Source organism: Limnohabitans sp. G3-2, assembly GCF_002778275.1.
Classification (GTDB): Bacteria; Pseudomonadota; Gammaproteobacteria; order Burkholderiales; family Burkholderiaceae_C; genus Limnohabitans_A.
Genome location: NZ_NESG01000002.1, coordinates 395,494 through 451,604, shown reverse-complemented (window position 1 = coordinate 451,604; position 56,111 = coordinate 395,494). Strand labels below are relative to the sequence as shown.

Genomic DNA, 56,111 nt, shown 5'->3' with positions numbered 1-56,111 from the left:
TGGACGCCATCTCTCACGCCGCCCACCATGGCGTGCAAGCCTTGGCCATCCAGCATGTACAGCACGCCCAACGCCTGGTCTTTGGGCTCGTACAGGCTGCCTGCCCAAAATCGGCCTTGCGCGTCACACTTGCCGTCGTTGAAGCGTTGCTTGCTCGTGTCATACGGCGCGGCCGCCAGCAACTGCAAGAGGCCACCCCATTCGCTTGCCAGATAAATGCCATCGCGCAGGGCCACGACCAAGCCGCCCCCCTGCACAGGTGCGATGCAGCCGGGCTCTTGCGTCAAAGGCCAGTACTCAACCGGGCCAAGGGCCTGCAAGCCGTCCAGCTGAACGCGGGCAATGCGCTTGCCGGGAATGTCCACCCAGCACAGGCGCTGCTCTTGCGCTTGCCAAAAGGGCGACTCGCCCAAGGCGTCGGGTTCGGAGGTGATGCGGGTCCAAGGGTTCATGCGGGGCATTGTGCCTTCACCGGCCGCCTGCGCTGGAATTCAAGAAGCCGGGTCCCCCGATCCATCCACTTGACCGACGTTTTGCAACGCCGGCGTGGTGCGGCGCAGGGTGGGCAGGCCCACGCCCGAGGCGTCAAAGCCGCCATCGACCGCGATGGACTGCCCGTTGATGTAGCTGGCCTGGGGGCTGCACAGAAAACCGACGGTGTTGGCCATCTCTTCGGTGCTGCCGTAGCGGCCCAGCGGGATGGTGTCGTAGTAGTCGGCGCGGATGGCCGCGCTGTGCACCAGCTTGGCCATGTCGGTCTCGACCGGGCCAGGGCAGATCGCGTTGACGCGCACACCGTAGTTGCCCCATTCGGCGGCGTACTGCTTGGTCAGGTGGATCAGCGCGGCCTTGCTGGTGCCGTAGGCCAAGCGCAAGGTGCTGGCGCGCAGGCCGGAGATGGACGCGATGTTGACCACGGCGCCACTGCGCTGGCGCACCATGATGGCCCCAAACGCTTGCGTGCACAAAAACGCGCCGTCGAGGTTGGTCGAGAGCACATGGCGCCATTCTTCCAAGGTGGTTTCCAGCGCGGGCTTGAACACCGCCACACCCGCGTTGTTGACCAAGGCATCCACACGGCCAAAGCGCGCCATCACTTGGTCGGCAGCGGCTTGCACCTGCTCGGGGTTGGACACATCGGTGTGCAGGCACAGCACGTCGTCAGGCCTGTTCAGCTGCTTTTGCGTGGCGTCCAGCGTGCTGGTGTCCACGTCGAGCAACACGACCTGGTGGCCATTGGCCAAAAACCACTGGCCAATGGCCAGACCGATACCACGGGCGCCGCCCGTCACGACTGCCACTTTCCGATCTGCCTTTGCCATGTGTCTGCCCCTTTGCACCAAAGCCGCCACCATAGCAAAAAAGCCCGTGCACAGGGTGCAACGGGCTTGGAAAAAAGGGTGGTGGCAAACCACCCTTGCAATGAAACTTGCCAGGTCAGCCGTGGTAGGCCGACTCACCGTGTGAAGAGATGTCCAGACCTTCGCGTTCTTCTTCTTCGGTGACACGCAGACCGATGGTCAGGTCAACGATCTTGAAGGCGACGACAGAGACCACACCCGACCACACGATGGTCAGCAGCACCGCCTTGGCCTGGATCCACACCTGTGAAGCGATGGAGTAAGCGTCGGGTGTGACCATGGTCAATGTGACCCAGTCACCCATGGCACTGGGGCCACCCAAGGAAGGCGAGTTGAACACACCGGTCAACAAGGCACCGACGATACCGCCGACACCGTGCACACCGAACACGTCCAAGGAGTCGTCTGCACCCAGCATCTTCTTCAGGCCGTTCACACCCCACAGGCAAGCGAAGCCGCCAATCAAGCCGATGATCAAAGCACCGCCCAAGCCCACGTTGCCCGCTGCTGGCGTGATGGCCACCAAACCGGCCACAGCACCCGAAGCAGCACCCAACATGGAGGCTTTGCCGCGCATCAGCGCTTCACCCACACACCAGGCCAGCACAGCACCGGCTGTGGCGATCAAGGTGTTGATGAAGGCCAAAGCTGCGAAGCCGTTGGCTTCCAGAGCAGAACCGGCGTTGAAACCGAACCAACCCACCCACAGCAAGGAGGCACCGACCATGGTCAATGTCAGGCTGTGAGGCGCCATCGATTCACGGCCATAACCCACGCGCTTGCCCACCATGAAGGCACCGACCAAGCCTGCGACAGCGGCGTTGATGTGCACCACCGTACCGCCAGCGAAGTCCAGAGCGCCCCACTGCCACAGCAGACCGGCTTTGCTGGTCATCTCATCGGCCACTTCTTTGGCGGTGTACGCGTCAGGACCCATCCAGAACCAGACCATGTGCGCCACAGGCAGGTAGCTGAAGGTGAACCACAGCACCATGAAGGCGAGCACGGCAGAGAACTTGATGCGCTCAGCGAAGGCGCCGACGATCAGTGCGCAGGTGATGCCTGCAAACGTGGCCTGGAAGGCGGCGAACGAGATCTCAGGAATCACGACGCCTTTGCTGAACGTGGCGGCGTTGGCAAATGTGCCCGCGACGTTGTCCCAGATGCCCTTCATGAACAGGCGGTCAAAACCACCAATGAAGGCATTGCCCTCCGTGAACGCCAAGCTGTAGCCGTAAACGAACCACAGCACCGTGATCATGGAGAAGGTGACCACGACCTGCATCAGCACGGACAGCATGTTTTTGCTGCGCACCAAACCACCGTAGAACAGCGCCAGGCCAGGAATGACCATCAAGATCACCAGAATAGTGGACAGCATCATCCAGCCCGTGTCGGCTTTGTTGGGCACGAGCACAGGCGCGGCTTCGGCTGCAGCAGGTGCTGCGGCCGCTGGCGCGGCAGGTGCGGCAGGTGCGGGTGCTGCATCGGCCTTGGCCTCAGCAGCCGGTGCGGTCACGGCGGCGGGTGCGGTTTGCGCGGTAGCGACCGAGGCCGTACCGAACACACCCAGACCCAAACTCAGGCCCAAGGCCAGGGTAGCGAGTAGCTTTTTCATTTTCGACTCTCTTTCTTTGGGGATCAGAGCGCTTCGCCGCCGGTTTCACCGGTGCGGATGCGAACCACTTGCTCGAGGTCGTACACAAAGATCTTGCCGTCGCCAATCTTGCCGGTGCGGGCACCGGCTTCGATGGCTTCGATCACGCGCTCGACGAGCTCGTCCGAGACAGCCGCTTCGATCTTCACTTTGGGCAAAAAGTCGACCACATATTCCGCGCCACGGTACAGCTCGGTGTGGCCCTTTTGACGACCAAAGCCTTTGACTTCGGTCACGGTGATGCCCTGCACGCCGATGCCCGAAAGTGCTTCACGCACTTCGTCCAGCTTGAAGGGTTTGATGATGGCGGTCACCAGTTTCATAAGGGCTCCTTGTTGGATTTGAAGGCGATCAGAAGGCGTATTTCAGGCCGACTGTCACACCGGACTTGCCGTTGAATTTTTCTTTCAACGTGTAGAAGCCTTTGTCGGCATCGGTACCCACTAAGGCTGCGCTGGCGCTCAAACCGTTGCCCAAATCTTTGGAAAGTGTCAGTGCGTAATCGGTGTAACTGCCATTCACACTTGCTGCGCCTTTGATTTTTTGATAGCCAACGTGAGGCGTCAAGGCAAAGCCATTGCCCATGTCAAATGCTGCACTCAGGTCCAAGTAGTAGCTGTTTTTGCTATCAACGTTGCCAAACAAGTTTGAAATTGCATGGGAGTATTTAGCCGTAACCAAACCAAACGTCGCAGCACCATAAATTTCATTGGTATTGGTGTTGGCACCATAGTTGACATAGTTGTTGCCTGCGTACTGGTAACGCAAAAAGCCCACGTCATAAGCCACAGCGCCCACGGCACCTTTGTAACCGGCGTACAGGTCCAACTCAGTGGCACCTTTGGTCACACCAGGGGTGTCTTTGATCCACTTGATGGTCGAACCCCAAGCGCCGACATAGAAACCGCTCTTGTCTGCGTAATCCACACCGCCTTGCAGGGCTGGCTGCAGGCGAGACTGGGAAATGCCGCGGTAACGGTAATCGGTCGTCACACCCACGTTGTAGGAGAGTGTGCTTTCAGGTGCTGCAGCGGCTTGCGCATGAGCCAAACCGCTCACGGAACCCAAAGCCAGGGCGATCAAGGAAGGAACGAGGATTTTTTTCATGAGGGACTCCAGTAAAAATAAACGAGGACCTCCACTTCAAGCAGGGAGCGTGCCAACCTGGTGCAATCCCTACACAGGGGAATTAAGCATTACTTTGGTAATCATTTTGTGCTTGAATCATTGGGCAAGATGCCCTGCGCGCCCCTGACGGGCGCCAAAACCCACACCATGCACCAGCATGGGGCATGGAGGAAAAATGAGTCTCAGTTTGGTGCATAGCCGTGCATTGATTGGTCTGCAAGCGCCCGCGGTCACTGTGGAGGTGCATTTGGCCAATGGCTTGCCCAGCTTCACCTTGGTGGGCTTGGCGGATGTCGAAGTCAAAGAAGCACGCGAACGGGTGCGCTCAGCGCTCCAAAACAGTGGGCTGGAGTTTCCGCACAACAAGCGCATCACCGTCAACCTGGCCCCCGCAGACCTGCCCAAAGACTCTGGCCGGCTGGATTTGCCGATTGCTTTGGGCATTTTGGCGGCCAGCGGACAAATCGATGCCAGCAAGCTGGCAGGCCACGAATTTGCGGGTGAATTGTCACTCTCGGGCGAGTTGCGCCCCGTGCGCGGCGCATTGGCCATGAGTTTGGTGCTGCGCCAACAGCACGTGCGCACTCGGCTGGTGCTGCCGCCGGGCAGTGCCGAAGAGGCCGCGCTGGTGCCTGATGCGGAGGTCTTCCGGGCCCAACACCTGCTCGACGTGGTGCAACAGTTTTTACCGCCTTCCAGTGAGCCGCCGCCCGAGCCCAGCGCGGGTTGGGCGCGCATCACCCCCACCACCCCCAGTGCCCCGCCGCCTTACGCGGACTTGGCCGATGTGAAAGGCCAAGCGGGTGTGAAGCGGGTGCTGGAAATCGCCGCCGCAGGAGGCCACTCGCTGCTCATGGTCGGACCGCCGGGCTCGGGCAAGTCCATGTTGGCGCAACGCTTTGCGGGTCTGCTGCCGCCCATGGACATTGAGGCAGCGCTCGAGTCGGCGGCCATTGCCAGCCTGGCCGGGCGCTTTGAGCTGGCGCGCTGGGCGCAGCGGCCCACGGGCCAGCCGCACCATTCGGCCAGTGCGGTGGCGCTGGTGGGCGGTGGCTCACCGCCCAGGCCCGGCGAAATCTCTCTCGCGCACCACGGGGTTCTTTTTTTGGACGAGTTGCCCGAATTCCCACGCGCCGCGCTGGAGGCCCTGCGTGAACCTCTGGAAACAGGCAGCATCACCATCGCCCGCGCAGCGCGTCGGGCCGAGTTTCCCGCGCGCTTTCAATTGATTGCCGCCATGAACCCCTGCCCATGCGGTTATTTGGGCAGCAGCACCCGGGCCTGCCGTTGTACGCCCGACCAGGTCAGCCGCTACCAAGGCAAACTCAGCGGGCCTTTGCTGGACCGGATCGATTTGCACATGGAAGTGCCCAGCCTCGGTGCGCAAGAGCTGCTGAACGCCCCGGCAGGCGAAAGCACCGCGCAAATTGCCGCCCGCAGCCTGACCGCCCGCGAACGCGCGATCCATCGCCAAGGTTGTGCCAACGCCGAACTGCAAGGCCAGGCCATCGATGCACAGGCCCTTCTCGAAGACAAGGCCACCGCCTTGTTGCAAAAGGCCGCGGCCAAACTGGGCTGGAGCGGGCGCAGCGTGCACCGCAGCCTCAAAGTCGCCCGCACCATCGCGGACCTCGCAGGCAGCGCCACCATCGAGGTGGCGCATGTGGCCGAAGCCATACAGTACCGGCGAGTGCTCAAGGAAACTTGAAGCACCAACGCCAAGCGCCATCACAAAGCGCTGCGCAACCAGCGACCTGGTTCGTGCGCCTTTTCAAAGTCGGTACGTTCGCCGCGCGTTCTCGCCCAACACAGCGTTTTTTTCTTGTGCCGACAGATTGGACAGCACCTCCAAGGTCAATTTTCGCCAAGAACTGTAAGTGCCGGAGAGCTCCAGGACTGGCCAATCGCTGCCCCACAGCAGGCGCTGCGGTCCCCAAATGGCCAGCAGCGCTTCACACCACGGCCGCACAACGTCAACGGGCTGGCCCGCCGGGGCCTCGGTCCACAAACCCGACATTTTGCAAACCACCCGCGCCGGATGGGTTTCACGGGCCAGTTCCGTCATGGCCTGCGCCCAGGCGTCCATGGCCCATGCACCGATCACAGGCTTGGCCCCGTGGTCCACCACCACCGTCAGATCCGGATGAATTTGGGTGAGCTTCAAAATGCGTGGGATGTGAACCGTTTTGATCAGGGCGTCCAGCACCAAGCCACTTTGCGCCATGGCCGCCAGCACAGGCTGGATGGCGGGCTGCAAGATCCAGTCGGGGTCACTCAGGTCTTGCAGCATGGGGCGAAGACCTTTGAGCAGGGGTTGCGCGGCGCATTGCGCCACCTGTTCCACCGCGTCCGGCGCCAGCATGTCCATCCAGCCCACCACCCCCAGCACGCAAGGGTGCTCGTGCGCTTGCTGCAGCAAAAAAGCCGTTTCTTGCGCCGTGGGTGCAGCCTGCACCAGCACGCCGCCAGTCACCCCCCAAGCCAGGGCTTGTTGTTGCCAGTCGGCGACGGCCACATCGCGGTAAATGGGGGCCAGCTCGGGCGTGAGCCAGCCGTAGTCGGCTCGCGCCAGTTGCCAGCAGTGAAAGTGTGCATCGATCATGACCGCTCTCCTGAGCATGGCGTTTTGACGGGTATCGGCGCCTCGGCAGGAATCAGGCCTTCATGGCGCAGTTGCTGCCAAAAATCGGCGGGCACCACTTCGCGCTCGGCTAGCCGAGCCGCTTGCCATTGGTCGGCACTGCGCACCCCCAGCATGACCATTTGCGTGGCCGGGTGGGCCAAAGCGAACTGCACCGCAGCCGCTGGCAAACTGACGCCATGCTGGTCGCACACCCTTTGCATGCCCAGGGCTTTGTCCACCCAAACTTGAGCTGCCGGTGCGTAGTTGAAGGTCATCGGCCGATCCGCTGCCACGCGCGTGGCCAAGATCCCTGAGTTGAACACCCCACCGAGCGCCAATGCCACCTGCCGCCGCACCAATTGCGGCATGAGCGTGGGCAGAGCCGCTTGGTCAAGCAAGGTGTAGCGCCCCGCCAACATGAGCACATCCAAATCGGCATGGCGCAGCACCTGCTCGACGATGTCATGGTCATTCACGCCCAGGCCGATGTGGCTGATCAGGCCGCTTTGTTTGAGCTTGACCAACTCGGGCAGCGCCTCTTCCAAGACCTGACGCAACACGGCTGCGGCCTTGGGGCCATGCATGCCAGCGTCGATGTCATGGATGTAGACGGCGTCGAGCTGGGCCAGGCCCAGGCGCTGCAGGCTGTCTTCCACACTGCGGCGCACGCCACTGGCCGACAGATCCCAATGCTGCACAAAGGGCAGTGTGTTCACATAGCTGTGCTGTTCATGGGGCACTTGGGCCTGGGGGGTGAGCAAGCGGCCCACTTTGCTGGACAGCCTCAAGTTGCTGCGCGGGTGAGACCGCAAGGCATCGCCCAGACGCCGCTCAGACAGGCCATGGCCGTAATGGGGGGCGGTGTCAAAACTGCGGCAGCCGTCTGCCCAAGCGGCATCGACCACGGCGCGCGCCTGCCCGTCGCTCATGGCTTCAAAAAGATTGCCCAGCGGTGCACCGCCCAAGCCCAGACGAGCGCCGTCGGTACAAGGCAAAAAAGCAGGCGTTTTCATAGACAGATGTGAGTAGACATGGCGGCCATCGTAGAGGGCAAAACAGCTGCTGACCAGTGCTGTGGGCAAAACACCCAAACACGGGTATTCACTGAGAGATCGGCGCCCCATCATCGCTAACATGTTAGTCAGTCATGCTTAAAAACATCTCCCCCCTGTTAACACCCGAACTGTTGTTTGGTTTGGCCAAGCTCGGTCATGGGGACGATGTGGCGCTGGTGGATGCCAACTTCCCTGCCGACCGGATTGCCGAGCAAGCCCACGCCCGTCTGGTGCAGCTGCCCGGTTTGACCACCACACAGGTGCTTCAGGCCGTGCTCACCGTGTTGCCACTCGACACCTTTGACAGCCCCTGCGCCTGGACCATGCAAGTGGTCGGTGATGCCCAAGCGGTGCCCGCTGCGGTGGCTGAATTCCAGCAAGCCCTGCAAGGCACCGGCGAGGCGCTTCCCGGCAGCCTGGAGCGCTTCTCTTTTTACGAACAAGCCCGCTCGGCCAGGCTGGTGGTTCAAACGGGTGACCTGCGCAAATACGCCAACATTTTGCTGCGCAAGGGTGTCATCTCGACCGATTGACGCCATGGCCACCACGTCCAATCCCCAAACCTTGCGCGCCCGCGCTTACGAGAATTTTCGCCAGCAGATCCTGCAGGCCCAAGTGCAGCCCGGCCAGTTTGTTTCTCAACGAGAGCTGATGCAGTTGCTCGACATGCCGCTGGGCGCCGTGCGCGAGTTGATCCCACGCCTGGAAGCCGAGGGCCTGCTGCGCACCGTGCCACAACGGGGTCTGCAAATTGCGCATGTGGACCTCAAGCTGATCCACAACGCATTCCAGTTGCGCAGCATGCTGGAGCGGGAAGCCGCTCTGCATTTTGTGCAGACCGTCGGTGATGAGGAGCTGGCCCATATTGAGCAAGCGCACCTGAACATCGTGCAGCGCGCTGGGCAAGGCCCCATCACCGATGAACTGCTGACCGAAGCCACCTCGGTGGATTGGGGTCTGCACGACCTCATGATCGATACGCTGGGCAATGAGCTGATTTCGCAAACCTACCGCATCAACAGTCTGCGTGTGCGCTTGATCCATCTGGAGCGCTCGACCTTGTCGGCTGAAGTACTGCTGCCTGCGATGCAGGAACACCTGAACCTGATTGCAGCCCTCAAATTGCGGGACCCCATGGCGGTGGCCGAGCACGTGGCCTTTCACATCCACAGTGCCCACCAACGGGTGTTGGGACAGGACCGCCGCGTGCTCTCAACACCGGTGCGGCTTGACAAGTTGGCCCCTTCATCCGTCGACACTTCCACCCCCATCCTCTCGGAGTTCTCTTGACACCCTCACTCACCAACAGCCGCAACGGCTTTCAGGGCATCTGGCCCGCCATGCTCACGCCGCTCGATGCGCAACTGAACATCGACCACCCCAAATTGGCCGCACACGCTTTGTCATTGCTGGCTGCTGGGTGCGGTGGCGTGACGATCTTTGGCACCACGGGTGAAGGGCCTTCGTTCTCGTTGCAAGAGCGCAAGCAAGCCGTTGAACAACTGATCGCCAACGGCGTGCCCGCCGCGCGAATCATGGTCTCGACCAGCTGCGCCGCCGTCATCGAAACCTTGGAACTCACGCGCCATGCGGTGGACTTGGGTGTGCATGGCTGCTTGGTACTGCCCCCCTTCTTTTTCAAGGGCATCAGCGACGAAGGCATCCTCAATGGCTATGTCCAAATCATTGAAGGCGTCCACCAAAAAGACTGGCGCTTGTACCTGTACCACATCCCCCAGGTCATCGGGGTCCATCTGCCACACAGCGTGATTGCCGAATTGCTCAAACGCTACCCCGGCATCGTCGCGGGCATCAAAGACAGCAGCTGCGATCGGGCGCATTCGGTGGCACTGGCACAAGCCTTCATGCCGCCGCTGACGGTGTATGTCGGCTTTGAACCCGACCTGCCCACCATGGGGCCGATGGGCAGCACCGGCGCGATCAGCGGACTGGCCAATTTCATGCCCCGCGTTGTGCATCGGATGGTGCTGGAGTCCACAGCACCCGGCACAGCGCACGATGCGCAACGCGTGCAAACCATGCTGGAATTGCTCAAACCCCATTCGCTGATGCCCGCCCTCAAAAGCGTGATGGCCACCTTGCACAAGGACACCAGCTGGTTGCGCGTGCGCCCACCCTTGGTGGCCATGACGCCTGAGGCGCACACGGTCTTTGCCCACCAAGTGCAGCAGTTCCACATTGACGCCACGCGCGAATAAGCCGTTTCACAACTTCCGTTTCACCCACCACCACTCCAGGAGACAAGCATGAAAAACACATCCACTTTGCGTCGCGGCCTGTTGTCCGCCAGCGTCACTGCGCTGGCCATTGGCAGCATGCTCGGCGTGAGCACACAAGCCATGGCACAAGCCAAAATTCCAATGCGCATTTCCACACCCGCCGTGCCCGACGACTGGCACGCCAAGATGTGGACCGTGTTCAAGGACTCTCTGGACAAATCGTCGCCCAACCAGTTCGACACCCAGATCAACCTGAATGCCTCCTTGTTCAAACAAGGCACCGAGCCGGCGGCCATGGCCCGCGGCAACCTGGAGCTGTCGGCGATTTCTGCGTTTGACATGGCCAAGCTGGTGCCGGAGTTCTCGATCTTCACGGCAGGCTATGTGGTGCGCGACCCCGCACACCAGCAAAAGGTGTTCAACGGCCCCATCGGGGAGGGTCTGTTCAAGACCGTCTCTGAAAAAATGGACGTGACCATTTTGTCGACCGCCTACCTGGGCACCCGCCAAGTGAACTTGCGCGAAGCGCGCAACGTCAAGACGCCCGCCGACCTCAAAGGCATCAAGCTGCGCATGCCCGGCACCAAAGAATGGCTGTTTTTGGGAGAGGCACTGGGCGCCACGGCCACACCGCTGGCCTTTGGCGAGGTGTATCTGGGCCTGAAAACCGGCACCATCGACGGTCAGGACAACCCCCTGCCCACCGTGCGTGCGGCCAAATTCTATGAAGTGACCAAGCAATTGGTGCTGACCAACCATTTGGTGGACAGCATCTTCATCGCGATCTCCAACAAAACATGGAACGCCTTGACGCCCGCGCAAAAGCAAAACGTCAAAGCCGCTGCACAAGCGGCCGCCCAATTCAACAACGAGAACCGCATCAAGGAAGAGGGCCAAATTGTGGACTTCTTCAAGCAACAAGGTTTGCAAGTGACCACGCCCGATCTGGAAGCGTTCCGCAAGTCGGTGCAAGACACTTATGCCAAATCGGACTACGCCAAAGTTTGGCCCGCCGGTTTGCTTGAGCGTATCAACAACACCCGCTGAACATGCGTTGGTTCAAAAAAGCCGCCGACACGTTCGGTGGCCTTGTTTTTTTCTGCCTGTTCCTGACCTTTTTGGTGCAGATCGCGGCGCGCTTTGGCTTCAACAAGCCGCTGCCATGGTCAGACGAGTTGGCCGTGATCCTCTACTTGTGGGCCATTTTGTGGGCGGCAGCCTTCATGGTGCCCGAGCGCGAGCAAGTGGTGTTTGATCTGCTGTGGAACAGCGTGGGCCAAGGCTCCCGCCGCGTCATGCGCATCGCAGGCAACCTCATGATCGGTGGTCTGGCCTTGGTGGCCATTCCAGCGAGCTGGGACTATGTGCACTTCATGGCACGCGAGTCATCGCCTGTGCTCGACATTTCTTTCCAATGGATTTTTTTGCCGTTTGTGCTGCTGCTGGTGGCGCTGGTGGTGCGCAGTGCCTTCGGCATCTGGCAAGCCATCAAAGGACAGGGTCTTGACGCCCAGGGACTTCCCTTATGAGTTTGGCTTTGTGGGCCCTGGTGGGCGTGGTGGTGTCTGGCATGCTGCTGCGCATGCCGATTGGTTTTTCCATGCTCATGGCGGGTGTGGCCTACCTGCTGGTCAAAGGACAAGACCTGGGCTTGGTGGCCGAGCAAGTGAGCAACGGTCTGTACAACAGCTATGTGCTGCTGGCGGTGCCACTGTTTGTGTTTGCCGCCAACATCATGAACGCGGGCACGGTGAGCGAGCGCATCTTCGACTTTTGCCGCATCTTGGTGGGCCGCATGCGCGGTGGCTTGGCGCAGGTGGACATCTTGGTGAGCGTGATTTTTTCGGGCATGAGCGGCAGCGCCATTGCAGACGCCGCAGGTCCCGGCTTGGTCACCATCAAGCAAATGCTCAAAAAACCCGAGTACACGCCGGGCTTTGCCGGTGCGGTGGTGGTGGCCAGCGCCACACTGGGTCCGATCATCCCGCCGTCTATCCCCATGGTGATTTATGCGCTGGTCTCCGGCGCTTCCGTCGGCGCACTGTTTTTGGGCGGTGTGGTGCCCGGTGTGTGCATGACCATCCTGATGATGAGCGTGGTGCATTACATCGCGCGCAAACGCAACATGCCGCGTGAAGACCCCATTCCACTGCAGCAATGGCCTGCCATCCTGTTCCGGGGTGCTTTGCCTTTGTCCATGCCCATCGTCTTGCTGGGCGGCATTTACTCGGGCGCCTTCACCCCGACCGAAGCGGCGGCCGTGGCGGCCCTGCATGCCCTGGTGTTGGCGGCCTTCGTTTTTCGGGCGCTGAGCTGGCGCGCATTTTGGGGCGTGGTGCTCGAATCGACCCGCTCGAGCGCCGTGATCACCATCATCCTGGCCGGCTCTTTCATGCTGAACTACGCCTTCACAGCCGAAGGCGTGCCGCAGGCCATGGCCGCCTGGGTAGACAACCTGCACCTGAGCCGGCTGCAGTTTTTGTTCATGGTCAACGCCTTGTTCCTGATTCTGGGTTGCTTCCTCGATGTGTCGGTGCTGCTGCTGGTGTTCGTGCCCATGCTGCTGCCTGCAGCCAAGTTGTTGGGCGTCGACTTGGTGCACTTTGGCGTGCTGGTGGTGCTGAACATGATGATTGGCCTGATCCACCCGCCCTTTGGCATGCTGCTGTTTGTGACCAAAGCGCTCACGGGCATTCCCATTGGCGACATGATGCGCGAAGGCTGGTTGTTTTTGCTCATGCTCCTGGGCCTCTTGGTGGCCATCACCGTGTTCCCTCAAATCGTCTTGTGGCTGCCGCAGACCATGGGTTACGGCACACCGGGTGCGACCTGATGCCCGTTGAAGTCGTTTGTGTGGCCAGCTGGAATGTGGACCTGATCGCCCACATTCCCCAACCGCTTGAACGTGGCCAAACCCGCATGGCGAATGCATTGGCGCGGCTGCCAGGCGGCAAAGGCAGCAACGCGGCCATTGCCGCTGCACGGCAAGGGGCCAAGGTGGGCTTGATTGCTCGAATTGGCGGCGACGATTTCGGCAACATGGGCTTGGACCTGTGGGCCCGTGAAGGCATTGACAGCCAGCATGTGGTGCGTGGCGCTGGCGAAACGAATGGCACAGCGCTCATCTTGGTGTACGAAGACGGCGACAACTCGATTGCGGTGTACCCCGGTGCAGGTGCAGGCCTAAACGCCGCCCATGTTCAAGCCGCTTTGGGCATGCTGGCGCATGCCCGCGTGGTGATGGCTTCTTGCGAAGTGCCCTTGGCGGCCACCCAAACCGCTTTTGAAACAGCCCGCGCCCACGGCGTGTTGACCCTGCTGAACCCGGCACCGGCCATGCCCATCCCCGATGCGCTGTGGCCTTTGATCGATGTGCTCACACCCAACGAAGGCGAGTTGCTGATGCTGGCGGGGGCAGCGGACATCGACACCGCATCCCACCAGCTCTTGCAACGCGGCGTTGGGGCTGTGGTGGTGACGCTGGGCGAGCGCGGTTGCACCCTGTACAGGCCAAAGGCCGCACCCCTGCGGGTTCCCGGCCACACCCTGGACGTGTTAGACACCATCGGTGCGGGGGACACCTTTACCGGCACTTTGGCCGCGGCCTTGGCCAGAAAAGCGCCTTGGCCCGAAGCCTTGCATTGGGCCAACGCTGCAGCGGCTTTGTCCACCCAGGCTCACGGCGCTGTGAGCGCGATGCCCACGGCTGAACAAGTTCGGACATTTTTGTCCAGCACCGGCGACACGCAGGCCGGCAGCTTCAGCCCAGACGTGCCGCCAGCGCCGACGCGCGCACCCGAAAGCTGAAGCCACCGGCCAGCCCGGCCTGTGGTTTTGACATCACGATAATGGGGGATGCGTTTTCCCCGCCGCACACACCCCCTGGCCTTAGGACACTTCAGTGTCTGGCTCTCCCTGCCCCAGCTCATCACCTGGGGCAGCGTTTTTTACACCTTCTCTTTGCTCATGACACCGCTGGAGGCGGAGCTGGGCATGTCACGCGCGCAATCCTCACTGGCTTTCAGCATGGCCTTGTTGGCCGAAGGACTGATGGCGTACTGGGTGGGGCGGTGGATTGACGCCGGTCACGAACGCCGGGTGATGACACTGGGCTCGGTTTGGATCGGCACAGGCTTGCTGGCCCACAGCTTTGTGAACTCGGTCATGGGTTTTTATGCCGCTTGGATTTGGCTGGGTTTGGGCATGGCGGCCACGCTTTACACCCCTGTATTTGCGGTGGTCACGCGCCGCTTTCCACAAGACTTTCGCCGCGCCATCATCACGCTCACGTTTTTAGGCGGGCTGGCCAGCACGGTGTTCATTCCCCTGTTTGCTTGGTGGATGGATCTGTGGGGCTGGCGCATGGCCTTGTGGGGGCTCGCCGGGCTGCAGCTGTTGGTCTGCGCACCTTTGCACGCTTGGCTGCTGCAAGGGGCCACGGGCAGCCCTGCCAACCCCGCCCATCGCACGCCCATTGAGCAGATCGATCACACCGAAAAACCGGATCGCGCCTTGTCCGTGCGCGAACACCTGCGCCACGCGCCCTTTTGGCTGCTGGCCTTGTTCATGGTGCTGACCATGTCGGTGACATCGGCCCTGCCCGCGCACATGATCGCCTTGCTGCAAGAGGCGGGACTGCCCCCTGCCTGGGTACTTGGCATTCCGGCGGCCATTGGGGTCATCCAGGTGCTGGGGCGTTTGGTGTTGTTCCTGTTTGAGCGCCACTGGGATGTCCATGCCGCCAACCGCTGGATTCCAACACTGATCCCCGCGGGTGTGCTGGTGTTGTTGATCGGTGGCCTGCAACCCTGGGCCGCATTGGTGTTTGTGCTGCTCTACGGCTTGGGCAATGGCATGAACACCATCGTCAAAGGCACGGCCATGGCCCAGTACGTGAGCCGCGCGCACGTGGGCCAGCTCAACGGTTTGCTGGGCTTGCCGATCGCTTTGGCCCGTGCGGCAGCACCCCTGACGCTGGGCCTGCTGTGGTCGCCGCAACACGGCTACAACCTGGCACTGGGGTGGTTGCTGGTGGCCAGTTTGTTGGGCACTGTGGCGCTTTGGTCGGCGCAGCGCTTCGCCCTTCAATCCGGCCGTTGATCCGGGTTGCGCCCATCTTTATATCCACATCGACATATATAACCAACTAAAAAATCGTTCCCATGTCTGTAGCGGCTGGACACAATCGCGCCATCTTGTGTTCATCACTTTCAGGAACGACCCCATGAAACGCATTTCTGCCCTGGTTCTGGCCTTCTCAGCCACCGCCTTCTCTGCATCCGCTTTCGCCGCCCAACCGCTCCTCAGTCCCGCCGAATTACAGGCCAAACTGTCTGATGCCAACGTGCGCGTGATCGACATCCGCGACCCCAAGTCGTATGCCGCCAACCACATCCCTGGCGCCCTCAACGCGCCTTACGGCACTTGGCGCGGCCCGGCCAACAACCCCGGCGAATTGCCCGCACTGCCCAAGCTGACCAGCTTGGTGCAAAGCCTGGGCCTGTCCCCCAGCACCCACGCGGTGATTGTGTCGAGCGGCGCAGATGCCACCGACTTTGGGGCCTCGGCCCGGGTTTACTGGACCTTGAAAGTGCTGGGCCTCAAAGAGCTGTCGGTGCTGAACGGCGGCGTGAAAGGCTGGACCACCGCCGGTTTGCCGCAAAACGACCAAGCCGTGAAAGCGGTGGCCAGCAGTTTCCAACCGCAAATTGACAAAAGCCTGGTCGCCACCAAGGAAGAGCTGGTGGCCCGCGTGAAAGCCGGTGACGCCGCCTTGATCGACGCCCGCCCAGCAGAATTTTTCAAGGGCGAAACACGCCATGTGGCCGCCAGCGTGCCCGGCACCTTGCAAGGCGCGGTGAACGTGGAGCACGACAAATGGTTTGCCCCCGGCACCTCCACGTTTGTGAACGCCGAGCAAGCCCAAAAAGTGGCGGCTGCCAGCCCCATCGATCCGGCCAAAGAGACCGTGTCCTTTTGCAACACCGGCCACTGGGCTGCGACCAACTGGTTCGCCATGTCCGAAGTCCTTGGTCAAAAGAACGTGAAGCTCTATGCGGGCTCCATGGTGGAGTGGTCCAAAGACGCCAGCGGCCTGCCCATGGCCAACGTGCCCAGCCGCCCCAAGCAGCTCTTGATCGACGCCAAGTTCTGGGCCGAGAAAACCTTCAAGTAAATTCAGGTCATGAAACGCCTTCCTTTGGCGGCCTTGTTGGCCGCCTTTTTCATCTTTTTGGCGCTGTCCGTGTCCATCCGGCAAGCCGTGCTGATGCTGGTGGGCGTGGGCATGGGCGCGGCTTTGGCGGCCGCCCGCTTTGGCTTCACCACCGGCTGGCGCCAGCTGATCGAGCAGCGAAACCCGCAAGGCGTGGCCGGGCAGGTGCTGCTGCTGGCCTTGGCCAGTTTGGCGGCGCTGCCGCTGCTGGGGCAGTTTTCTGAACTGCACGCGGCCCTCGGGCCACCCAGCGTCAGCCTGCTGGTGGGCGCCTTTGTGTTCGGGCTGACCATGCAAATTGCCGACGGCTGCGGCTCGGGCACTTTGTACAAAGCGGGCCTGGGCGTGCCGCTCAACATGGGCATCTTGCCGCTGTTCGCCTTGGGCAGCTTCCTCGGTTCGGTGCACCTGGACAGCTGGTTGTCTCTGGGCCAAATGGACCCGGTCAGCTTGTCGGCCAGCCTGGGCACAGGCGGCGCTTTGGCCTTGACACTGGCCCTGCTGGCCGCCGTGTTGGTGGCCGTGCGCCTGTGGGTGGGCGCGGGCCAAAGCTGGTTCGACAAACGCTGGGTCTGGGGGGCTGTAGCGCTCGCCGTGTTGGCGACTTTGAACTTGTTGCTGGCCGGTCAGCCTTGGGGCGTGGTGTACGGCTTTGGCCTGTGGGCGGCCAAGATCTCGGTGGCGCTGGGCGCGTTTGACCCCACGGCCAACGCGTTTTGGGGCCAGGCGGGCAACGCACAGCGCCTGACCCAAACCGTGTTCATGGACGTGACCACCATCACCAACATCGGCATTCTGGGCGGTGCGCTGTGGGTCTCGGCCAAGGCCCCGACCAGCAGCAAGCCCCTGACCACACAGCAGTGGGTGGTTGGACTGGTGGCCGGTTTCATCATGGGCTACAGCTCGCGCCTGGCCTTTGGCTGCAACATCGGCGCCATGCTCAGCGGCATCTCCACCGGCAGCTTGCACGGCTGGCTGTGGGTGCCTTTGGCCTTTGCGGGCACCTTGATTGGCGTGCGCGTGCGCCGCCACTACCAGTTTTGAGGGAAGCCACATGAACACAACGCACAAACGGCAAGTGGTTTTCTGGCTGGCGCTCTGCGCGTTTTTGGCTTGGGACTTTCAAGCCTCCGACGCGGTGGACCTGCGCAACGAACCGCCCTTGATTGCGGCTGGATCGGGCCAAGCCACGAGTGGCGGGCATTGCTCAATGGCGAAGTGATCAAGCTGAATCGTTGGTAACGCTTTCATACCGTAACCTGGTGAATCAAGGCTCAATCATCCCAGCTGTACCCGTTGTCGTGAATTTGGCTCTGGGTCTGATCAAGGTCGTTGAAAGCCTTTGTTCTTGAACGTGTGCCACCCACCCGGCTACACGGCCCAAAGCAAACAAGGCAGATGCTGCACTTTCATGAATGGCCATGCTGTCGCACAGTGCCAGCAAAGCACACTCGTGCCTAGGGTGCAAAGCGTAGCGCTGCGCCATGAAATCAGCCAATGCCACCAATTTGGATGCCCTCCCAGTCAACCGTCCTCGGGTTTTGATCAAGTCCAGCAAACAACGGGCACGCGGATCGCCGTTCGGATACAACGGATGGTCAAACCCCGGCACACGTTGCCCGCTTTCCACGAGTTCTTGCGTTTTGCCCAGCAGTGCCGAAACCGATGTTGCACTTTTCACAAATTGGCCAATGCTGTTGTAGATCAATGCCACTTCGGTGCCTGAACTGACTGACATGGCCGCCGCTACACAACTGTGTACCGAAGCCCCGCTGGAAGCCGCCACTCGGGCTGACAAGGTCCCTGGGGACAATTCATGGTCTGCCATCAACACCAATATGGCATTCATCGTGCGGATGTTTTCGGGGCTAGGTGGCGCCCCCAATGCCTGCAAGACAACCTCGGCGAAAGCAATCCCACCTCGAGCCTGTACATACCGTTTTTTAGGCCCCAAAAGACCCATGCAGCCCGCGAGTGCCAGCAAGATTTCACGGGCTGAGTGCAACAAACTACCTGACACCAACCGCTTTTCAATAGCGCCACGGCCCAAGGCCAAATGCATCACCACAGAAGCAAAAATTTCAACCATTTGATGCTGGATTGCACGCTCTGGCACACGATCCAGCAAACGCTGCATCGTGGACGACTCGGGATAGGCTTCCCAACAAAATGGCTGCGCATGCCACATGCCCGTCCACAAGAGTTCTGTCACCTGTTCAAAACTGGCGTCGTGCTTAACCAAGTCTATGGCGAGCTTGCCTCGGTAACTGGGACCTTCGCTGGTGATTTCCGTGATTTGCGTAGGAATGATGGGCTGACCCAGATTCAGAGCCGAGGCCGCAATGGCACTGTGACCGGCATGCGCCTGTGCTTTGGTGCGCAGCCTCTCAAGATCTTCACGCAAGTACAAACGCTGTCGCTGACCAGCAATGGACACGCTGCGAATCAGCCCGCGGCTGACGTAGGCATAAAGTGTTGGAAGCCTTATCCCCAGCCACAAGGTCGCTTGCTTGGCGTCGACGTAATCGCGTGACATATAAGAAGGCATCCACACGCCGAGCTCCACATGAGTGTCTTGAAGTTTCAAGATGGGCTCCTCTTACATTGATCGATGAATCAAGATTGATCAACTTATTTTTTATCCCTAGTATGCAACGGTGTGCCTCAACCATGAGGTTTCCCAAGTCCTGACCCATCAAAGGAGACAAGCAAATGAAAAATATCCAAGGTAAACAGCCCAACCGGCGTCAAATCATTGGGTTGGTCGCTGCGGCCATGTCTTTGCCAGCCATGGCCCAAAACAGCAGCTTTCCGCAAAGACCGGTTCGCATCGTGGTCCCATACACCACGGGGGGCAGCAACGATGTCATTGCGCGACTGCTGGCTCAACAACTTCAGGAGGCATGGGGACAGCCCGTGGTGGTTGAAAACAAACCTGGCGCAGCGGGCAACATCGGCGCATCGGACATTGCCAAGTCGGCACCTGATGGTCACTCACTGTTGCTGACCAACATCAACATCGTCTCGATGAATCCGGGTCTCATCGCCAACATGCCATTCGATCCACAAAAGGACTTTGCGCCCATTTCCTTGCTTGGCACCACAGCCTTGGCTTTGGTTGTGCACCCCAGCGTGCAGGCCAACAATGTGCGAGAGCTGATCGATTTGGCACGCAAGGGCCCGGGTCGTCTGAATTACGCGTCGAGCGGCAATGGCAGCCCGCAACACATGTCAGCTGAAATGTTCAAAGCCATGACCAAAACCAGCTTGACGCACATCCCTTACAGAGGCGCAGCACCTGCCGTCAATGATCTCCTGGCCGGGCAAGTTCAAGTCACCGTCGGCGTAGTCAATCAACTGATCCCTCACATCCGGGCTGGCAAACTCAAGGCCTTGGGCGTCACCACGCGAAAACGCTTGGTGCAAATGCCGGATGTCCCCACGCTTGACGAGGCCGGCGTGCCCGGCTATGAGAGTGAAATTTGGTTGGGCTTAGCCGCCCCTGCTGGCACGCCACCGGCCATCATTGAACAAATCAATCAGGCCATTCGCAAGGCCATGGCATCGGCCGATGTGATCGGCAAGTTGCAAGCGCAAGGGATTGATGCGATGGTAAGCAGCCCGGATCAAATGCGCCAACGCGGTCTTGAAGATCTCAAGCGCTGGGGTGACATCATCCGGACAGCCGGCATAAAAGTTGATTGATCATTCTGGAGAACTTTTTGACAAAGCCCCATTTGCCTCGCCGCGATGTTCCTGTTCCCTCTTCTCCGAGTGAGAAGGTTTGGGGCAGCGATGCCATTGCCGATGTTTTGCGAGCCCTCGACATACCCTATGTTTTGCTCAATCCTGGAGCCAGCTTCCGCGGACTGCACGACAGTCTCGTTAACCATCTGGGCAATACCCGGCCTCAGATGTTGATGGTTTTGCACGAAGAGCACGCGGTCGCCATTGCGCACGGCTACACCAAGATCACCGGTCGTCCGCTGGCCGCCATCTTACATAGCAATGTCGGACTCATGCATGGCTCCATGGCCATTTTTGACGCCTGGGCTGACCGCGTTCCAGTTCTGGTACTCGGTGCCACAGGGCCGGTGGATGCAGCTCGCCGAAGACCGTGGATTGACTGGTTGCACACTGCGCAAGATCAAGCGGCGCTGGTACGTCACTTCATCAAATGGGACGCACAACCCGCATCGATTGCGGCCGCCCAAGAAGCGATTTTGCGGGCACACAAAATTGCCGATACTGCACCCCGTGGCCCCGTGTATGTTTGCTTTGATGCGGCATTACAGGAGTCGCGCCTGGAGAGCAGACCGGAGGTCCCAAATGTCGCCCGTTATCGGCCTCCACAGCCGGCAGCCCCTGCGCCAGAGGACATGTCACTTGTTCAGCAATGGTTGCAAGAATGCCGACACCCAGTGATTTTGGCTGGCCGAGTCTCTCGCAGTCAGACAGGTTGGGATGCGCGTATTCAATTGGCCGAATCCCTTGGCGCTCGCGTGATCACGGACCTCAAGGTAGGCGCAGCATTTCCGACGCAACACCCTCTGCATGCTGGGCCGGCTGGTATGTTTTTGTCTGCGGCCAGTGCACAAGTCCTTCGACAAGCCGATCTGGTCATCTCACTCGACTGGCTGGACTTGGGCGGCACACTCAAACAGGCTTGGGTGAACGAGGCCGTATCTGCTCGAATTATTCAAGTCTCTATGGACCACCAACTCCACAATGGCTGGAGCATGGACCATCAATCCTTGCCCCCCACTGATTTACATTTGGGATGTGAACCGGAGCCCTTTGTAAATGCGCTGAACCTGTTGCTTCCCAAAGGCAAGACTGCTGCGATTGGACACGCTCAGCCCCTCACGAAACCAGCAGCACTGGCGCCCGATCAGGCGCTCAAGGTTGCCGATGTTGCGCATGTTTTGCGTCAGCATGTCGAGCCCCATGAGATTTGTTTGCTGCGTTTGCCGCTGAGTTGGAGTGGCGATCTTTGGGATTTTTCCAGTCCGTTGGATTTTTTGGGTTACGACGGTGGGGGCGGCATTGGCTCTGGGCCGGGCATGGCAGTCGGCGGCGCGCTTGCGCTCAAAGGCGCAGACCGATTACCCATCGCCATCATTGGTGATGGTGATTTCATGATGGGTGTCACCGCTTTGTGGACGGCTGCCAACGCTCAACTTCCATTGCTGATCATCGTGGTGAACAACCGATCTTTTTTCAACGATGAGCTGCACCAGGAACGTGTCGCCATCGAACGCGATCGCCCGGTTGCCAACCGATGGATCGGGCAGCGCATCGATGACCCGGCACCCGATCTGGCCCTGATGGCCAAGGCACAAGGACTGATCGGGATGGGTCCGCTGAAAAGTGCAGCCGAGTTAGATCAAGCTTTGCGCCAAGCAATTGAACAGGTCAGATCTGGCCAAGCCGTTGTGCTGGATGTTCACGTCATGACGGGTTATGCACCCGCCATGACTCAAGGCATGACACGCGATTACAGGAATTGAAATGATGAGCGCATTCAAATCGCATTTGGGGCACTTCACAGCAGAGGAATTGGCATCGGCCGACCTCTCATCACTTGTCAGCAGCACATTGCCTGCTCAAGCTCGCCATTTCTGGGGAGGAGCCTGGCATGCGGGCGGTCCAAACCTTGTCAGTCACAACCCCAGCACGGAATTGCCCTTGGGTGAATTTGCACGGGGCGGAAGTGCCGAAATCGATGCGGCAGTTCAGTCTGCACACCGTGCATTTCCGTCATGGGCCAGCACCCCGCCGTTGGAGCGGGCTCAACGACTTCGTTTGGCGGCCAGCATCGTACGTGACCACGCCCTGGAACTGGCGCTGCTGGATGCGGCCGACTGCGGCAATCCGGTCAAAGCCATGCAAATGGACGCCGAAATCGCGGCATTTCAATTGGATTACTTTGCTGGCCTGGTGCTTGAAAACAAGGGCGAGACCTTGCCCACTGGCAATGGATCGCTCAATTATTCCCTCCGAGAACCCTTGGGCGTGGTCGGCCGCATCTTTCCTTTCAATCACCCTTTCATGTTCGCTGCGGGCAAGATAGCTGCACCACTTGCTGCTGGCAACACCGTCGTTTTGAAACCGCCAGAACAAGCACCTTTGTCGACACTGCGATTGATGGAGTTGCTAGCTCCGGTTTTCCCGCCAGGCGTGCTCAACACAGTCACAGGAGGGCGTGAAGCTGGCGAAGCCTTGGCATCACACCCCCTCGTGGCTGCTGTGGGTTTGATCGGGAGCATCCCTGCTGGACAGGCCGTGTTGCGAGCCTCTGCGGGGAACATGAAAAGAACTCTCCTGGAGTTGGGTGGGAAAAATGCAATGGTGGTGTATCCCGATGCTGATTTTCAAGCGGCGGTCGATGGCGCTGTTCGTGGCATGAATTTCACATGGTGTGGCCAGTCTTGCGGCTCTACCAGCCGTTTGCTGATCCACGAAAGCCTCTACGATGCCTTCATAGATTCGCTCGCCAGCCTTTTGCCTTCACGTCACATCCCAGGTGTCGCCACCCACATGAACACCACCATGGGTGCGTTGGTCAACCAGGTCCAATTCGATCGCTCAATGGATTACATCCGCACCGCCCATGCCGAAGGTGCAAAGCTCGTCACAGGTGGTGGCCGACCTACCAACTTGGCACGGGGATTTTTCATTGAACCCACGGTGTTCAAGGATGTTCAGCCGCACCACCGGCTCGCCCAGGAAGAGGTTTTTGGCCCGGTCTTGGGTGTGATGCGCTGGCGAGACGAAGAGGACATGTTGAACATTGTCAACGGTTTGTCGATGGGACTGACAGCGTCGGTCTGGACACGCGATCTGGTGACAGCGCACCGTGCAGCGATGCGGATCCAGGCGGGCTATGTGTGGATCAACGATGCCTCGATCCACTTGCCCGGGGCATCATTTGGCGGTTACAAGCAGTCCGGTTTGGGGCGTGAAGAGTCTTTTCAAGAACTCCATGAATTCACCCAAATCAAGAACATCAATGTTTCCTTGCGTGGATCCAGACCCTGACGAAAGCACCCCATGAACCATGACAGCACGCCCGAAATAGCCCTTAGCAGTCTGGCATGGCGCAACGCCATGGCGCGCCTGGCTGTGCATGACAAACCCGGGTTTTTTGCTCTCCGGGCTCAGTTACCCGAACAAGGACGCACCAACCAGGTCATGGCCGCAAGCAGCCAACTCAATGTGGTGCTCAAGACCTACGCCAGCGGCGGCGAAAACGAGTTGCACGCACACACCAATGAAGACCACATGTTTGTGGTCATGCAAGGCAGCGCAACTTTTTATGGTCCTGGCGACGAATTCCGCGTGGTGAACTTGCACGAGGGTGTCGTCTTGCCGCGGGGTGTGCTGTACCGATTTGTGGCAAACGGGCCTGAGCCGCTTGTGTTGCTGCGCGTTGGTGCGGTCATAGACCCATCCAAAGACCCCTTGGCTCGGATTGATGACAAAGGGCAGGACTTTGACGGTTACGCCCAAAGCAACCATGAAGTGCCCTGTGTTCTCTCGAAAGACCGCTGGTTCAGCTGATGTCCATCAACGCACCATCAGCAATGTACCCAGAAACAGCAACAAGGCCAAGAGCAACAGCCTGAACTGCTTTTCATTGAGGCGTTCCCGCAATCTGGTGCCCATCAACAGCCCGGCATAAACGGGCAACAGCGCCAGAGTCGACCAACCCACCTCTGACCACCCAAAGCGCCCCCACCACAGCATGCCTGCATACATTGGCAAGGCGCCCAACAAATACACCACACTGATGCTGCCCACAAAAACGTCTCGCGGCAGTCTCAACGCCATCATGTAGGTGATGAGCAAGGGCCCTGTCAGTGAAGACATGCCCGCCATGGCACCGGCCAATGCACCTACCAGGGGTCCCAGCCATTTTTCCTGCGCCGAAGAAATCGTTCCTTTGGGTTGCACAATCATCACGGCCACAGCCACCAAGACCGTCAAGCCCATGGCTCTGTCCAATGATTTGCCTGACCAACCGATGCTCCAGTAGATGGCCAGCAAAGTGGTGGCGGCCTGCGCCGCCATCAATGTCCCGAATCGGCGAACAGAGATGCGCCACAAACCGCCTTGGAGCGCCTGGTAAACATTGGAAACCAGCACCGGCATCACGAGAAGTCCCATGGCCTGTGAAGCCGGCAAGATGAGGGTCAACAAGGGCACGACCAACAAGGGCAGCCCGACACCCAAGGTACCTTTGACGACCCCGCCAGCCACAAACATCAGGGCGGCGGGAACCGCCAGTGCAAGAGAGATCACTCTGCCTTCAAGTCAGCAACTTTGGCTGCACGAGCCATGGCTTCGTTCTCTTTCGTGATGGCCAGTCCATAAGTTCTCGGATCGGAGCCCACTGGATCGATGACCGCAGCCTGGAATGTTTTGACCAGCTCAGGATGTTTGACGACTTCTGCAATTTCCTGGCTGATTTTCTGGATGGCATTGGCCGGTGTGCCAGCAGCCGCCATGACACCAATGATGACGGAGAAGTCAAAACCAGGAACAGTTTCGGCAATCGCCGGAATGTCCGGTGCTTGTGTGGAGCGGGTGGCGGCATTGCTGGCCAGGATGCTGACCTGTCCGTTTTTCGCAAATCCTTGCATGGAGGGCAAAGCGGCTACTGAAAAATCGACTTGACCACCGACCAATGCCGGCGTGGATTGTCCCGATCCCCTAAAAGGAATGTGACGAACATCAATTTTCATCGCCGCTTTCAGGGCCTCCATCGTCAAGTGGTGCGTGCTGCCGATGCCAGAAGATCCGTACGTGAAATTGCCGGGCTTGCTTTTGACGAGATTGAGAAAATCCTGGAAATTATTGACCCCTGTTTTCGGGTGCGCCACGATAAAAAGGGGCGATCGCGCAATGAGCGAGACGGGCAAGATATCCACCCCGGCTTTGTAGGTGGCATTTTTGTTGAGCAGCGGCGTGATGGAGAGCATGGACCCATCCGAGACGATGAAGGCATGTCCATCTTGAGGAGTGCTTTGCAGCAAAGCCTGGTAAGCCACCACCCCATTGCCGCCAGGCTTGTTGTCCACCACCACCGATTGGCCCAGTCGCTCGGTCAATCGCTGTGCCACCACTCGCGCAACCGTGTCGGGCAAACCACCCGCCGCATAAGGCACGATGAATTTGATGGGTTTGCTGGGGTAGGTCTGTGCCAGCACCGAGGTTGGCAGGGCGGTGGCGAGCACCAGCGTTGAAACCAGTGCGGTGAGTGTTCTGCGTTGCATGATCGTCTCCTGTTGTGTGGATTGCTGAGTTTCAGGTGTTTGCACATCTTGCAAATGCTTAGCCACCTAATATAATAATTTTAGGGCTCTGGAAGTCCATGTCAATAAGGTTTACCGCCACCTTGTCCCGTGAGAGACGAGCGCTTTTTCAATTTCATCAACCTGATCACGCACACATGAACATGACGCTCAAGGTCGCCAGCAAAGCGGCCGTTGCCAAAGATATTTACCGTTTCGAATTTCAGCACATGGACGGCGGTCCTTTGCCCGCCTTCACTGCAGGCGCTCACATTCCTGTGCAAACCCCGAATGGCAGCATGCGCGCCTATTCGCTTTGCAACGACCCCGAGGAAACACACCGCTACCAAATTGCAGTGAAGCGCGAAGCGGGTGGACGTGGCGGTTCGATCAGCATGATCGATAGCCTGCAAGCTGGCGATACGGTGGAGGTTGGCCAACCACTCAACCATTTTCCTCTTGACCCTCAGGCCCAAAAATACGTTTTGATCGCTGGGGGCATCGGCATCACACCTATGCTGGCGATGGCCAAAACGCTGACCCACTGGGGCAAACCCTTCAAACTTTATTACCTGACGCGCGATCCAGAAAGCACCGCATTTTTGAGTGAGCTTCGGGACGAAGCTTTTGCACAGAATTTGGTATGCCACCACGATGGTGGCCAGCCTGACCATGGCTTTGATCTTTGGCCTGTCCTGGAAAAATCGGGCAGTCTGACGGGACTGCAGTTGTACTGCTGCGGTCCTGCTGGACTCATGAGCGCCGTCAAGGACATGTCTGGTCACTGGCCTTCCAACGCCGTGCATTTTGAAAGCTTTGGCGTTCAGCAAGCGGCCCAAGTCAATGACACGCCATTCACTGTCAACTTCCGACAAAGCGCTCAACAAGTGTCCGTACCACCGGGGCTGAGCATTTTGCAAGCGGCACGCTCTGTCGGCATTGCCATGCCGGCTTCCTGTGAAAGTGGCACCTGCGGCTCCTGTAAAACCCGTTTGCTGGAAGGCACAGCAGATCATCGCGACCACGTCCTGCTGCCCGAAGAGCGTGCACAATGGATCATGCCCTGCGTTTCCCGCGCCCTTTCTGACCACTTGACGCTCGACGCATGACCCATCCCATCGGTCTCGGCGTCATTGGCATGGGTCGTGCATTCACGTTGATGCTGCCAACTTGGACAGCCGACCCGCGCATACGTCTCATCGCCGCTCATGACCCTCGGCCCTCGGCCTGTTTGGCCTTTGAGGAAACCTTGGGCGGCGTGGCATGTCAACTGCCTGCGGAAGTTTGCGCCCACCCGGACGTTGAATGGGTTTACATCGCTTCACCACATGCCATGCATGTCGAGCATGTCCTGCTGGCCGCGCGCTACGGCAAGCATGTTTTGGTAGAAAAACCCATGGCCTTGAACATGGCCGATTGCGAGGCGATGATCAAGGCTTGCCAACAAGCAGGCACCCACCTAGTCATCGGGCACAGCCACAGTTTTGATGCCCCTGTTCGTTTAGCGCAGCAACTCATTGCCAGCGGCCAATGGGGTCGGGTTCGCATGATCCAGGCGCTGCAATACACCGACTTTCTTTACCGCCCACGCCGACCTGAAGAACTGCAGACCGCATTGGGGGGCGGTGTGGTCTTCAGCCAGGCGGCTCATCAGGTGGATGTGGTGCGCTTATTGGCCGGCACCCCCGCACGGGCTGTCAGGGCCATCACCGGCTCCTGGGATGCAGGGCGACCCACGGAAGGCGCTTACAGCGCCTTGTTGAGCTTTGACGATGGCGTGTGGGCCAACCTCACCTACAGTGGCTATGGCTTTTTCGATACCGATGTGTGGATGAATGGGGTGGGTGAACTGGGCACGCCCAAGTCACCCCAAGCACACAGCGCCACACGCCGCAAACATGCACAAATGCAAGACGAGACCGCCGAAGCTCAGGCCAAGGCAGAACGCAACTTTGGCGGACGTGACTACGCGGGAATCGACACCGTGGCACCGGCCCATTACCAACATTTTGGTCCTGTGATTGTCAGCTGCGAAAGCGCTGACCTGCAACTGCTGCCCAACGGCGTGCTGGTCATGGACGCCAGCGGTGCTGAACTTCATGGCTTGGCACCGCCCACCGTGGCTCGGCAGGAAGTGGTCGATGAAATCTGGGCAGCTGCCCGCTTGGGTCAAGCGCCCCAGCACGATGGCCAGTGGTCCATGGCCACGATGGAGGTCTGCCTGGCTTTGCTTCAATCGTCTGCCCTCGGGCAAGATATCATTCTTCGCGCCCAAACCCCAACGCCCCGCACATGACGTCCAGAGTTGCCCCCCTTCCGCACATGCTTCGCCATTGGAGAGAGGCCGTTCCCGATGACCGCCTGGCCCACTTGATCAGGGATGTCAGCCGTGCCCAAATGCGCTCATTGCATGTTCGACTGACCGCCCATGGCGTCTCTTTTGGCCACTGGACTTTTTTGCGTATTTTGTGGCTCCAAGATGGCCTGACCCAGCGTGAACTCAGTCATTTGGCCGGGGTCATGGAGCCCACCACCTTGACCGCCGTCCGCGCCATGCAGGACATGGGCATGGTGGAGCGACGTCAGCTCGATGGCAACCGCAAAAACATGCACGTTTTTCTCACCGAGTCAGGGCGTGCATTGGAAAAAGTCCTCGTCCCTTTGGCCGAGGACGTTAACCGCATCAGTGTGGGTGAGTTGAGCGAACGCCATGTGGCTTCTACACGGCGTGTCCTGCTCAGCATGCTGGAAAATCTGGCGCATGACCCGTTGTTGTCCGAATCCACGGACAACCCGTTGGCACCTCTTTAAATGGCGTAAGTCTCGTAGGTTGCGGGGTGAAAAATCTCTTCGATCTGCATCCGTTTTTGAGAAAGACCTTGCGCATGGTGGTGACGCAAAAATGCGTCCAGCGTGGCACGGTTGGCACCCACACCATAAGACCAGAAATCCTGCCCCATGGTTTCCCGCGCCGCCTTGAGCTGCTCCTCCACAAAGGGCAAGGTCACTTTGGTCGCTGACGTATCCGACAAGGCCTCCAGCGCCGCGCCTTTGGCTTGGTTGAAAGCCTTGAAAACGGCCATGGGCAGCCATGGGTGCTGTTCGCATAAAGTTTTGCGAACCCCCACAACGTGCATGATGGGAAAAATTCCTGTGCGCTTGAAGTAATCTTTGGCAGCTGCGGTGGGGTCATCGTAAAGCCAGCCTACAGCCGGGTTGCTCAACGCTTGCGCGCTGGGTGGTCGGGGAGCCATGAACCCATCGATCTCACCCCGATCGAGCAATTCAGAAATCGTTGTACCTTCAGGCGCATTTTCAAGTCGAACACCTGGGGGCAGTTTCAGAGCGATTTTTTCTGGCCTCCCGGGTGTTTCTATGCCGCCGCGCACCCATGTGACGTCTTCCGGATGCACGCCATGGTCATCTTGCAAAATGGCGCGCGCCCAAACATGGGCGCTGAGCTGGTACTCGGGCAGACCGATGCGACGCCCTTTCAAATCTTCAGGTTTTTGAATTCGGTCCTTGCGAACATAGATCGATGTATGCCGAAATGCACGCGACAGGAAAACGGGAATCGCCACGTAAGGACATGTGTTTTGCGCCGTCTTGACCATGTAACTGGAAAAAGACAACTCACAAATGTCAAAGTCCTGGCTTCGCATGGCCCTGAAAAACATTTCCTCAGGGTACAGCGTCATGTAAACAGGGTCCACACCATCGATTTGCACACGTCCATCGAGCAGTGCGCGAGTGCGGTCATAGTCGCCCATCGCGACCGACAATCTGAGTTTGGTCATATCGGTCTTTCTCAAGCTTTGACAACGTAAGTGTTGTCACTCTGGGCTGAAGCATCGGCATCGTCCCAAATGTAACGTCCCTCAAACGAACGCCAGTCATCGGCTTTCGGAAGCACCTGCTGATAAGCGCAAACATGGGCCGGGACTTGTCTTTCTGCAGTTCCAATCGCGGTTGCGTCTTGCTGATATTGCTTCACCGCTTCAACCATTTGCTTGCGGAACTCGACAATCGCCAGATCACTCGCGCCCAGTCGATCCTGGCTGCGGTCGGCAATTTTGCCCATGGTCACCCACATGGCAATGTCCTGATTGGGAAAGCCTTTGATGCCGGTGAAGTTGCCCGCCTTCATGGCTTGGCGGTCTTGCCAAAAACGGTTGTCGTAATTGCGCAGTGGGCGGTAGTACGTGTCCAGATCGACACCGACCGTTTGCCCCAAAAATTTGCGCCAGGTTTCAGTTTCTGGTGTCTGCGCTGGATGACCCCATGCAATGAAGTAAAAACAGGTGTTGGTGTCGTCTATCGGCACATTGACGTTGGCGACGTTGTACAAATTGTTGGGCGGAACGAGAACCGTCCAGGGCGCAACGAAGACGGTCGTACGGATGTAATCATGCGTTTGCGCATTGAAAATAGGCCTGCGGATGGCGGCGTATCGGAACCCATAGTCTGTGCGTTGAACCTGAAGCCGAGGCGCTTTATCGGTCGAGGGGCGCAACCAGTTTTTATCGGTCGCCTCGCCACTTTGCACTCGGGCAGGAACCATGTCCGAACTGTGCAAGCTTGAGCTGTGCGCCGAATCAATGGCGCCCTCCAAGATTTGTGCCCAATTGACTGGCACCACCACTTTGGCGATCGACACCCGCGCCTGCGCCGTTGGCGCCCATCGCGGTGGCTCAAATGCAGGCACCCGGTCCTGGGGGCCCATGAAGGCCCACACCAGCCCGCCCCACTCCTGCACCGGATAGGCTTTTTGCTTCACTTTGCAGGCCATCTCACTGGTTTGCGGCTCTGAAACCATCTCCAGCACTTTGCCTTTGACGTCCATTTTCCAACCGTGGTAGAGGCAGCGCAAACCCCCTTCTTCATTGCGCCCCAGGAGCAAGGAGGCACGGCGGTGTGGGCAGTACTCGTCCAACACACCGACCTGTCCGGCCGTGTCTCGGAACACCACCAAGTCTTCTCCCAGGATTCGGGCCTTTACCGGGGTCCCGTCTGGCTCCTCAACTTCTTCACTCAAGCAAATGGGCACCCAATGCTCGCGCATCAGTTGCCCCATGGGGGCCTTCGCTTCTACACGGCAGAGCAGGTCATTTTCTTCAGGCGTCAACATCTCTTCAATACTCCTAGAGCCAAAAATTCGGGTGAGCTTTGTCACCAACACCCCGAATATACTTTGTCATCTAAGTAAATTGACCCGGGTTAACCCGAACTTCAACGGCGATCACCTGCTCGCTGGCGCTCGCTCATCCACGATGCCCGTCTTCAGGCGGGATGGGCACCATCACTTGCCCAGACTCAGCGCCGCCGCCAAAAGGATGCGCTTGTTGTCTCGGCTGCGGCGCGCATGTTCACGCATCAATGACTCCGCCCTGGCACCTTCGCCTGCAAGAATGGCCGACAGGACATCCTCATGATCGAGTTGGGCGCGCTGAAGAAAGGTGTACTCCCGTTGCGGTGCAATGCCGTGCAAACTCAGGGCCTGAGCGCCAACCAAGGGCATTTGGCCAATCTCACGGATGGCATTGCCCAAGACTTCGTTGCCTGCAGCAGCAATCATCGTGGCGTGAAAACGTGCATTCATGGCCGTCCAGGCTTGTGAATCCAATACGAAATTGTTCTCTGACGCTTGACTCAATAAAGCCTGACCTTGATCGACACACGATTGCAGGATTTCTCGGTCGACCGCCGTCAAGGTGCGCTCAGCGACCAACCTGGCGGCCATTCCCTCCAGCACACCACGCACATCGATCGCGTCGGCCAGATCATGGGCATTGAACGATCTGACACGAAACCCCCGCGTGGGCAATCGTTCAAGCAGCCCTTCCTTGGACAGCTCTTCAAAAGCCAGGCGAATGGGTGTTCGCGAAACCCCCAAATCGGCCGACACTTGCAACTCCACCAGCCGCGTGCCCGGGGCGTAAATCCCTGCACCTATCCGGCGACGAAGTTCATGGGTGACAAGATGAATTTGGGTGGCCATGGCCTGAGTGTAACGACCCTTTTTGCATGCAATTTCTCATAAATTTGCATTTATCACATCATTCATTCTATGATTGCATGCATTAAACCCCAGGAGACACTCATGGCATTTCAAAATCGACGCGCGCTCATGGCCATCACTTGCTGTGTGATTGCAAGCGGCGCTTTCGCACAAAACAGCGTGGAGAGTTACCCCAATAAACCCGTCCGGGTGGTGATCCCGTTTGTGGCTGGCGGCGGCGGTGACAACCAGGCCCGACTCATCCTGACCAAGGCGGCCCAGGAACTGGGGCAAAACTTTGTGTTCGAGAACGTTGCAGGCGCTGGCGGGAATGTGGGGGCTGTCATGGTCTCGCGCGCCACCCCAGACGGGTACACCTTGCTTTACGGCACCAATGGCACACATGGCATCAACCACGCCCTGTACAAAAACACGGGGTTCAACCCCCTGAAGGATTTTGAAGCCGTGGGCCGACTCAGCAGCATCCCGGCCATGCTGGTGGTTCGCCCTGGCCTGGCGGCCAGCAACCCCGGTGAGCTCGTCAAATTGATGAAGGAAAAGCCAGGCTCATTTTCTTTTGCATCGGCTGGCAATGGCACCACCTCCCACTTGACTGGAGAGATGTTCAAAGCACAAGCCGGCGTAGAGGCCGTGCACATCCCTTACAAAGGGGGTGCGCCAGCCATGATCGACCTCATTGGTGGACGCGTTGACTTCATGATTGACGTGATGCCCAACACCGCCCCACAAGTGCGCGGCGATCGCGTCAAGGCCCTGGCCGTGACCTCAGCGCAGCGCCTTGGCAGTTTCCCCAACATCCCCACCCTGATCGAATCGGGCATGGACGGTTTTCAGGTCACGGCCTGGGATGCGGTTTTTGCCCCCGCAGGCACGCCAGCGGGCATTGTCCAGAAAATCAACACCGCCCTGAACAAGGCCTTGAGCAACCCCGAATTACGCCAACAACTGGCCAGTCGTGGCAGTGAGGTTTATCCCAGCAGTCCAACAGAATTGAGTCGATTCATTGCCACAGAAATGGAGCGCTGGGGCATGGCCGTCAAACGCGCCGGGGCGACCATCGACTGAAACACACGCAACCGGACCCTCTCATGAACGCCACGCCCACTTACGCCGGTCTGCCGATCCCACTCGCACCAGCCATCACCGACACCAAGCATTTTTATCAAGCGCTGGACAATTTCGTGCGCACCTTCGCATTTCGAAGGGGCGATGAGGTGCTGGTCTTGGCCGACCCCTTGCTGGACACCCGGGTCATCGACGCGATCCACGGCCATGCCAAAGCGCGCGGCGCCACCGTGCGCGTGTACATGGAACCCAGCTCCCGCGTGACCGGAATACCCGAAGTCGTTCAACCCCTCTTGGCGCGTGCCAGCTTTGTGGTGTCCACATGGTTTTGCTCCGTCTTCGACCCATTTTGCCTATCGCTGCGCAAAAAGGGACAGCGCTGGGTCAAGATCACCTACTTCCGCAACCTTGATCTTTTGCACACACCACAAGCTCGTTTTCCGATCGATTTGGTGGGAGAAATCACGCGATGCACCGCACAGCGGTATCCACAAGGGACCGATTTCGATCTGCACTTCACCGACGAACGCGGCAGCGACTTTCGCATCGGTTTCACACCCGAGATGCGCGACAACCAACTCAACACGAACCGCTGGCGCGGCAAGATGACCGCCGAGGAAGACGGCTGCTACGTGCACTACCTGGCCTCTCACGGCCCCAACCTTTGGGACCACAACTCAGTCAAAAACGACATGTCGGTGGCCACGCGCATGAGCGGTGTCCTTTATCCGCAATGGGCCGTCGGTTTTGCCGAGCCCTTCAAGGAGCGAATCGGCGTTTTCTTTGAAGGCGAGTACATCAGCCATGTCAGTGGTGAAACCGAAGAGGCCCAACTGCTGCGAGAGATGCTGATCGGCGGCAGGTTGATCGAAGGAGGGGGCTGCGGGTTCAATCCCAAGGCCCCACGCCACACCATCTACCCCGCCGGCTCCAACTCCCCGGGTGCCTTGCACTTCGGCATTGATCTGGTCAAACCCGCCGACTACATCCGGCGCACCATGCCCGACTGGGAGGAGCCGCCCATTCATGTGGACTTGGTGATCCTGGATGCCACGGTCACCGCCGGCAACAACCGGCTGATCGACCAGGGATTTTTGTGCGCGCTCCGCGATCCGGAAGTGATTGCAATGGCCCAAAACTATGGGGATCCGTTGGAGTTGCTTGAGACTGTTGTCTTTTAACGCACGCTTTCTAAGGGCTCGGTGTGCACAGCCAGCAAGACAGGTACCTGCGCCATCAGAGGCAATCAAAGCCCATGCCATCGCTGGCACTGAGCGTACCCAAATGGCATCGGCGGGTGCGCACCTTCCAAAACTCCCGAAACCAGGCGATGCGACCCCGCTCCCACAGCACGGGTCATGTCCGCCATGGGTTGGACGGATCTTGCATAGCGTTTTGCAACGCTCGCATCAGGGATAGCGCGCGCTAACGGGTGCGTTACAGAGCCTGGGCCAAAGCCGCCGAGGTACTGCTATCCCTGTATAAACCGTCCATGCAAAAACTTCGAGTGGTGATTGTCAGCCCTGCCTTGGCCGACACCAACAACGGCAATTGGCAAACCGCCCGGCGCTGGCAACAGTTGTTGTCTGCCCACTCTGTCCGCATCGTGCGCCAGTGGCCCGACGCGCAGGCTGATGATGATGTCATGTTGGCCCTGCACGCCCGCCGCTCGGCTGTCTCGGTGCAGGCCTGGCACGCGCGGCGTGGCACGCGCGGCCTGGGCGTGATACTGACCGGCACCGACCTGTACCGCGACATCGCGCACGACACGCAGGCGCAACGCTCGTTGGGCCTGGCGCATTCGCTGGTGGTCTTGCAAGGTCTGGGATTGAAAAGCCTGCCGCCTCAGCACCAATCCAAAGCCCGCGTGATCTTTCAATCAACTGGCACGCGCCAAACTCTGCCCAAAACCTCACGCCACTTGCGCGTGGTGATGGTGGGTCATTTGAGAGAAGAGAAAGACCCACTCACCCTCATGGCTGCGGCACGCCTGTTGTCGCCAGATACCGGTGTATTCATCGACCACATCGGGGCGGCGATCGACCCTGCGCTAGGCCAGGTTGCAGTGGCCACACAGGCGCAATGTCCCCATTACCGCTGGTTGGGTGCACTGTCACACCGCCAAACCCTGCAACGCATTCAACGCGCCCACCTGCTGGTACACAGCAGCCGACTGGAAGGGGGCGCTCATGTCTTGATGGAGGCGATTTGCAGCGGCACGCCCGTGTTGGCTTCACGCATCGACGGCAATGTGGGTCTACTGGGCGAGGATTACGCGGGCTATTTTGAGCCCGGCAACTCGCAGGCCTTGGCCAATGGAATGCTTGCCTGCCGAGCGCCACAAACCGGTCATGCGCTGATGGCACACTTGAGGCATCAGTGCGCCTTGCGCGCACCCTTGTTTGAACCTCAGGCCGAACGTGCCGCCTTGCACCGCTGGGTGCAAGACCTCTGGACACTTTGATGAAACCATCTGATCAACCCGTGCTGCGCGACCTGGTGCTGGTCGGCGGCGGCCACAGCCATGTGGGGGTGCTGCGCATGTTCGCCATGAAGCCCGAGCCGGGCGTGCGCATCACCGTGATCTGCACCGACATCGACACACCTTACTCGGGCATGCTGCCGGGCTACATTTCGGGCCATTACAGCTTTGACGAAGTGCACATCGACCTGGGCCGGTTGTGTGCCTTTGCGGGTGCGCGGCTGTACCACGATGCCGTGGTCGGCATCGACCGCAAAACCCAAACCGTGATTTGCAAGAACCGCCCACCCGTGGCCTACGACCTCTTGTCGGTCAACATCGGCTCCACACCGCAGGTGCAGCAGGTGGAAGATGCGCAAGCCTTGGCGGTCCCGGTCAAACCGATTGCCCAGTTCAACGCGCGTTGGCTGACTTTGCTGGACAAAGCACGCCAGTGGCAGGCCCACCGCGGTCGCATGACGATCGCTGTGGTGGGTGGGGGCGCGGGCGGTGTGGAGCTGGTCCTGTCCATGCAATACCGATTGCGCAACGAACTCAAAGCCTTAGGCCGCAGCCCCGAAGACCTGAAATTTGTGCTGTTGACCTCGGGCGATTCGGTCTTGCCCACCCACAATCCGGGCGTGCGCCAGCGCTTTGCGCAGGTGCTGCAAGAGCGCAACGTGGACGTGCATGTGCATGCCGAGGTGGTGCAAGTGTCACCCGGCTGCTTGCACACGCGGGACGGCCGCACCTTTGACGCCGACGAAACCATGTGGGCCACGCAAGCAGGGGGTCCGACTTGGCTGCAAAGCACCGGTCTGGCGCTCGACGACAAGGGCTTCATTTTGGTGCAAGCCACATTGCAAAGCCTGAACGATCCGCTGGTGTTTGCGGCGGGCGACATTGCCTCGTTGGTGGAGCGCCCGCTGGAAAAAGCCGGTGTGTTTGCCGTGCGCATGGCCAAGCCTTTGGCCGAGAATTTGCGCCGCAGCCTGCGCGGCCAAAAAGGGGTGGCGTACAAACCGCAACGCCACTGGCTGGCCCTGATCTCGACGGGCAACCGTTTTGCAGTGGCCTCACGCGGTTCGCTGGGCTTTGCAGGCGGCTGGGTTTGGCGCTGGAAGGACCGCATCGACCGCGCGTTCATGCGCCGCTTCACCGATCTGCCGGTGGTGGACTGGCACGCACCGGGCACCCCCTTGCGCACCGCCATCGGGTCGATGGGCCAACTGCTCAAGGACATCCAAGCCCAAGGCCGCGCCCCCACCAGCCGGCTGAACTTGACTTCTGAAGAATCGCTGCAAGCCATCTCGGCCATCGCCATGCGCTGCGGTGGGTGTGGGGCAAAAGTGGGCGCCAGCGTGTTGTCCCGCGCATTGGGGAGCTTCAAGCCCGTGGAGCGGCCAGATGTGTTGATCGGCCTGCATTCGCCAGACGACGCGGCCGTGGTGCGCGTGCCGCCGGGCATGGCGGTGGTGCAGACGGTGGACTTCTTCCGGGCCTTCATCGACGACCCTTATCTGTTTGGCCAAGTGGCGGCCAACCACGCGCTGGGTGATATTTTTGCCATGGGGGCCGAACCTCAAACGGCCACCGCCGTGGTCACGGTGCCGCCGGGCCTGGAGCGCAAAATCGAAGACCTGCTGACCCAAATGATGGGCGGCGCCATCGAGGTGCTGAACGCCGCAGGCTGCGCCTTGGTGGGGGGGCACACGGGCGAAGGCGCCGAGCTGGCCCTGGGCTTTGCCATCAACGGCCTGATCGACGACAAGATGGACAGCGTGATGCGCAAAGGCGGGATGCAGCCGGGCGATGTGCTGCTGCTGACCAAACCGATTGGCACCGGCACCTTGTTTGCCGCGCATGCACGCTACGCGGCCAAGGGCCGCTGGATCGATGCGGCGCTCAAATCGATGGTGCAGTCCAACCAAAGGGGCGCAGCCATTTTGCGCACCCATGGCGCCACCGCCTGCACCGACCTGACCGGTTTTGGCCTGCTGGGTCACCTGGTCGAGATGACGCGGCCGTCCGGCGTGGACGCCGAGCTGCAGCTGAGTGCCTTGCCCCTGCTCGACGGCGCGGTGGATTGTGTGCAGGCGGGCATCGTCAGCTCTTTGCAGCCGGCGAATGTGCGCCTGCGCCGCGCCCTGCGCAATGCCGACGAATTTGTGGGCGACCCCCGCTACCCCTTGTTGTTTGATCCGCAAACTGCGGGTGGCCTGTTGGCCAGCGTGCCCGCCGCCCAAGCGTCGGCATGCGTGCAAGCGCTCAAGGCCGCAGGCTATGCGCACACCGCCATCATCGGCCGCATCACCGCGCAAGGCGAGGCCATCGAGCCTGTGCTGCTGAAAACCTGAGCGCCTTCAAGGCCTGCCCTGTCATGACCACCGAACACCTCACGCTCAACGCCGACCGGACCCAGCGCTGCACCATTTACAGCCCCTCGCTCGCATGGGTGGACTCCCCCTCCTCTGGCGTGTCGCGCCGCATGCTCGAGCGTGACGGAGGGGAAGTCGCGCGCGCCACGTCCATCGTGCGTTATGCACCGGGCTCGGCATTTTCCAGCCACACGCACGGCGGGGGTGAAGAAATTTTGGTGCTCGAAGGCACGCTGCAAGATGAACACGGCGTGTACGGCCCCGGCACCTACATCAAAAACCCGGTCGGCACATCGCATGCGCCGTCTTCACCAGACGGCTGCACCTTGTTCGTCAAACTGCGCCACTTGGACGCACGCGACGCCGAGCGCGTGGTCATTGACTCGCGCCGCAGTCAATGGCGGCAAGGCATGGTGGAGGGCCTGAAGGTTTTGCCGCTCAACACCTTCGAGACGCAAAACACCGCCCTGGTGCGCTGGGCGCCGCACACCTTCTTCAACCCGCACCGGCATTGGGGCGGCGAAGAGATCTGGGTGGTCGAGGGCGTGTTCTCGGACGAACACGGCGACTACCCTGCCGGCAGTTGGCTGCGCAGCCCCCACATGAGCCAGCACCAGCCCTTCAGCCGTGAAGGCTGCTTGATTCTGGTGAAAACCGGGCACCTGTAAGCCGCCCGCAGGGCTTGGTTTTTTAAGATCTTGGGCCTGAGACGGCCACCTTGAACGACACCCCATGAACGCCCATTTGCACACGCCTTCGCTCGCCGCCATGGCGCCTTTCATCGCCCCCCATGGCCCTTTGCGTGTGGCCATCAATTTGGGCAACCCGGTACTTGCTGGGCTCGATGCGGCGGGTGAGCCCTCGGGCATCTCGGCCGACTTGTCACGCGCATTGGCGGCGCAGTTGGGTGTGGGCATTGAATGGCGCATCTTCAAAAAGGCCGACGACTCGGTGCAATGCGTGCGCGCTGACGAGGCCGACATCGGCTTTTTTGCCATCGACCCGGTGCGGGGCGAGGGCCTGCATTTTTCGCCGCCGTATGTGCAGATTGAGGGGGCCTACATGGTGCGCAGCGACTCACCGCTGCAAAGCAACGGCGAGGTGGATCAGGCCAGCCACCGCGTGACCGTGGGTGCCGGCAGTGCTTACGATTTGTTTTTGAGCCGCCACCTGAAACACGCCCGCATCGTGCGCGCGCCCAGCTCGCCAGCCGTGGTCGAGGTGTTCATGGCACAGCAACTCGAAGTGGCCGCAGGCGTGAAGCAGCAACTCCAAGCCGATGCCCAGCGCCTGCCCGGTGTGCGCTTGTTGCCCGGCCGCTTCATGGTCATCCACCAAGCCATGGGCATGCCCGCCCAGCGCAGCGCCGCAGCGCGTGAACAACTGAATGCTTTTGTGGAAGAAGCCAAGCAATCCGGCTGGGTCGCACAAGCCTTTGTTCGTCACCAAATCCAAGGCGCAGCGGTGGCGCCCGCAGGTTATCCCACCCCAGACTGACCTTGCTGCAGGTGGCCGAGCGGCGCGATCGGGCCGCCCTGTGATCAGTGAATACCCTCTGTGGGCCGTCGGCATGAAGTGCTTCAATCTGGAGGTTTCTTTCCATTCCACGACTTGAGGAGTTTCGATCCATGACCACCCGTCGCCAATTGATGCAAGGCGCTGCCGCCGGCATGCTGGGCTTGGCCCATCTGCCCAACTTTGCGCAAACTCGCCTGGAAAATCTGCGCATCATTGTGGGCTTTCCGCCCGGTGGCACGACCGATGCCTTTGCCCGCCGCATCGCGGAGAAGATGCGTGGCACTTACGCCAACAACGTCATCGTGGACAACAAACCCGGCGCTGGCGGCCAGATCGGCGTCACCACCCTCAAGTCTGCAGCGGCCGATGGGGCCCACATCCTGTATTCGCCCGCGTCCATGCTGACGATTTACCCGCACTCCTACACCCGGCTGAGTTACGCGCAGTCCGACGTCTCCCCCATCGGCATTGGCCATTCCACTGACCATGCTTTTGTGGTCGGACCTGCTGTGCCCGATTCGGTCAAAAACATCAAAGACTTCGTTGAATGGGCCAAGGCCAATCCAGGCAAAGCCAGCATCGGCAACCCTGCGGCGGGCTCCATGCCCCATTTGCTGGCGGGCCGCTTGGCCATGTTGGGCGGTTTCCAAATCACCAACGTTCCTTTTGCAGGCTCTGGCCCCGCGATTCCACAAGTCATGGGCGGGCAGCTCGCGGGCATGTCATCGCCCTTGGGCGATTGGGTGCAACACCACAAAGGCGGCAAGATCCGGATTTTGGCCACCTCTGGTCCTGATCGGGCGGTTTTCACGCCCGATGTGGCCACTTACCGCGAGCAAGGCTTTGGCGAATTGCAGGTGCGCGAATGGTTTGGTTTCTTCGCGCCTGCCGGGGTGAGCGATGCGGTCAAGCAAAACCTCAATGCGGCCCTGCGCCAGGCCATGGGCCAGCAAGACATCCGTGATTTTGTGACCCCATTGGCCGCCAACCTCGAAGCCAGCACCACGGCCGAACACACACGCCGTTTGGCCGATGACTCTGAAATGGCGCGTCGTTTGGTCACGGCGCTGGGCTTCAAGGCCGACTCCTGAGCGTCCAGCCGACCCGCTAGGGCAGCCAGCCGATCGCACCGACCCAGCCCACGCTGTGGCTGCCGGTGTTGTCGCTGTCGGCCCCGATCAGCACGGCGCGCACAGGCGGCACGGCCGCGCCTTGGGGCAGCTCGTCCGCAAACAACTTGGCAAAGTCGACGGCCACATCGCGGCTTTCGGTTTGCCATTGGGCCAGCGGCGCACCCTTGCCTTGCAGCGTGATGAAGCGCACGCGCTGTGAGTAAGGGTTGGGGCCTTGCAATCCAGCCGGGTGCCCGCTGTCCCACACATAGCACAGCGTGGCGGCGGGCAGGTCTTCGCCACTCACACTGCGGGCGATGCGCAGCAAGGTGCGCTGGCCAAAGGGCACGCGCTCCAGCGGGTGGTCGAACATCACACACACTTTGAGCGCCGCATCGTCACCGGCTTTGGTTTGGATATCGGCCACAACTTGGCCGCCCTTGTCTGAGGTCAGCGGCTGGTCCAGCCGCCAACGCCATTGCAAGCGAGCCGGCTCGACTTTGGGCAGGTCGTGCACCCAGGTGCCATACGAAGCGCGGGTGCTGACCTTGAGTGCACGCTCGCCTTGAACCACGGCCGCTTCAAAGCGCGTGTGTGGGATGTCGGCCTTGGACTTGGGGAAACCCACAAAGCGCCATGTGCTGGGCGCAGCGCCATCGCCGGGCACCAAAGGCGACAGGTTTTGCGCCAAGGCAGATGCCGTGCCCCAGACCAAGCCCAGCGCCAGCAGCGCAGAGACGGGTTTGAAGCGCGGGTTCATCCGCGCCGCCAATCGTGGAACCTCTTCACCCAGGCCAGCAGCTTTTGCGGCGCGTGGGCGCGCTTCCATTCACCGGCCGCGTACTTGTTGGCCTCGGCCATGGTCGGGTAGATGTGGATGGTGCCCAAAATCTTGTTGAGGCCCAGGCCATGTTTCATGGCCAGCACGTATTCGGCCAGCAAATCGCCTGCATGCGGGCCCACGATGGTCACGCCCAAAATGCGGTCTTTGCCGGGCACGGTGAGCACTTTCACAAAGCCATGGGCCTCACTGTCTGCAATCGCTCGGTCCAGGTCGTCGATGCCGTACTTCGTCACCTCGTACGCGATGCCCTGGGCTTGCGCCTCTTGTTCGTTCAGGCCCACACGCGCCACCTCGGGGTCGATGAACGTGGCCCAGGGGATCACGCGGTAGTCGACCTTGAAGGACTTGAAGTCGCCAAACAGCGCGTTGACTGCCGCATACCAAGCTTGGTGCGCGGCCGTGTGGGTGAACTGGTAAGGCCCGGCCACATCGCCTGCGGCGTAAATGTTGGGGTAAATGGTTTGCAGGTACTCGTTGGTCTCAATGGTGAAGTTCTTGCGGAGCGTGGGCACGCCAATGTCTTCCAAGCCATAACCTTGCAGACGGGCCACACGGCCCACGGCACAAACCAAGGCGTCAAAAACAATTTCCATCTCGCGGCCTTGTGAAGAGGCCACCAAAATTTTGTCCTCACCCCGGCGCTCGCAGCGCAGCGCTTGGTGCCCGGTGAGCACCCGCACGCCGTCGGCCTTCAGCGCGTCGCGTGCCAGCGCAGACACCTCCAAGTCCTCGCGCACCATGATGCGCTCGCCCATTTCGACCTGCGTGACCTGCGCACCCAAGCGGGCAAAACTTTGCGACAGCTCGCAGCCAATCGGCCCGCCGCCCAGGACCACGATGCGCTTCGGAATATCGTCCAACTTGGCCAACTCGTCCCACAGCGTGTCGCTGGTGAGGTAGCCCACGTCATCGAGGCCCGGCAAAGGCGGCACGATGGGGCGAGCGCCCGCCGCGATCACGATGCTCCGTGCGCTCAGGCGCTGCACCTGGCCGTCGTTCAAAGTCACTTCCACTGTCCAGGGGTTCACCAGCTTGCCGTGACCCTGCAGCACCTCCACACCCAAGCCGGTGTAGCGCGCCACACTGTCGTGCGGCTCGATGGCTTTGATCACGTCGTGCACGCGCTGCATCACCGCCTTGAAACTGAAGCTGGGCGCGGTGTCGCTCAGGCCGTACTTCGCGCCATGACGCATTTGGTGGGCCAGCTTGGCGCTCTTGATCAAGGCCTTGCTCGGCACGCAGCCGTAGTTCAGGCAGTCGCCGCCCATCTTGTGCGCCTCGATCAAAGTGACTTTGGCTTTGACGGCGGCGGCAATGTAGGCCGACACCAAACCCGCAGCACCGCCGCCGATCACGATCAGGTTGCGGTCAAAAGTCTTGGGGCGCACGCTGGCCCAACGGGCATAGACTTTTCGCTTTTGAACGGTCGCCACCACACGCCGCGCCAACAAGGGAAAGATGCCCAGCAGCACAAAGCTGCCCAACAGCGCCGGGCTCAGAATGCCCCGCACCGAGTCCAGCTGCGCCAGTTGCGTGCCCGCATTCACATACACCGCCGTGCCCGCCAGCATGCCCAGCTGACTCACCCAGTAGTACGTCCAGGTCTTCATGCGCGTGAGGCCCATGAGCAGGTTGATCAGGAAAAAAGGCACCACCGGAATCAGGCGCAAGGTGAACAGATAAAACGCGCCCTCTTTGTCCACACCCGAGTGGATGTCGGCCAGGCGCTGCCCAAAGCGGGCTTCGACCCACTCGCGAAGCACAAAACGCGAAGCCAGAAAAGCCAAAGTGGCACCGAAGGTGGAGGCGAACGACACCAGCAGCAAACCCTGCCACAGGCCAAACACCGCCCCACCGCCCAAAGTGATGATGACCGCGCCCGGAATCGACAGCGCCGTGGCCAAGACATACACCCCAAAATACACCGCCGCCACCAACACCGGCTGCTGTGCATAGCGCTGGTCCAAAAGGGCTTGGCTCGCCTTGAGCTGCTCAAAGCTGAGGTACGCGCCCAGATCCAGCGCGACAAAAGCGCCGATGGCCAGGGCCAGCAAGACCAGCAAAACAATTTGACGAAGGCGCATGAAGGGGAACTCCTGATGGGGCGATCACTTGGCGGAGGGTGCGAGAGGTGCGCTGCCCAAGACTGTGAACGATAACGCTGATGAACTGACCGTTCAGTGCGGCTGGCCAAAAAGTGCTGGGTGATCGCCACCCCCCGAGCAAACCAACTGCCAGGCCAGGTATTCAGAGCGACGCAGCCGGTAGCGGGCCACGCTGCCTTCATGCAACTGCTGCAGCGCCTCGGTCAATATGTGGGTGAACGCGTCTTGGTCGACTGCAGGCACAGGCATGTGCGCCACCACAGTGGCCAGCGCGTCTGGGCCGGGCGCTTGCAGGCCCTTGACCACCGTCTGCACAGCCTGAATCAACGCCTCGCGGTATTTGATTTTGAGGGGGTCCGGCTCGACCATGGTTTGGGTGATGGCCAGATAACGCTGGCACGAACGCTCATACGCCCACACAAACACGTCGCGCAACAAATCGACCTCGTTGAGCTCATACACCCCCAAAGTGCCTTCGATGTAAGCCCGCTCGGGCACATCGACGAACGACAAAGGGCAAAGCTTGTGCTGGATCAGCGGCATATTGGCGGCAATGCGCGACACGCGTTTGTTCACATCTTCAAAGGGCTGCAAATACGGCAGCTGCACCATGAGGAAAAACGCCTGCTCAAACGGATCGGGAATGGCGGCGGCTTTTTTCAGCAGCAGCTCAAAACAGTCCTCAATCACCTGGGGCATGGCGACGGGGTGAAACACCGTGCCCGAAATCTCCACCACGCGCCGACGCAGCCTGCCACTGGCCTGCGGGTCGCGCATCAAATCTTGCGACAAGACGGCATGCAAGTTTTTGAACGTGAAGGCATCCAAGCCCACCTCGTTCGTGTCCTCGTTCGTATCCTCCATCAGCATCTCGATGGCGGCTTTGTGGTTCAGGATCATCTGCGTTTCAATGGCGTCCTTGCCCTGAGCCGCCTGGCCATGCTCGATCAGGTTTTGCGTGTCCAAGCGGCTGTAGGTGTTGCCCTCCAGCCGCGATGAAGCCCACGACAAATCCACCAACAAACGGCTCAAGATGTCGCGGGCGTAGGTGCCTGCGGGCCGTTCATGGTCAGGCGTGCGGCCCATCTCGTGCAACTGGCTGCGCAGCGCGGTGGGCAAATAAAACGTGACGCCCGGCTGATAGGCCTCTAAAAACTCACGCCGATAACCCACCGGTCGGCGGTGCATCAGCGGTTGACGGACCCGTTCACGGATGCTGGCCCCTGCGGGCGAAACCGGCAAATCAGGCTCCGCCTCGGCCACGCCCACTGGGGTCATGACGCCCCCGACACCGCTACCGCCCACAAGTTGCGCCCATCCCTGCGCCACCGGCTTGTAAACCAGCGCAATGCTCTGCCCCTCAGACGCGATCCGCTGCGCATCGATCAGTTTGAGCAAGCGGCGCTGCAAAGTGCGGCGGTTCAGCGCCCCGCCCTGACACTGCGCCATGGCCGCCTCGATCTCGGCAATGCCGATCCCGCCCGGGTGCGCGGCCACGATGGATTCGATCTGATGCAATTCGTCGGCGGGGGTGATGCGGGGCATGGGGTGGCCTTTTGGGGCAATTTGTCGCGCTTAAGGGGCGAAAGCGCGACTATGAGCGACAGTATTGATGGTCATTATGTCGCTTAATGTGTCACGCTTGCAAGTCTTAGTGTCGCGCAATCAGTTTGTACGACGCTGAGCCCCATCTTTCGCCGCACATTTTGAGGTGAATATGCGGCGTATTCGCCGCGTGTGCCCATAGCACCATCCAATCTGCATCCCGGTTGTCACCGAACATAGCGCGGCAAAGTGTTCAAGTGTGTATCCAGGATCAACAACCCTGAGCAAAAAATTATCTCAAACATGCTATATTTTCAGCATGAAGTGGGACATCCAATATCACGATGAAAAGTTACAGGCTGAAGTGCTGGCTTTACCGCCCGGCATTTTGGCAAGGTACTTTCATTGCACTGATCGGATGATGGAATTTGGTCCGGATTTAGGAATGCCACACACGCGTGCCATGAGTTCAGGACTCTTTGAGCTGCGATTGAAGTCCCGAGAAGGTATTGGACGCGTATTTTTCTGTACGGTGGTGAATCGCAAAATTGTCATGCTTCATCAATTTATGAAGAAGACCGACAAAACACCGCCCAAAGAATTGGCTCTTGCACGCAAACGTATGAAGGAGTGGAAAGATGTTGACGCATAAACAACTGCGCACCCAGGCACTGGCCGATTCGGCTGTTAAAGCTGAATTCGACAAGCTGAGCGACGAATTTTCTCTTTTGGACGAGTTCTTGAAAGCCCGTACGTCGCAAGGCCTGACCCAAGCGCAGGTGGCCGAAAAAATCGGAACTACCCAATCTGCCGTGGCACGGATGGAATCTGGTAGTGGCAAGCACTCACCATCGCTAGCTACGCTAACAAAATATGCTGATGCCTTGGGTTGCAAGCTGGAAGTACGGCTGGTTCGCAGGCCTCGAGAAGCGGGTAATTTGGCTGGCCGCAGTAATCAGTTTTCCCTCAAACAAGCACAAATAAGCGATACGTAAGCTCTTTGCACCGCTTTCGCAAATCTACAAATTCTTGACGTCGGAAATAAAGAATCAAACTTCTATAGTCACTGCTTATCTTGCTCGCTGGCTGCGCCAGCACTGGCATCATTCCAATGGACCAAGACTCATATTTAATCGGGAAGAAAGACGGAACTCCAGGACTGGGTGTCTCGCTCAGCAACAAAGCTGCTGTTTACCAAGAGGCAAACGATTTTTGCAGGGGTAAGGGACTTCAAGTCAAAACGCTTCAAGTCACAACAACACCTGCACGGCCTGCTCAGCCAGGCTCTACTGAGTTGCATTTTCGTTGTGTCGCACCTGGTGGAGAGGCAACTCCTGCACCACGTGAGCCAGATCAGGTAATCGAAAGACGAACTCGATAATCAGTCGAGGCGCCGATACCCCCACCCCACCCGCATCCCCGTCGTCACAGCACACAAGCCCGCAAACCCATAAGCCAACACCGCAAAGTGTTCAGGCCACACGCACATCGCAGCAAACACGCTGATGGTTTCGGTGGCTTCGGTGAAGCCGCCTAAGAAGTAAAAGCTTTTGCCCGGCAAGGCGGTATCTAGCAGGCCGCGTTTTTCGGCGAGTGCGGCGAAGGCCAAAAAGCTGCTGCCGGTGCCGATGAAGCTGGCCAGCAAGGCGGCGGCGGGCAGGGCGTTGGCGCTGGGGTTGGCCACCGCAAAGGCCAGGGGGATGGCTGCGTAGAACACGAAGTCCAGTGCGATGTCCAAGAAGCCGCCCGCGTCGGTGGGCTGGGTCAGGCGGGCGACGCTGCCGTCCAGGCCGTCGAGCAAGCGCGAGGCCAGCAGCAGCGCCAAGCCCCACCACCAGGCTTGCAGCGCAATGGCCACGGCGGCGGCCATGCCGATGGCAAAGCCCAGCCAAGTCAGCGCGTCGGCGCTGATGCCTGCGCGCACCAAGCGGCGTGCGGCAGCGTTCAGCGCGGGGCGCAACAGGGTTTGGGCGTGGCGGTCAAACATGGTGGGCGCTTTCTTCGGTGGCTGCACGCAAGAGCACCATGCGCTGAGGGTCGGCCACGTCTTGTTCGTCGTGTGTGACCAGCACCACCGGGATGCGCCGCTCGCGCACATGCGCAAACACCCACGGGCGCAGCTGGGCCCGCAAGGCGGCGTCGAGTTTGGAAAACGGCTCGTCCAGCAACAGCGCTTGCGGCTCGGCCAGCAGCGCCCGCATGAGGGCAACGCGGGCGCGTTGCCCGCCTGACAGGGTCGATGGATCACGCTCACCCAAGCCCGACAACTCCGCCTCTTGCAGCGCTTGCTGCACACGCGCTTGGCGCTGTGCAAGCGGCAAGGCGCGGGGCACGGCAAACAGCAGGTTTTCAGCCACGGTCATGTGCGCAAACAGCAGCGCATCCTGAAACACCAAGCCGACACCGCGCAGGTGCGTGGGCAAGGCGGTGAGGTCGCGTCCGTTCAGCTGCACGCGGCCTTCAAACTGCAAAGGCTGCAAACCTTCGGACACGCTGGCCAGCGTGCCCGCCGTGGCCGCCAGCACCGCGCTTTTGCCACAACCACTCGGCCCCATGAGCGTGAGGATCTCGCCTGCGGGCACATGCAAGTGCAGGTCTTGCACCAAGGTCTGCGCCGCGGTGCCCAAGCGTTCGATGTCGATCTGGAGTCCTGCGTTCATGTGTTGTCTTTCATCGGCCCGATCTTCTCAAATTGGCGTGGCCTGCCCCAGTAAGCGGCCAAGGCAAAGGCCAACACAGGCAAAAGCATCTGCAAAGCGGCATAAGCGCTCATGAGCGAGCGCTGCGCACCAGACGCCAGCGTCACGGCCTCGGTGGTCACCGTGGCAAAGCGCCCCGCCCCCACATACAAGGTGGGCAAATACTGCGCCACACTGACCGCAAAACCCACCGCCCAGGCCGAGGCGATGGCGCGTTGGAGCAGCGGCCATTTGATGCGCAGCAAGTCTGTCCAGCGGCCTTTTCCCAAGCTGGCCACCACAGCCGATTGGCGCGGATCGACGGCCAAATAGGCGGGCTCCAAGGCCAGCAGCACATACGGCAGCACCATGACCGCATGCGCCCAAAGCAGGCCCAACCATTGCCCCTCGAGGCGCCACTGCAGCGCCACGCTGTACAGACCCACCACCCATAGCACCGAGGGCAAGAGCAGCGGTAACAAGCACCATGGTCGCAAAGCCTGTTGCCAGCGGCGCGGTGTCAGCTCCAACCAGGCCACCGACCAAACCAGGCACACACTGGCCGAGGCCACCGCCAAACCCAAGGTGGTCCACACCGTGGGGACACTGGCGATCACTTGCGCCCAGGCATCGCCCGTCCACAGCGATGGCCACAGTTGCGGAAAAGGCCAGACACCCGAGACGCTACCCACCACAAGTGCGAACCAGACGGCGAGGTAGGCCGCGCCGATGGCGAACACCCAGCCATTCATTCGGCCGCGCGAGCGGCCTGGTGTTGAATGCCAACCCTTGCTTGATTGGCCATTCGGCTGCAGGGGCAGCCTCCTACAAAAATGCAGAATCCATGTCGGGGTTTTCTGTGGGAGCCAGCCCCCCAGATCCGTCGTCTGACTCAGTGGGAGCGAGCCCCTGCTCGCGAATTTGCGCATGGCAGCGACCACCCGCAACGCCAGCACAATGAGCACGCCCGCCAACAGAACCGTGCCCGTCAGCCACCCCGCCGCCGCTGCACCTTGCGCCTGCATGGCCGCATCGGCATCTCCCAGCCATTGCCAGGCCAGCACGGCCAAAGTGGGTGGCGTCGCAGGGCCGATGATGAGCGCCATGTCCACCACCGTGAGCCCATAGGCCAGTACCGCCAGCAGCGGCCAGCGCAAACGCGGGGCCAGCTGCGGCCAGACCACTTGGGCAAAGGCGGTGGCGGGCGTGTGGCCCCAAGTTTGGGCCAGTGAAAATTCGGCTTGCCATCGTCGGCGCAGGTCTTCGCGTTGCAGTTGCGTGGCCGCCACCCAGACCAGAAACGGCACTTCTTTGAGCCACAGCGCCAAAATCAAACCCAAGCCCCAAGGGTCTTGGGTGGTCAACCAAGGCGGCGGCGCATCAAAACCCGTCAGACCCGGCGACACCAGGCGCAAAGCCCAGCCGCTGGGCGAGAGCCACAACACCAAACCAATGGCCATGGCCGCGTGCGGCGTGGCCAGCAAAGCAGGCACATGGGTGAGCCAGCGGGCCAATTGCTGGCGAATGAAACCATGGGCCAATAGGCGCGCCACGGTCCACCACACCAGCACCGTGGAGGCCAACCCGGTCCACAGTGTCATGCCCCAAGCGCGCAGCGTCAGCGGATCGGCCCACAGGGCTTGCCAGGCGCTGGCATCGAACATTTGCGATGCAGCAGCCCACAAGGCCCAGCCCATGGGCAGGCCAGCGATCAGGGCCAGCAGCAAGGCCGCCATGAACCTCAAGTCCTGTGGGTCGGAGCTTTGGCTCCGACATTGGCGGTGATCGGACCCCATGTCGGGGCTGAAGCCGCCGACCTACAAAAAAAAGCAGCGGCCATCTCACACGCCGTAACGGCGGGTCCACTCTTTTTCAAGGGCATCGACCCAGGAGGCATGGGGCTCGGGCAGCACTGGTGCGGTCACGGCCACTTGCCCGGGTCGCGTTGCCGATTGAAACCGCGCACGCTCAGGGGCGGGCAAACGGGCCACATCCAGCACCGTCGGGTCGCCCCAGACGTCGATGTCGGCCTTGCGTGCTTGCGCAGCGGGCGACAGCAAAAAGTTAGCGACCACCTGCGCACCGGCTTTGCTGGGTGCGTTGTACGGTATGGCCACAAAGTGCGTGTTGCCCACCGTGCCCTTGGCAAACTGCCAGCTCTGCACCGTGGAGGGCAAGCGTTTGGCGGCGATCTCGTTGGCCGCTTCGTTGGGGTTGAAGGTGAGCGCCATCACCAACTCACCATCGGCCATCATCTGGCGCACGGCGGCCGCGTTTTGCGGGAACTGTTTGCCAGCGCGCCACAAGTGCGGGTGCAGCGCATCCAGAAAACGCCACAAGGGTGCCGCTTGCGTTTGCAAGGCCTCGGGGGACACAGGGCGGGCCAGCACTTTCACATCGGGCGCGTACTCGAACAGGGCCTGCTTGACGAAGGTGGTGCCGTGGAACTCCGGCGGGCGCGGGTAGGTGATGCGCCCGGGCTGGCTGCGCGCCAAGGCCAGCAGTTCGGCCATGCTTTGGGGCAGTTTGGCCAAGCGTTTGGCATCGGCAAAAAACGTGAGCTGCGCCATCCCCCAAGGCGACTCCAGCCCGTCGGTGGGCACCGAAAAATCGACCAAGGTGGTGGGCTTGCCCACCGTGTCCACCCACTGGAAATGGGGCAAGGTGGGTGCAAAAGGCGCTGACAACAAACCAGCCTGCTTCATGGCGGCAAAGTTCTCGCCGTTGATCCAGATCAGGTCCACGGTGCCTTCGCTGTCTTGGCGCCCAGCCTGTTTTTCGGCACGCACCCGCTTGACCACATCGGCCGCATCGCTGATCTTGACGTGCTGCAATTTGACGCCAAAGTCACGCTGCAACTCGCCGGCGGCCCATTGAATGTAGGCGTTGATGCGCTCACTGCCAGCCCAAGCGTTGAAGTACACCGTTTGGCCACGGGCGGCGCGCAGGGTGTCGGGCCAAGCGTTGTGGACCGCTTGCGCTGCCGCCGGGCGCACAGCCAGGGCGGCGGGCCACACCGAAACCGCGCCCAAGGCAAGCCAGGTTTGCCGACGATTCCAACGCCGCTGCAAGGTTTCGGTGGGGGAAGAAGTCTGGTGTGTCATGTCAAGCTTGGCTGAGTAGTCCCGTGAATGGCGCCTATGGCATCACTTGCCTTGGATGCCCAGCAACTCCACCTCAAACAAGAGCGTGGCGTTGGGCGGCACCGCGCTGCCCGCGCCTCGCGCACCGTACGCGATTTCAGGCGGGCAGGTCAACTTGGCTTTGCCACCCACCTTCATGCGCTGCACGCCTTCGGTCCAACACGCGATCACGCGGTTGAGAGGAAAGTCGATGGGCTGGCCGCGTTTGTAAGAGCTGTCAAATTCGCGTCCGTCCGGGAAGGTGCCTTTGTAGTGCACCGTCACTTTGTCGCTGGCGGTGGGGCTGGCACCGTTGCCGTCTTTCAGGCTTCGATAGACCAGGCCACTGGGGGTCACCACAGCGCCTTCTTCTTTGGCGGCGGCAAGCGTCACAGCGTTTTGCGCCATGACGGCTTGGGACCACAGGGCAAGGGCGAAACACGACAGGCGAAGGGCAGTTTTCATCATGGGTGGGTAGGTTATCGAAAACGAGACCTGAGCGCCATGGGCTCAGGAAGAGAGGGTCAAGGGCAAATTGAGCAGCAGGTTTTGCGGTTTGAGTTTGAGCAGTCCCTGCTCGTTCATGGCCAGGCCCAGATACACCGGCTTGCCCTGAACGTCGGCACGCATGTCTTGCGGGTTGTCAAAACGCAATTTGAACAGGCTGATGAGTTGCTGCTGGCGCGAGGCTTGCAGCTCAATGCCCTGGTACAGGTCGTTGAGCAAAGCGGTGGCGGTCACATCCAGCCCCACATGCCAGCGCCAGGCCGGGTCATCGACTTTTTGCACCGGCTCGATGCTGACGGCCACGCCCAAAAAGTGCTGCACCCAGCGGGCCAGCACCAGCGACAAAGCCTTGAGGCCTGAGCGTGCATTGACCATGCTCAAAATCAAACCATGCGGCAATTCGTTTTGGAGTTCATGCGTCATGTCGAGCAAGAAGGCATATCGGCCCAGGCCCTCACGCTGCGCAAAATAGCGCTCGGCGTTGTCCGGGTGCAGTACCTTCACATCGACCGCCTTGAGCGTGGCGCCACCCTCCATCAAGAGGCGGCCCATCTCGCCCAGACCGCCTGTGGACTTCAGGCTGTCGAGCGTGTCGCTGTCGCCCGAGAGCACGCGCCCGCCTTCGATGGTGATGCGCTGACGGCGAAACAACAACTCGGCAGCACGCCAAACCCACGCGTCCTGCACATCGGCCAGCACATTGCACACAATGGCCTGCACCACCAGGTCGATGAAGAGCGGAGGCAGCTGGATGTTGCCGCTTTGCTGCCAGGCCATGTAGGCCGACTCCAGTGAGCCTGCAGCTTCCACTTCATCGCGAAAATGCAGAAACAGCTTGTAATTTTCGCGGACATCGTCGTCCTTGAAATGTTTGTAGTCTGCAGGGGTGACCTGCATGTTGGGCGCATCGGTCAGGGCGGCATGCAAACGCTTTTCGGCCTTGCACGACTCGGGCACCAGCGCCAACTCTGGGCGCTGCAGCCACAGGCGCCAATAGTCTGGACTGGGAACCCACCAACCCCGCTCGTTGCGTGTCAGGTGTTGGTGGCCGCAGGCCGTCCAGAAGTTGTGCATGGTGTTTTACAAGTTGGGCGCCAGCAAGCGCTGCAGGTCTTTCACCTCGACCCCACTGCGCTGTGCCAAGTCTTGCACTTGGTCGTCAGCCACTTTGCCCACGTTGAAGTACTGCGCCTCAGGGTGCGCCATGTAGAAGCCACTCACGCTGGCCGCAGGCGTCATGGCCAGGCTCTCGGTCAGGCCCATGCCAATGTCTTGGCATTGCAGCAAGTCGAACATGGCTTGTTTGGCGCTGTGGTCGGGGCAGGCCGGGTAGCCAGGTGCGGGGCGAATGCCTTGGTATTTTTCAGCGATCAACTCTTCGTTGCTCAGCGCCTCACCCGCCGCGTAACCCCACAGGTCGGTGCGCACTTTTTTGTGCAGGCACTCGGCCAGCGCTTCGGCCAAGCGGTCGGCCAATGACTTGAGCAGGATGGCGCTGTAGTCGTCGTGCGCGGCTTCAAAAGCGGCGGCGCGCTTGTCCGCACCAATGCCTGCCGTGACGGCGAAGACTCCCACATGGTCTTGCCCTGTGGGCGCAACGAAGTCGGCCAAGCAACGGCTGGGGCGCATCACCCCATCAATGCGCTGCTTCTCGGTTTGCTGGCGCAAGCCGCGCCAGGTCATGGCGACCTGCTGGCGGGACTCGTCCGTGTACAGGGCGATGTCGTCGTCGTTCACGCTGTTGGCAGGGTACAGGCCCAGCACCGCGTTGGCCGTGACCCAGCGGCCGTCGATGATTTTTTGCAACATGGCTTGGCCGTCTGCATACACCTTGCGCGCTTGCTCACCCACCACCTCGTCGTCGAGGATGGCGGGGAAAGGCCCGGCCAAGTCCCAGGTCTGGAAGAAGGGGCCCCAGTCGATGTACTGGGCAATCTCGGCCAGGTCGTAGTTCTTGAAGACACGGCGGCCAATGAACTTGGGCGCGGCGGGCACGCCTTGTGACCAGTCGATCGGCGTCTTGTTGGCGCGGGCCTGGGGCAGCGTCCACATCGGGGTTTGTTTTTTGTTGGCGTGCTGCTCGCGCACCTTGTCGTAGTCAGCGTTCAGCTCGGCGATGAACTTGGCCGCTTGCTCGGAAAGCAAGCCCTGCGCCACGCCCACGCTGCGCGAGGCATCGGGCACATAGACCACGGGGCCTGAATAGTTGGGTGCGATCTTGACAGCGGTGTGCACACGGCTGCAGGTCGCGCCGCCGATCAAGAGCGGCATTTGGCGTTCGCGGAAGTACGGGTCTTTTTCCATCTCGCTGGCCACGTACTGCATCTCTTCCAAGCTGGGCGTGATCAGGCCCGACAGGCCAATGATGTCGGCGTTTTCTTCCTTGGCCTTGGCCAAAATTTCGTGGCAAGGCACCATCACGCCCATGTTGACCACTTCGAAGTTGTTGCACTGCAAGACCACGGTGACGATGTTTTTGCCGATGTCGTGCACATCGCCCTTGACGGTGGCGATCACGATCTTGCCCTTGGCTTTCACGTCTTCGCCTGCCGCTTCTTGCGCGAGTTTTTCGGCCTCGATGTAGGGCAGCAAATGCGCCACGGCTTGCTTCATCACACGGGCGCTTTTCACCACCTGCGGCAAGAACATCTTGCCCTGGCCGAACAGGTCACCGACCACGTTCATGCCGTCCATCAGCGGGCCTTCGATCACATGCAGCGGGCGTCCGCCCTTGGCCAAAATCTCGCGGTAAGCCTCTTCGGTGTCGTCGCTGATGAAGTCGGTGATGCCGTGCACCAGGGAATAACTCAAGCGCTGCGCCACGCCCACGGGCGCGTCCACCGTGCCGCGCCAGGCCAGCTTGGTGGTCTCGTCTTTGGCCGCGCCTTTGGCGCTGTCGGCCACTTCAACCAAGCGCTCACCCGCGTCAGGGCGGCGGTTCAGCACCACGTCTTCCACCCGCTCGCGCAGCGTGGGCTCCAGGTCGTCGTACACGCCGACCATGCCCGCGTTCACGATGCCCATGTCCATGCCCGCTTGGATCGCGTGGTACAGGAACACGGTGTGGATGGCTTCGCGCACCGGGTCGTTGCCCCGGAATGAAAAACTCACGTTGGACACACCGCCCGACACCTTGGCGCCCGGCAGGTTTTGCTTGATCCAGCGCGTCGCGTTGATGAAGTCCACCGCGTAGTTGTTGTGCTCTTCGATGCCTGTGGCAATCGCAAAAATGTTCGGGTCAAAAATGATGTCTTCGGGCGGGAAGTCCACCTCGTCGACCAGCACGCGGTAAGCGCGTTCGCAAATTTCGATCTTGCGCTCATAGGTGTCGGCCTGGCCTTTTTCGTCAAACGCCATGACCACGGCGGCAGCCCCATAGCGCTTGACCAGCTTGGCCTGGCGCTTGAACTCGTCCAAGCCTTCTTTCATGCTGATCGAATTGACGATGCCCTTGCCCTGGATGCAGCGCAGACCGGCTTCGATCACGGTCCATTTGCTCGAGTCCACCATCACCGGCACGCGGGCGATGTCGGGCTCACCGGCCATCAGGTTCAAAAACCGCACCATGGCCGCCTGGCTGTCGAGCATGGCTTCGTCCATGTTCACGTCGATGACCTGCGCGCCGTTTTCGACCTGCTGACGCGCCACGGCCAGGGCCTGCTCGTACTCGCCGTTCAAGATCATGCGGGCAAAGGCCTTGGAGCCGGTCACGTTGGTGCGCTCGCCCACGTTGACGAAAGTAGCACTGGGGGACAGACCTTCAGCTCTGTCCCCCTCTGAATAGGTCACGCCGATGGAGACGGGCTCCAGACCGGACAGCTTCATGGGAGGAACAGACACGATAGAAGACGCGACAACAGACACAGGCTCACCTTGGGGCTACAGGTGAGCGTCGTTGTGCAAAACAATCAGGAATTGAAGGCCCCAAGCCTGACCTGCGGCGCCTTGACGGCGGCGGGCTGCAACGCTCCTTGGGAAGCAGAGATTTTAACCGGAGGCCTGAAAGAGAAGGTCGGCCCCCGCTTTGCACCAAGATGACAGGTTTTCCAGTTTGCAGGCCGCACAATGAGGCCATCCCTTTTCAAACGCACATGACCCCCATACCCAACCCAATCGGCCCCCTCCAAGGCGCCTCCAACTTCCGCGATGTGGGCGGTTACCGGACCGCTGACGGGCAACGCGTGCGACGCGGCCGGGTGTTCCGCTCGGACCATCTGGCGGGCTTGACCGACAGTGACGTGGCCCGTTTGCAGGCGCTGGGCGTGCGCCACAGCCTGGACTTTCGGGGCGTGGCCGAATACACCGCCACGCCTTATGCCATTGCTGGCATCGAACGTGTGGCCCTGACGATCGAGCCCACCGTGATCGCCCGCATGCAGGCCTTGGTGGCGCAAGGCATTGTGCCCACCACCGAAGAGACGGTCGACTTGATGCGCGAAACCTACCGCGATTTTGTGAACCAGAACGCGGACACTTTCGGCCGTTTTTTGAAGCACCTGCTGGAGCAGCCCACGCCCCAGGTGTTCCACTGCACGGCTGGCAAAGACCGCACGGGCTTTGCCGCTGCGCTGCTGCTGTCAGCGCTGGGCGTTGATCGGGCCACCATCGAGCACGACTATTTGCTGACCAACCAGCTTTACAAACGCGACGCCCGCTTGGAAGGCCAAGGCCACCCGCATGTGATGAAGGTGCTGTGGCAAGTGCAACCCGAGTTTTTGCATGCCGCCTTTGAAGCGGTGGACACCGAGCATGGCGGTATGGCCCACTATTTGAACGGCGCCATTGGCCTGAGCCCGCAGGAGCTGGCCGAGTTACAGCGGCTCTTGCTGGAAGACTGAGTGCGCGGGGGCGAGCCTCTGCTCGCGAATGGTGCGCGTAGCCCCTGCATGCATTCGGCCGCAGGGGCGGCCTCCCACAGAAGATCTGCTTATGCTGGGGCAAGCCTCCCACAGAAGATCTGCTGCTACAGGAGTAGCCTCCCACAAGAGGTTTGCTCCTGATGGGGCAAGCCTCCCAAAGCACTTGCTGGAAGACTGGGTTCGTGGGAGCGAGCCCCTGCTCGCGAATGGTGCGCGTTGCCCCTGCATGCATTCGGCCGCAGGGGCGGCCTCCCACAAAAGATTTGCTCCTGCTGGGGCGGCCTCCCACAAAAGATCTGCTCCTGCTGGGGCGGCCTCCCACAG

Annotated in this window: 52 protein-coding genes and 1 riboswitch (1 of these 53 running past the window's edge); of the genes, 29 read left to right on the top strand and 23 right to left on the bottom strand. The window is 60.3% G+C overall.

Features of this window, described 5'->3' with window-relative positions; all coding sequences use genetic code 11:
• From B9Z31_RS04245 to B9Z31_RS04225, 5 genes are all read right to left on the bottom strand, one after another.
• Window positions 1-452, bottom strand: partial view of an SMP-30/gluconolactonase/LRE family protein gene (locus B9Z31_RS04245; protein ID WP_100118364.1) — the beginning only. It extends 595 nt beyond the left edge of the window; 452 of the gene's 1,047 nt are visible here — the first part of the coding sequence; its start codon is at window positions 450-452; its stop codon lies beyond the left edge, outside the window.
• A 39-nt stretch (window positions 453-491) separates the two neighbouring features.
• A complete protein-coding gene (locus tag B9Z31_RS04240) occupies window positions 492-1,322 on the bottom strand; it encodes an SDR family NAD(P)-dependent oxidoreductase (protein WP_100118363.1) in 831 nt (276 codons plus the stop codon).
• Between the two features lie 115 nt (window positions 1,323-1,437).
• Window positions 1,438-2,979, bottom strand: a complete 1,542-nt coding sequence (locus B9Z31_RS04235; protein WP_100118296.1) for an ammonium transporter — start codon at window positions 2,977-2,979, stop codon at window positions 1,438-1,440.
• A gap of 23 nt (window positions 2,980-3,002) precedes the next feature.
• On the bottom strand, window positions 3,003-3,341 hold the full coding sequence (gene glnK, locus B9Z31_RS04230) for a P-II family nitrogen regulator (RefSeq protein WP_100118295.1): 339 nt from the start codon (window positions 3,339-3,341) through the stop codon (window positions 3,003-3,005).
• Between the two features lie 28 nt (window positions 3,342-3,369).
• Entirely contained in the window at window positions 3,370-4,125 is a 756-nt protein-coding gene (locus tag B9Z31_RS04225; protein WP_100118294.1) for a TorF family putative porin, read from the bottom strand.
• Window positions 4,126-4,321: 196 nt separating this feature from the next.
• Between B9Z31_RS04225 and B9Z31_RS04220 the strand changes: the two genes are divergently transcribed.
• Window positions 4,322-5,854 (top strand): YifB family Mg chelatase-like AAA ATPase, encoded by a 1,533-nt coding sequence (locus B9Z31_RS04220; RefSeq protein ID WP_100118293.1) that lies wholly within the window; start codon window positions 4,322-4,324, stop codon window positions 5,852-5,854.
• Between the two features lie 63 nt (window positions 5,855-5,917).
• Here the strand turns inward: B9Z31_RS04220 and B9Z31_RS04215 are convergent, their stop codons facing one another.
• Both B9Z31_RS04215 and B9Z31_RS04210 read right to left on the bottom strand, forming a co-directional pair.
• The gene (locus B9Z31_RS04215; protein ID WP_100118292.1) at window positions 5,918-6,748 is read right to left on the bottom strand and encodes an amidohydrolase; all 831 of its coding nucleotides are present in this window, start codon (window positions 6,746-6,748) and stop codon (window positions 5,918-5,920) included.
• Window positions 6,745-7,782 (bottom strand): aldo/keto reductase, encoded by a 1,038-nt coding sequence (locus B9Z31_RS04210; RefSeq protein WP_100118362.1) that lies wholly within the window; start codon window positions 7,780-7,782, stop codon window positions 6,745-6,747. Before B9Z31_RS04210 ends, B9Z31_RS04215 begins: the two co-directional genes overlap by 4 nt.
• Window positions 7,783-7,916: 134 nt before the next feature.
• On the opposite strand from B9Z31_RS04210, the gene B9Z31_RS04205 reads away from it, so the two are divergent.
• The 11 genes from B9Z31_RS04205 to B9Z31_RS15540 all read left to right on the top strand — a co-directional run bounded on the left by B9Z31_RS04205 (window position 7,917) and on the right by B9Z31_RS15540 (window position 17,500).
• Window positions 7,917-8,357 (top strand): RbsD/FucU family protein, encoded by a 441-nt coding sequence (locus B9Z31_RS04205; protein WP_100118291.1) that lies wholly within the window; start codon window positions 7,917-7,919, stop codon window positions 8,355-8,357.
• A 4-nt stretch (window positions 8,358-8,361) separates the two neighbouring features.
• Window positions 8,362-9,114: a GntR family transcriptional regulator gene (locus B9Z31_RS04200; protein WP_100118290.1), complete on the top strand. Its 753-nt coding sequence runs from the start codon at window positions 8,362-8,364 to the stop codon at window positions 9,112-9,114.
• Window positions 9,111-10,043 (top strand): dihydrodipicolinate synthase family protein, encoded by a 933-nt coding sequence (locus B9Z31_RS04195; protein ID WP_100118289.1) that lies wholly within the window; start codon window positions 9,111-9,113, stop codon window positions 10,041-10,043. Before B9Z31_RS04200 ends, B9Z31_RS04195 begins: the two co-directional genes overlap by 4 nt.
• Before the next feature lie 48 nt (window positions 10,044-10,091).
• Complete coding sequence (locus B9Z31_RS04190; RefSeq protein ID WP_100118288.1) at window positions 10,092-11,111, top strand: sialic acid TRAP transporter substrate-binding protein SiaP; 1,020 nt, start codon at window positions 10,092-10,094, stop codon at window positions 11,109-11,111.
• A gap of 2 nt (window positions 11,112-11,113) precedes the next feature.
• On the top strand, window positions 11,114-11,593 hold the full coding sequence (locus B9Z31_RS04185) for a TRAP transporter small permease (protein ID WP_100118287.1): 480 nt from the start codon (window positions 11,114-11,116) through the stop codon (window positions 11,591-11,593).
• Entirely contained in the window at window positions 11,590-12,897 is a 1,308-nt protein-coding gene (locus B9Z31_RS04180; RefSeq protein ID WP_100118286.1) for a TRAP transporter large permease, read from the top strand. The genes B9Z31_RS04185 and B9Z31_RS04180 overlap by 4 nt, the downstream gene beginning before the upstream one ends.
• Entirely contained in the window at window positions 12,897-13,871 is a 975-nt protein-coding gene (locus tag B9Z31_RS04175) for a ribokinase (protein ID WP_100118285.1), read from the top strand. The genes B9Z31_RS04180 and B9Z31_RS04175 overlap by 1 nt, the downstream gene beginning before the upstream one ends.
• A gap of 48 nt (window positions 13,872-13,919) precedes the next feature.
• Complete coding sequence (locus B9Z31_RS04170; RefSeq protein ID WP_100118284.1) at window positions 13,920-15,164, top strand: MFS transporter; 1,245 nt, start codon at window positions 13,920-13,922, stop codon at window positions 15,162-15,164.
• Window positions 15,165-15,288: 124 nt separating this feature from the next.
• Window positions 15,289-16,239: a sulfurtransferase gene (locus B9Z31_RS04165; RefSeq protein WP_100118283.1), complete on the top strand. Its 951-nt coding sequence runs from the start codon at window positions 15,289-15,291 to the stop codon at window positions 16,237-16,239.
• 9 nt (window positions 16,240-16,248) lie between these two features.
• Window positions 16,249-17,322, top strand: coding sequence for a YeeE/YedE thiosulfate transporter family protein (locus tag B9Z31_RS04160; protein ID WP_100118282.1), 1,074 nt, complete (start codon window positions 16,249-16,251; stop codon window positions 17,320-17,322).
• Between the two features lie 10 nt (window positions 17,323-17,332).
• Complete coding sequence (locus B9Z31_RS15540) at window positions 17,333-17,500, top strand: hypothetical protein (RefSeq protein ID WP_199174430.1); 168 nt, start codon at window positions 17,333-17,335, stop codon at window positions 17,498-17,500.
• A 45-nt stretch (window positions 17,501-17,545) separates the two neighbouring features.
• Here the strand turns inward: B9Z31_RS15540 and B9Z31_RS04155 are convergent, their stop codons facing one another.
• Window positions 17,546-18,865: a citrate synthase gene (locus B9Z31_RS04155; protein ID WP_143473810.1), complete on the bottom strand. Its 1,320-nt coding sequence runs from the start codon at window positions 18,863-18,865 to the stop codon at window positions 17,546-17,548.
• Between the two features lie 125 nt (window positions 18,866-18,990).
• Between B9Z31_RS04155 and B9Z31_RS04150 the strand changes: the two genes are divergently transcribed.
• From B9Z31_RS04150 to B9Z31_RS04135, 4 genes are read left to right on the top strand one after another with little or no spacing between them, the layout of a single operon-like run.
• Window positions 18,991-19,983 (top strand): tripartite tricarboxylate transporter substrate binding protein, encoded by a 993-nt coding sequence (locus tag B9Z31_RS04150; RefSeq protein ID WP_233200713.1) that lies wholly within the window; start codon window positions 18,991-18,993, stop codon window positions 19,981-19,983.
• Window positions 19,980-21,788 (top strand): thiamine pyrophosphate-binding protein, encoded by a 1,809-nt coding sequence (locus tag B9Z31_RS04145; RefSeq protein WP_233200711.1) that lies wholly within the window; start codon window positions 19,980-19,982, stop codon window positions 21,786-21,788. The genes B9Z31_RS04150 and B9Z31_RS04145 overlap by 4 nt, the downstream gene beginning before the upstream one ends.
• 4 nt (window positions 21,789-21,792) lie before the next feature.
• Window positions 21,793-23,319: an aldehyde dehydrogenase family protein gene (locus tag B9Z31_RS04140; protein ID WP_100118359.1), complete on the top strand. Its 1,527-nt coding sequence runs from the start codon at window positions 21,793-21,795 to the stop codon at window positions 23,317-23,319.
• A 12-nt stretch (window positions 23,320-23,331) separates the two neighbouring features.
• Window positions 23,332-23,841, top strand: coding sequence for a cupin domain-containing protein (locus tag B9Z31_RS04135; RefSeq protein WP_100118280.1), 510 nt, complete (start codon window positions 23,332-23,334; stop codon window positions 23,839-23,841).
• A gap of 6 nt (window positions 23,842-23,847) precedes the next feature.
• Here the strand turns inward: B9Z31_RS04135 and B9Z31_RS04130 are convergent, their stop codons facing one another.
• Together B9Z31_RS04130 and B9Z31_RS04125 are read right to left on the bottom strand one after the other, a co-directional pair.
• Window positions 23,848-24,582, bottom strand: a complete 735-nt coding sequence (locus B9Z31_RS04130) for a TSUP family transporter (RefSeq protein ID WP_143473809.1) — start codon at window positions 24,580-24,582, stop codon at window positions 23,848-23,850.
• The gene (locus B9Z31_RS04125; protein ID WP_233200725.1) at window positions 24,579-25,601 is read right to left on the bottom strand and encodes a tripartite tricarboxylate transporter substrate binding protein; all 1,023 of its coding nucleotides are present in this window, start codon (window positions 25,599-25,601) and stop codon (window positions 24,579-24,581) included. Before B9Z31_RS04125 ends, B9Z31_RS04130 begins: the two co-directional genes overlap by 4 nt.
• Before the next feature lie 137 nt (window positions 25,602-25,738).
• Here B9Z31_RS04125 and B9Z31_RS04120 point away from each other — a divergent pair, with 137 nt between their 5' ends.
• The 3 genes from B9Z31_RS04120 to B9Z31_RS04110 all read left to right on the top strand — a co-directional run bounded on the left by B9Z31_RS04120 (window position 25,739) and on the right by B9Z31_RS04110 (window position 28,385).
• The gene (locus tag B9Z31_RS04120) at window positions 25,739-26,683 is read left to right on the top strand and encodes a PDR/VanB family oxidoreductase (protein WP_233200709.1); all 945 of its coding nucleotides are present in this window, start codon (window positions 25,739-25,741) and stop codon (window positions 26,681-26,683) included.
• On the top strand, window positions 26,680-27,870 hold the full coding sequence (locus B9Z31_RS04115; RefSeq protein WP_100118277.1) for a Gfo/Idh/MocA family protein: 1,191 nt from the start codon (window positions 26,680-26,682) through the stop codon (window positions 27,868-27,870). Before B9Z31_RS04120 ends, B9Z31_RS04115 begins: the two co-directional genes overlap by 4 nt.
• Before the next feature lie 101 nt (window positions 27,871-27,971).
• Entirely contained in the window at window positions 27,972-28,385 is a 414-nt protein-coding gene (locus B9Z31_RS04110; RefSeq protein ID WP_369804629.1) for a MarR family winged helix-turn-helix transcriptional regulator, read from the top strand.
• Here the strand turns inward: B9Z31_RS04110 and B9Z31_RS04105 are convergent.
• From B9Z31_RS04105 to B9Z31_RS04095, 3 genes are all read right to left on the bottom strand, one after another.
• On the bottom strand, window positions 28,382-29,371 hold the full coding sequence (locus tag B9Z31_RS04105; protein WP_100118275.1) for a PhnD/SsuA/transferrin family substrate-binding protein: 990 nt from the start codon (window positions 29,369-29,371) through the stop codon (window positions 28,382-28,384). The two genes, B9Z31_RS04110 and B9Z31_RS04105, sit on opposite strands and share 4 nt — an antisense overlap.
• Window positions 29,372-29,382: 11 nt before the next feature.
• Window positions 29,383-30,702: a Rieske 2Fe-2S domain-containing protein gene (locus tag B9Z31_RS04100; RefSeq protein WP_100118274.1), complete on the bottom strand. Its 1,320-nt coding sequence runs from the start codon at window positions 30,700-30,702 to the stop codon at window positions 29,383-29,385.
• A gap of 171 nt (window positions 30,703-30,873) precedes the next feature.
• A complete protein-coding gene (locus B9Z31_RS04095) occupies window positions 30,874-31,572 on the bottom strand; it encodes a GntR family transcriptional regulator (RefSeq protein ID WP_100118273.1) in 699 nt (232 codons plus the stop codon).
• A gap of 102 nt (window positions 31,573-31,674) precedes the next feature.
• Between B9Z31_RS04095 and B9Z31_RS04090 the strand changes: the two genes are divergently transcribed.
• The 7 genes from B9Z31_RS04090 (at window position 31,675) to B9Z31_RS04060 (ending at window position 40,106) form a co-directional block, all read left to right on the top strand.
• Window positions 31,675-32,658 (top strand): tripartite tricarboxylate transporter substrate binding protein, encoded by a 984-nt coding sequence (locus tag B9Z31_RS04090; protein WP_233200707.1) that lies wholly within the window; start codon window positions 31,675-31,677, stop codon window positions 32,656-32,658.
• A gap of 23 nt (window positions 32,659-32,681) precedes the next feature.
• Window positions 32,682-33,839 (top strand): hypothetical protein, encoded by a 1,158-nt coding sequence (locus B9Z31_RS04085; protein WP_100118272.1) that lies wholly within the window; start codon window positions 32,682-32,684, stop codon window positions 33,837-33,839.
• 311 nt (window positions 33,840-34,150) lie between these two features.
• Complete coding sequence (senB, locus tag B9Z31_RS04080; protein ID WP_100118271.1) at window positions 34,151-35,122, top strand: selenoneine biosynthesis selenosugar synthase SenB; 972 nt, start codon at window positions 34,151-34,153, stop codon at window positions 35,120-35,122.
• On the top strand, window positions 35,122-37,476 hold the full coding sequence (gene selD, locus B9Z31_RS04075) for a selenide, water dikinase SelD (protein ID WP_100118270.1): 2,355 nt from the start codon (window positions 35,122-35,124) through the stop codon (window positions 37,474-37,476). The genes senB and selD overlap by 1 nt, the downstream gene beginning before the upstream one ends.
• Window positions 37,477-37,499: 23 nt before the next feature.
• A complete protein-coding gene (locus tag B9Z31_RS04070) occupies window positions 37,500-38,165 on the top strand; it encodes a cupin domain-containing protein (RefSeq protein ID WP_100118269.1) in 666 nt (221 codons plus the stop codon).
• A 64-nt stretch (window positions 38,166-38,229) separates the two neighbouring features.
• Window positions 38,230-38,994 (top strand): ABC transporter substrate-binding protein, encoded by a 765-nt coding sequence (locus tag B9Z31_RS04065; protein WP_100118268.1) that lies wholly within the window; start codon window positions 38,230-38,232, stop codon window positions 38,992-38,994.
• A gap of 131 nt (window positions 38,995-39,125) precedes the next feature.
• Window positions 39,126-40,106 (top strand): tripartite tricarboxylate transporter substrate-binding protein, encoded by a 981-nt coding sequence (locus tag B9Z31_RS04060; RefSeq protein ID WP_100118267.1) that lies wholly within the window; start codon window positions 39,126-39,128, stop codon window positions 40,104-40,106.
• A 16-nt stretch (window positions 40,107-40,122) separates the two neighbouring features.
• Here the strand turns inward: B9Z31_RS04060 and B9Z31_RS04055 are convergent, their stop codons facing one another.
• From B9Z31_RS04055 to B9Z31_RS04045, 3 genes are all read right to left on the bottom strand, one after another.
• Window positions 40,123-40,887 (bottom strand): DUF3047 domain-containing protein, encoded by a 765-nt coding sequence (locus B9Z31_RS04055; protein ID WP_100118266.1) that lies wholly within the window; start codon window positions 40,885-40,887, stop codon window positions 40,123-40,125.
• Window positions 40,884-43,055, bottom strand: coding sequence for an FAD-dependent oxidoreductase (locus tag B9Z31_RS04050; protein WP_100118265.1), 2,172 nt, complete (start codon window positions 43,053-43,055; stop codon window positions 40,884-40,886). Before B9Z31_RS04050 ends, B9Z31_RS04055 begins: the two co-directional genes overlap by 4 nt.
• Before the next feature lie 93 nt (window positions 43,056-43,148).
• A complete protein-coding gene (locus B9Z31_RS04045) occupies window positions 43,149-44,621 on the bottom strand; it encodes a Fic family protein (protein WP_100118264.1) in 1,473 nt (490 codons plus the stop codon).
• 319 nt (window positions 44,622-44,940) lie between these two features.
• On the opposite strand from B9Z31_RS04045, the gene B9Z31_RS04040 reads away from it, so the two are divergent.
• Entirely contained in the window at window positions 44,941-45,273 is a 333-nt protein-coding gene (locus B9Z31_RS04040) for a type II toxin-antitoxin system RelE/ParE family toxin (protein WP_100118263.1), read from the top strand.
• Window positions 45,260-45,616 (top strand): helix-turn-helix domain-containing protein, encoded by a 357-nt coding sequence (locus B9Z31_RS04035; protein ID WP_100118262.1) that lies wholly within the window; start codon window positions 45,260-45,262, stop codon window positions 45,614-45,616. The genes B9Z31_RS04040 and B9Z31_RS04035 overlap by 14 nt, the downstream gene beginning before the upstream one ends.
• 386 nt (window positions 45,617-46,002) lie before the next feature.
• On the opposite strand, the gene B9Z31_RS04025 is transcribed toward B9Z31_RS04035, so the two are convergent.
• The 7 genes from B9Z31_RS04025 to metH form a co-directional block, all read right to left on the bottom strand.
• A complete protein-coding gene (locus B9Z31_RS04025) occupies window positions 46,003-46,608 on the bottom strand; it encodes a CDP-alcohol phosphatidyltransferase family protein (protein WP_100118260.1) in 606 nt (201 codons plus the stop codon).
• Window positions 46,601-47,281 carry an ATP-binding cassette domain-containing protein gene (locus tag B9Z31_RS04020; RefSeq protein ID WP_100118259.1) on the bottom strand — a complete coding sequence of 227 codons (681 nt, stop codon included), beginning with the start codon at window positions 47,279-47,281 and terminating at the stop codon, window positions 46,601-46,603. Before B9Z31_RS04020 ends, B9Z31_RS04025 begins: the two co-directional genes overlap by 8 nt.
• A complete protein-coding gene (locus tag B9Z31_RS15535; protein ID WP_199174429.1) occupies window positions 47,278-49,035 on the bottom strand; it encodes an ABC transporter permease in 1,758 nt (585 codons plus the stop codon). The genes B9Z31_RS04020 and B9Z31_RS15535 overlap by 4 nt, the downstream gene beginning before the upstream one ends.
• A gap of 105 nt (window positions 49,036-49,140) precedes the next feature.
• Window positions 49,141-50,403: an ABC transporter substrate-binding protein gene (locus B9Z31_RS04005; protein WP_100118258.1), complete on the bottom strand. Its 1,263-nt coding sequence runs from the start codon at window positions 50,401-50,403 to the stop codon at window positions 49,141-49,143.
• 42 nt (window positions 50,404-50,445) lie between these two features.
• Window positions 50,446-50,829 (bottom strand): FKBP-type peptidyl-prolyl cis-trans isomerase, encoded by a 384-nt coding sequence (locus B9Z31_RS04000; RefSeq protein WP_233200723.1) that lies wholly within the window; start codon window positions 50,827-50,829, stop codon window positions 50,446-50,448.
• A gap of 102 nt (window positions 50,830-50,931) precedes the next feature.
• Window positions 50,932-52,002, bottom strand: a complete 1,071-nt coding sequence (locus B9Z31_RS03995; protein ID WP_100118257.1) for a DUF6352 family protein — start codon at window positions 52,000-52,002, stop codon at window positions 50,932-50,934.
• Window positions 52,003-52,008: 6 nt separating this feature from the next.
• Complete coding sequence (metH, locus tag B9Z31_RS03990; protein ID WP_100118256.1) at window positions 52,009-54,753, bottom strand: methionine synthase; 2,745 nt, start codon at window positions 54,751-54,753, stop codon at window positions 52,009-52,011.
• Window positions 54,754-54,808: 55 nt separating this feature from the next.
• Window positions 54,809-54,907: riboswitch (S-adenosyl-L-homocysteine riboswitch) on the bottom strand.
• 112 nt (window positions 54,908-55,019) lie between these two features.
• Here metH and B9Z31_RS03985 point away from each other — a divergent pair.
• Window positions 55,020-55,766, top strand: coding sequence for a tyrosine-protein phosphatase (locus B9Z31_RS03985; protein WP_100118355.1), 747 nt, complete (start codon window positions 55,020-55,022; stop codon window positions 55,764-55,766).
• The last annotated feature ends 345 nt before the right edge of the window (window positions 55,767-56,111 follow it).

What these genes read in the sequence shown, in the direction of transcription:
- B9Z31_RS04240 (WP_100118363.1), bottom strand. Translation starts at nt 1,322, where the DNA reads ATGGCAAAGGCAGATCGGAAAGTGGCAGTCGTGACGGGCGGCGCCCGT.
- B9Z31_RS04235 (WP_100118296.1), bottom strand. Translation starts at nt 2,979, where the DNA reads ATGAAAAAGCTACTCGCTACCCTGGCCTTGGGCCTGAGTTTGGGTCTG.
- glnK (WP_100118295.1), bottom strand. Translation starts at nt 3,341, where the DNA reads ATGAAACTGGTGACCGCCATCATCAAACCCTTCAAGCTGGACGAAGTG.
- B9Z31_RS04225 (WP_100118294.1), bottom strand. Translation starts at nt 4,125, where the DNA reads ATGAAAAAAATCCTCGTTCCTTCCTTGATCGCCCTGGCTTTGGGTTCC.
- B9Z31_RS04220 (WP_100118293.1), top strand. Translation starts at nt 4,322, where the DNA reads ATGAGTCTCAGTTTGGTGCATAGCCGTGCATTGATTGGTCTGCAAGCG.
- B9Z31_RS04215 (WP_100118292.1), bottom strand. Translation starts at nt 6,748, where the DNA reads ATGATCGATGCACACTTTCACTGCTGGCAACTGGCGCGAGCCGACTAC.
- B9Z31_RS04210 (WP_100118362.1), bottom strand. Translation starts at nt 7,782, where the DNA reads ATGAAAACGCCTGCTTTTTTGCCTTGTACCGACGGCGCTCGTCTGGGC.
- B9Z31_RS04205 (WP_100118291.1), top strand. Translation starts at nt 7,917, where the DNA reads ATGCTTAAAAACATCTCCCCCCTGTTAACACCCGAACTGTTGTTTGGT.
- B9Z31_RS04200 (WP_100118290.1), top strand. Translation starts at nt 8,362, where the DNA reads ATGGCCACCACGTCCAATCCCCAAACCTTGCGCGCCCGCGCTTACGAG.
- B9Z31_RS04190 (WP_100118288.1), top strand. Translation starts at nt 10,092, where the DNA reads ATGAAAAACACATCCACTTTGCGTCGCGGCCTGTTGTCCGCCAGCGTC.
- B9Z31_RS04185 (WP_100118287.1), top strand. Translation starts at nt 11,114, where the DNA reads ATGCGTTGGTTCAAAAAAGCCGCCGACACGTTCGGTGGCCTTGTTTTT.
- B9Z31_RS04180 (WP_100118286.1), top strand. Translation starts at nt 11,590, where the DNA reads ATGAGTTTGGCTTTGTGGGCCCTGGTGGGCGTGGTGGTGTCTGGCATG.
- B9Z31_RS04175 (WP_100118285.1), top strand. Translation starts at nt 12,897, where the DNA reads ATGCCCGTTGAAGTCGTTTGTGTGGCCAGCTGGAATGTGGACCTGATC.
- B9Z31_RS04170 (WP_100118284.1), top strand. Translation starts at nt 13,920, where the DNA reads ATGCGTTTTCCCCGCCGCACACACCCCCTGGCCTTAGGACACTTCAGT.
- B9Z31_RS04165 (WP_100118283.1), top strand. Translation starts at nt 15,289, where the DNA reads ATGAAACGCATTTCTGCCCTGGTTCTGGCCTTCTCAGCCACCGCCTTC.
- B9Z31_RS04160 (WP_100118282.1), top strand. Translation starts at nt 16,249, where the DNA reads ATGAAACGCCTTCCTTTGGCGGCCTTGTTGGCCGCCTTTTTCATCTTT.
- B9Z31_RS15540 (WP_199174430.1), top strand. Translation starts at nt 17,333, where the DNA reads ATGAACACAACGCACAAACGGCAAGTGGTTTTCTGGCTGGCGCTCTGC.
- B9Z31_RS04150 (WP_233200713.1), top strand. Translation starts at nt 18,991, where the DNA reads ATGAAAAATATCCAAGGTAAACAGCCCAACCGGCGTCAAATCATTGGG.
- B9Z31_RS04140 (WP_100118359.1), top strand. Translation starts at nt 21,793, where the DNA reads ATGAGCGCATTCAAATCGCATTTGGGGCACTTCACAGCAGAGGAATTG.
- B9Z31_RS04135 (WP_100118280.1), top strand. Translation starts at nt 23,332, where the DNA reads ATGAACCATGACAGCACGCCCGAAATAGCCCTTAGCAGTCTGGCATGG.
- B9Z31_RS04120 (WP_233200709.1), top strand. Translation starts at nt 25,739, where the DNA reads ATGACGCTCAAGGTCGCCAGCAAAGCGGCCGTTGCCAAAGATATTTAC.
- B9Z31_RS04115 (WP_100118277.1), top strand. Translation starts at nt 26,680, where the DNA reads ATGACCCATCCCATCGGTCTCGGCGTCATTGGCATGGGTCGTGCATTC.
- B9Z31_RS04110 (WP_369804629.1), top strand. Translation starts at nt 27,972, where the DNA reads ATGCGCTCATTGCATGTTCGACTGACCGCCCATGGCGTCTCTTTTGGC.
- B9Z31_RS04105 (WP_100118275.1), bottom strand. Translation starts at nt 29,371, where the DNA reads ATGACCAAACTCAGATTGTCGGTCGCGATGGGCGACTATGACCGCACT.
- B9Z31_RS04100 (WP_100118274.1), bottom strand. Translation starts at nt 30,702, where the DNA reads ATGTTGACGCCTGAAGAAAATGACCTGCTCTGCCGTGTAGAAGCGAAG.
- B9Z31_RS04095 (WP_100118273.1), bottom strand. Translation starts at nt 31,572, where the DNA reads ATGGCCACCCAAATTCATCTTGTCACCCATGAACTTCGTCGCCGGATA.
- B9Z31_RS04090 (WP_233200707.1), top strand. Translation starts at nt 31,675, where the DNA reads ATGGCATTTCAAAATCGACGCGCGCTCATGGCCATCACTTGCTGTGTG.
- B9Z31_RS04085 (WP_100118272.1), top strand. Translation starts at nt 32,682, where the DNA reads ATGAACGCCACGCCCACTTACGCCGGTCTGCCGATCCCACTCGCACCA.
- senB (WP_100118271.1), top strand. Translation starts at nt 34,151, where the DNA reads ATGCAAAAACTTCGAGTGGTGATTGTCAGCCCTGCCTTGGCCGACACC.
- selD (WP_100118270.1), top strand. Translation starts at nt 35,122, where the DNA reads ATGAAACCATCTGATCAACCCGTGCTGCGCGACCTGGTGCTGGTCGGC.
- B9Z31_RS04070 (WP_100118269.1), top strand. Translation starts at nt 37,500, where the DNA reads ATGACCACCGAACACCTCACGCTCAACGCCGACCGGACCCAGCGCTGC.
- B9Z31_RS04065 (WP_100118268.1), top strand. Translation starts at nt 38,230, where the DNA reads ATGAACGCCCATTTGCACACGCCTTCGCTCGCCGCCATGGCGCCTTTC.
- B9Z31_RS04060 (WP_100118267.1), top strand. Translation starts at nt 39,126, where the DNA reads ATGACCACCCGTCGCCAATTGATGCAAGGCGCTGCCGCCGGCATGCTG.
- B9Z31_RS04055 (WP_100118266.1), bottom strand. Translation starts at nt 40,887, where the DNA reads ATGAACCCGCGCTTCAAACCCGTCTCTGCGCTGCTGGCGCTGGGCTTG.
- B9Z31_RS04050 (WP_100118265.1), bottom strand. Translation starts at nt 43,055, where the DNA reads ATGCGCCTTCGTCAAATTGTTTTGCTGGTCTTGCTGGCCCTGGCCATC.
- B9Z31_RS04045 (WP_100118264.1), bottom strand. Translation starts at nt 44,621, where the DNA reads ATGCCCCGCATCACCCCCGCCGACGAATTGCATCAGATCGAATCCATC.
- B9Z31_RS04040 (WP_100118263.1), top strand. Translation starts at nt 44,941, where the DNA reads ATGAAGTGGGACATCCAATATCACGATGAAAAGTTACAGGCTGAAGTG.
- B9Z31_RS04035 (WP_100118262.1), top strand. Translation starts at nt 45,260, where the DNA reads ATGTTGACGCATAAACAACTGCGCACCCAGGCACTGGCCGATTCGGCT.
- B9Z31_RS04025 (WP_100118260.1), bottom strand. Translation starts at nt 46,608, where the DNA reads ATGTTTGACCGCCACGCCCAAACCCTGTTGCGCCCCGCGCTGAACGCT.
- B9Z31_RS04020 (WP_100118259.1), bottom strand. Translation starts at nt 47,281, where the DNA reads ATGAACGCAGGACTCCAGATCGACATCGAACGCTTGGGCACCGCGGCG.
- B9Z31_RS15535 (WP_199174429.1), bottom strand. Translation starts at nt 49,035, where the DNA reads ATGGCGGCCTTGCTGCTGGCCCTGATCGCTGGCCTGCCCATGGGCTGG.
- B9Z31_RS04005 (WP_100118258.1), bottom strand. Translation starts at nt 50,403, where the DNA reads ATGACACACCAGACTTCTTCCCCCACCGAAACCTTGCAGCGGCGTTGG.
- B9Z31_RS04000 (WP_233200723.1), bottom strand. Translation starts at nt 50,829, where the DNA reads ATGGCGCAAAACGCTGTGACGCTTGCCGCCGCCAAAGAAGAAGGCGCT.
- B9Z31_RS03995 (WP_100118257.1), bottom strand. Translation starts at nt 52,002, where the DNA reads ATGCACAACTTCTGGACGGCCTGCGGCCACCAACACCTGACACGCAAC.
- metH (WP_100118256.1), bottom strand. Translation starts at nt 54,753, where the DNA reads ATGAAGCTGTCCGGTCTGGAGCCCGTCTCCATCGGCGTGACCTATTCA.
- B9Z31_RS03985 (WP_100118355.1), top strand. Translation starts at nt 55,020, where the DNA reads ATGACCCCCATACCCAACCCAATCGGCCCCCTCCAAGGCGCCTCCAAC.